This is a genomic window from Larkinella harenae, assembly GCF_054780515.1.
The window spans coordinates 1-57,378 of record NZ_BAAGWE010000013.1; the positions used below are offsets into that span (position 1 = coordinate 1).

A 57,378-nucleotide genomic window follows, 5' to 3' on the forward strand; every position below is an offset into this window, starting at 1 on the left:
GGAATACCGGTCTTCTGGGGTGAACGTTCGTCGTGATTTACTCATGATTTCCTAAATTAATGGACTAATCGCATCGGCGAACCGACTGTTTTTACAATTTTGTCCAACCATTTAGGGGGCTAAGACAGAGATATATGTCCAGCTATCTGGCGATTTTACCCCAAATGTGCTAGCTACCCCAGAACAGGGAGCGAAGTAGGCCGGTACGGTCTGAGTAGCAACTAGTCCAATCTGGATATTGGTTTCACAGACGTAATGGTCAGTGGTCAGGAAGAATTGCAGATAAATTCATACCCCAAACTTGGGGAAATACCATACCCTCACCGAGATTGAATCAGACCCAATCTCATCGGTATAGTCAATAGGTGACGTACTGCTCTTCTATTTCATTCATGGGGACCCAAATTGAAGCGGCTTTTCATTGCCAGTAGTCATACTGCATATACCGTGCGGTTTCGGTAGCTACCTCTTTTCCCAGCAGCAGCCCGACGACATACAGCGACATATCAATACCAGCCGAGATCCCTGCTGAAGTAATGAATTTGCCATTGTCTACATACCGTTCGTCAGGACGCAACTCCGTCAAAGGCGCAGCCTGTTTCATACCGTCAAGGGCTAAGTAGTGCGTGGTAGCCGCCAAGCCATCCAATAGACCTGCTTTACCCAGAATGAACGAACCGGTGCAAACAGACAGAACCCGTTCGGCGGTTTCGGCGGTTCGACGAACCCAGTTGAGAACTTCCGGATTATTCATCTCGCGCCGGGATCCGTAAGGCGTTCCATCCTTATGAATTCCACCACCGCCCGGCACAACGATGATGTCAGCTTTTGGATGATCGTTAAGTAAATAAGAGGGATGAATGCATAAACCATTACGGGCATAAACCGGCCCGCGCTCGGCGACGGTGATGACGCGGAAAGGTTTAGGATCAACGTAACGCCCAGCTACACCAAAAACTTCAAAAGGTCCGGCAAAGTCGAGCACTTCGATTTCATTGAAAAGAAGAATAGCAACGGTGCGCATTAACAATGGGCTTAATTCTATGAAAATGAAAAATCAAACGGATATGTTCCACGGCCAAGATACGGATTTTTCACAAATCAAGAATGTCCATTCTTAGTATGCTCCGTCAGCACAAAGGCAAGTTTACGGCACTGGATTGTTTGAACGAGGGTGATATGATCATTCCCATCAAAGCCACCTTTGCCGAAGAAGAGATAAGAAAGGTTTCCGAGCGAACCCGCCATGCGCTGGCTCAAAAAAGCGCATAGGTTACAACTCGGTAATCCCGATCACCTGACGGAGCAGGCGCGGACGAAAGGAGTAGAAGTAATTCGGGAAAACGCACGTTCCAACCCCGCCAACAAACAGGCATCCGAAATGATCCGATTCTACGAAGGAGCAAATGACGCTCTGGGAAATTGCCAATAAAGTGAATTTAAAACCCGGCTATTTCAAGCGGGAACTGTCAGGCGGCCGTATTATTCACTCGTTTGCTTATTAGTCAAAAGCAAGGATTGGATATTATACAAAACTAAAAAGACTCCGCCTATTCCAAGTAGATCAAATTCGATTTCAGCCCGCTCAACAAAAGACATAAGAGCCACCCAGAAGAAGAAAAGGCCCATAATCACTGGCAGGATACGGGCCAACTTTTTCAAAAGAGAATAGTTGTTCATGCACAAAGAAGTTATATGTATGCGAAGATATGGTACAGAGTAAATCAGGTGGTATTGATTAAGTTTTTTTAACGTTTTGAGCTTTGTCATCTAATCTAACAAAGCTCCGATTTATTAAAAGATTACTACACTTTAAGCAAATCAGTTTTCACCTAATTAAACTGTGTTTATAATGAATTTTTCAATCAAGGGGCATAACGGATATATTAAAGTCGAGATCACAAAAATCTTTGGGTACACCAATCAGACGAGCCATCTTGGAGGCTATGAAACCATCAGCCAACGCTCTCTTCGCCGTGGCGGCTTTTCTTTCGAAGACAACATATGACCCTCAACAGGCAGATCTATCAGTTCTATCAAAATTTGCAAAAAACATTTTCGGGCTTAAAGGGTGAAACAATTTTTCTTTGTGAATTTGACACTTTGTTTATCCTCATCTATGATTCAAACGGTCACTTATTTATTAAACGAAGGTATTTAGAGAGAACGGAAGACTGTAGTTCATTAGAGTTTTAAATAAGAAGCGACCAAAGCTATTTGGCGCATACAATGACTGAACTTAAACAAACGCAGCAACTTGTAAAACGCACGTCGGCTTCCAACCAGTAAGTAACTCATAATCTAAACTACAGACTAGCCACCCGATTCGTAGAGGTGCTTTACTGCCGGGTTAATTTTCTGAGACTAGCCGCTACTCCCTTTGGCCAACCGCCGTTCCGGCCCCGAAACTGGGCATCCAAGCTTAAAAGTTAACATGTAAGCTGCAAGGCGCCGTAGCTGTGTTTTCAGGTTAGGGCATCTTATTATCAGTTACTCTGAGTATGCCCTGCATAACCCGCCAGTGCCCTGGAAATGAGCAGAGAAATGGGTAATCGCCAGGCTGCGTCGGGGCCTTGAATTCCAGCCGAAAGTTCTTTCCGGAATTGACTAGCGGGGTAGCAAACAGTACATCCGACGTGGAAGGAACAAAGTATTTTCAAAACCGTCTTTCAACCTGGCCATAGCATCGGCAGCCTCCCCTACTTTTTCGGCCGAGCCGGGTTTGACGATAACGACGTTATGCGGCATCAAATCCGGGTTTTCAAAAACCAGGATAACGGCCTTTCCGGCTGGCACGGTTAACTCCTTTTTGTCGAAAGCCATTTTGGCTTCCACCGCCACAAGTCTCAGTTCAAGGGTTCCCACCGCTTCCAGCATGGAAAGCACGGCCTGCCGGTTCTGCTGCGGAACGGCATGGACCATGTTTTTCATCGTCTGAATGGCGTTGGCAAAACCCTCCGAATTTTGCATCGATCCGGGCGTGCGGGTGAGCGAGGCTACCAGATCAGTGATCGATTCGGTCTGCGATGCATTTTCGAGGGTCATTTGCATCAGAAGCGGATACGCCATAGCCGGGAGTTGGGCAGCCAGTTCTTTTACGGTTTTATAAAAGGAAGCTTTAAGCCCGCCGTTGGCCAACCAGGAAATGCCCGTTAGGTAAAGATCGGGTTTCTCTTGCTTTATCCGTTGCAACGATGGATCTGAGGGGTTTGCGGTGATGACGGCAGCCAGGGCGGCTGCCTGCACGATCCGGCTTGTATCCTGACGAACCAGTTGCTTAAACGCGGGACCGTTTTGTTTCAATTCCGTTGGGTCAGCTTCCAGCAAAAGACGAATCAACTCAGTTTGCGCAGCAGTGGGCATGGCCGTCTTCCTCGTTTTCTCTTCGGCCTGGATTGCCGCCAGTAACACCTTGGTTGGCCCGATTTTCTGTTCTTTTGCGAGCCGTTTCACCGCTTCCTGTTTACTGACTGGATTGATATCGGGCCTGGTCAGCAGGGCCGTCAGCACATCGGAGGTTGGTGGCAGCGTCGCCAGTTCCTGGCCGGTGGCCAGACTGAGCAGAAAGCGGTTTGCCTGTTTTTGAGGACCTAAAAAGCGTTTGCCTTGTTGCAGCCCAGCCAACCAGACGGGTTTCAGGAACCGAAACGTTTCACGGATGGCGTAATCCAGGTAGTAATCTGTGGGGTAGTTGAACACATCCATCGCTGCCGTCACTGCCGGCTCGGAGTTGAAAAAGCTCAGGGCCACCACCGCTTCAAGCCGTACTCGGGGGGATTCGTCATTAACCCGGGCACGCATCATTTCCAGGGAGCCAGGAATGCGGTCACGCCAATACAGCAGCACTTTCGTGGCTGCGGCCCGGGCCTGCGGTTCTTTGGCCTGGAGTACGGTTTTCAGAAGGGTTGGTTCCACCACATTAAAATCCTGATAAAGCCACAGCCCTTCCAGCAGGTTGTGTTCGTACTGCGAATCCTTTTTGTCCAACGAAGCCACCCATTTTTTCAGCTCAGGCAGAACATCGATGGCCTTCTTTTCCCGGATCTGCGCCCGTGACCGGTAACGAAACCGGTCTTCGTGGGCTTTCAGGTTGTCCAGCAGTCCGGGAATAGTTTGGCTGGAGACATCGGTGACGGGCAGAACCGGTTTATTCTTGTAGGTGATGCGCCAGACCCGACCATGGGACTTATCCCGGGCCGGATCGCGCGGTGGGTTCTCCCCGTGTGAAATCAGGGGATTATACCAATCCACGATATATAATGCGCCATCCGGACCGAATTTAATGTCGATCGGGCGGAAGTTGGGGTCGGACGATTGCAGGATTGGCTCTACTTCCCGACTGCCAATGCCGGAACCGCGTGGTAGGATCCGATGCTGTTTCGTTCCCTGAAAACCAATGTTGTTGTTGACCAGAAAATCGCCCTGAACTTCCTCCGGGAACTGTTGGCTGGAAACGATCTCGATGCCCGCCGTCGGCCTGACGCGCGTTTCGGTAAACATATCAATGCGTGGGTGTTTGTCGGGGTAAGTGATGTTGCCGGTCATGGGCGGAGCAAAATAATTGGAGCCGTCGGACGCATCGCCGATCAGGTGCATACCCCATTTATCAAAAACATTCCCCCAGGGATTATAATACGGATAGGAAATGTAGTGAGTGAGCTTCGCGGTGCGCGGTTCATACCGGTAGGTCGCGCCCGCATAGGACCGGACGGGTCCATACGGTGTTTCCACCTGTGAATTCAGAAAGGTACCTTCATTGAAATACAGGGCGCCATCCTGCCCAAAGCTGAATGCGTGCGTGGCATGGTGGCTGTCTTCCGAACCAAAACCGGTCAGCACAATTTCACGAAAATCGGCTTTGTCGTCGCCATCCGTGTCTTTCAGAAACAGGATGTCTGGTTCCTGCGAAACATACACACCGCCGTCGCCAAATTCAAAGCCCAGCGGAAGGTAGAGATTGTCGGCAAAAACCGTGTGCTTGTCGGCCTTCCCATCGGCGTCGGTATCCTCCAGGATTACAATTTTATCATGCACGGGGATGCCGGGAAAATACTGCGGATAGGTTGGCATCGTAGCCACCCAAAGCCGACCGCGCGCGTCGAAGTTCATGGCAACGGGCTTTTCAATCGGGAAACCCTTTTCGGAGGCAAACAGATTGATTTCATAGCCTTCCGGGAGCTTGAATTGTTCGGTGGTAGCCAATCCCAGCTTCTCGTGATGGGCGTGCGCAGCAGCTTTGGCGGCCTCCCCCTGACGACCCGTCATGGGAATAGCAGGCAGCAGCGCCGGATCAACCGGTTTACCTCTACGATCCACAATTTCAAGGGCTTTCTGGTAGGCAGCCGCCGTATTGCTTTTCCCCATCTCCCAAATAACCGAGTCAAGGGCAGCCGTCATCTGATTCAGCTTGCGTAGCTCGGGCGGGAAGGCGATAACGCCAAATGGCTCCCGTCGGCGGCCATAAATGTATTCGCCGTTGACGGCCCGCCAGCGGTAAAAAAAATGATCGTCCTTCATCTTGATCACCGCTAGGAGTTTTTTGCTGTTCTCGGTGTTCAGGTCCGGCATTTTCTCTAATCCCAGCGACTGCCCCATCCAGGCTGCCGCCAGCTTATACCCCGCATCGGTGAGATGTATCCCGTTGATAGTCAACCTTTCCGTCCCTTTCTGCTTCATTTGTACCCGTGAAGGCGTAAATAAATCGATGAAATACAACCCTTTGGCTGAAGCGGCTTTCTGCATGGTTCTGGTATACAATTCCAGATTTTTGTTGTGCTCGTCTGGGTTGGGGTAATTCCCGCCCAGGTCTTCCTGCGCAATGGGCGATACCAGTACCAGAACCGGAGCCGAGCGGCCGTTGTATTGATTGCCTTGTAAGTTCTGGATAAACCTCTGGAGGTCCTTTTCAAACTGCGGCAGTCCGGCGGGTCCCTTGAACGCTTCATTCATCCCAAAGCAAAGGAATATCAGGTCGGCCTTTTGGTCATGTAAATCCTGGTTTAGTCCTTCGAAATTCAGCGCAACTGGCATGACAATGCGCTCACCTTCGTGCGTAAATCCCTGAAATTTCACTTCTTTCTGGCCTTCGGTGAGCCGATTTGTTTTTTCGCCAAAACCCGGAAAATTGAGCGGTCTGGGCTGTAAACCCACTTCGTCGGCGCTCCACCCCATATTTCGCAGAGTCAGGTGCCTATCGGGAAAATTCTTTTGAAGCAAGGTTTCAAAATAGCCATAGTGACGCATCCGGTCGGCAAATGTGTTGCCCAGCAGAATGATACGATCCCCTTGCTTCGGCGCGAAGCCGGGATTGGGCGTTTGAGCGTTGGACCATCTTGTAAATGGAAATGAAACAATAAGGAAGACGGCCAGAAAGACGGGCTGAAATGTAGAATTCATAACAAGTGGGCTAAGTCAGGAGAAACCGGAGTCCATTTCCAGGCGCGGCTTCTTGTTTACGTTTAGAACTTCATTCTATTTCTCGTTGCAGAATGGGCGTTAAATACTTTTCCCCTTTAAAACATAGCGTTTTCAGTTTGATACTTTACTTAAATCAACTTTTTTATAAACTATCAACTAGTTACTTTCAATATTCACTTACAGCGTCAGGGCGTTGTCCTGTGCCGTGCTGCTTATATTACAGTTGCTTGAAGCGTTTGCACGAAGTGCGTGATTAGAAGCGTGGGGGTCCCTATTTTACTATTTTGCCTGCCTATTTCGAAGAATATTCATAGATAAGCCAGCTACGCCCTGAACGGCCACTATCGTAGGCGTCCAGATTACCACTTTAAGCGCACCATTTCAATACCCATCTCCCTCAAAATAGTAGACGGACAGAGTCATTCAGGACGGAGCCGTGGTTTGTTCACCGATATACGCTTATCAGCCTGTTTGGAGAAAGTAGGAGAAAAAGCATTGAAGGAGGCCGAGTTGGGTACCGTATTAAGCTACCCCGCCTTAAACCTATTCGAATTTTATAGAAAGCCCTCCTGCCATCATCCGGCGATGCTTTCCCTGTTGAGTGTAGCTATAAACGCTGACATTCGTTGGGTCATCTCTTTTTTATCCATCCAATTCTGACTTATTCCGGCGCTGGTTCGTTCTTCTTATTGAAGAAACCTACGAAAGACTATGCAGCTCATTGAGGTTCTAACCCCCCAACACGAACGGGACTTTTTGGAAGTCCACCGCCTGATTAACCGCCAGGATCCTAATTGGATCCGGCCCCTCGACAAAGATTTGAAGGCGGTTTTTGACCCCAAGCAAAATAAGTCCTATCAAACGGGTGAAGTCATTCGGTGGATTCTGAAAAACCAACACGGTGACCTCATTGGCAGAATTGCTTCGTTTGTCAATAAGCGTTATAAAAACAAAGGCGATGATATGAAGGTGGGTGGAATTGGTTTTTTTGAGTGCATTGATGATCAGTCGGCGGCCAACTGCCTCTTTGATGTGGCCAAAAAATGGTTACAACACCGGAACATGGAGGCCATGGATGGCCCCATCAACTTCGGCGAGCGCGATAAGTGGTGGGGATTGCTGGTGGAGGGCTTTGATGCTCCACTGTACACGATGAACTACAACCCTCCCTACTACCAGGTCCTGTTTGAAACATACGGGTTTCTGACGTTTTATAAGCAAATCTGCTGGCGGCTGAGCGTGGCTTCCCAGGCGGCCCAATTGCAACCCAAGTTTTATACTGCTCACCAAACCTTTGCGGCCAACCCAGACTTTCAAGTGAGGCATTTAACCAAAGATCAACTGGCAACGTACGCAAAAGACTTTAGTACAGTTTATAACCAGGCCTGGGCAGGCCACGAAGGCAACAAAGAAATCAGTCTCCAGCAGGCCTTGAAGTTGTTCCAATCCATGGCAGCTATTCTGGATGAAAAATTAATCTGGTTTACCTACTATCAAAACCAGCCCGTGGCCATGTGGATCAATATTCCTGATCTGAATCAGATTATCACCCACCTGAATGGCCAGTTCAACCTGTGGGCCAAGCTTAAGTTTATGATCCTGCGGTATTGGGGCGTCTGCCGCCGGTTTGTGGGCTTAGCCTATGGCATTGTGCCCCAATTTCAGGGCAGTGGCATTGACTATTATATGATTGTGGAGGCCGAGAAAGTCATCAAAGCATCGACCCGCTACCGGGCCGTGGAGCTGCAGTGGCAGGGTGATTTCAACCCAAAGATGTTGAATATTTCTCGAAATCTGGGAGCCGAACAGAGTCGAGTGCTGATCACTTACCGCTATATTTTTGATCGTAGCAAGCCGTTTCACCGGCATCCAATCATCAATTGAAGATTTATGACAGATTCGGTTTTTACTACACTGCTGCAACTGACAGGAATTACCAATAGTCCCTCTTTTTGAACCGACCTGATGCCCCGAGCTCGTTGATGCTTTAAGTCAGAGCGGTTGGACATCAGACTTTCACCGCCCCGAATTGAATGTCCCTGACTAAGTTCATGGGTGTGGTTTCCATCTGGGTAGTGCGCCTGAAGGTATTACCCTCCCTTTATCAGGTAGGAAATCGCCACCTTGTTTTACTCTTCAAAACCGTCTTCGTTTTGAAAACTTCACTAAGCACTAAGGAGGGGCACATTAATCCTTGAGGGAATTCATGGCACCAACCGAGCTGTCCAGATACAGCGCAAATCCCAATTGGGCAACAGGGCGGATGCATGGCTGCGGCTGGCCGTCCGAAACAGGCTGACTAGCGTTTCTTTTTGCCGAATCCCTTCCGGTTCCACCAGACTATAAATCCGGTCACCGGTAGCGAAGCACCAATGAGTGAACCCAAAAACGCCAGAATCTTACCCGGCATGCCTAGTATCGTGCCGATGTGAATATCATAATTCATTCGGCGCAGCTTCGCGCCGGTTGATGACGCGTTATAGCTTTTGTCGAACACCTCAAAAAAGTCCAGCCGTTGCAGGGTGTGCCGGTCGAAGGTGTGTCTCGCTACATCGTAGAATCGGCCAGGGGCGGGGTACGTACGGATGCTGATGGTCGACTTCGCCTGGGTAGAATCGGGGAACGCGTAAAAAAAACCGCCTGCCGAAGGATACTCGGTTATCATCCGAGCCCAGGCCCCATCGAGGGCCTGATTATAGGTGTACTGTTTATGCTGCTGAGAGGGATCAGAACTCACACGCTTCCATTCGGGTTCGATCTCCCCACCGGAAGTTAGCCAATACAATCCTTTGCTGTACCACGGAAGCCCGTAGACCATGCCCGACAAGGCCAGCGCCAGCAGTACCAACAGCGCATAGAAGCCCAGCACATTGTGCAGATCGAGGTTGATTCGCTTCCAGCCAGCCTTCCACTTTATTCTAAAACTCTTTTGGCGGGAAGCGCGCGTCCATTTGGCGGGATACCACCAGATCAGTCCGGTAATCAGCAAGATGGTAAAGACCAGTGTTCCGTAGTTGACCAATGGCTGACCGATTTCTTTCGGAAGCCACAGGTGTTGGTGCCCCAGCAGGACCCATTCGAAAAAACCTTTTTCGTTTTGCCCGTAAGTTTTACTGCCCTGAATTTGCCCGGTATAGGGATTTAGAAACAGCAGGTGCCGTTCGGGGTCGCGTTCCGTGCCCACTCCTACCCGGATAGCCGTTCCCTGTTGGTAATAAGCATAAGAAGCGGACTTTCCGGGATAATGCTGCTGCATGATCGCAAGCACTTTGGACGGAACGACCACTGGCTCCTGGCGAATCTGGGCGCGAATCGACGGCTCGGTCAGGTAGGTGATTTCTTCACTAAACACCCAGATAGCTGCGGTAATGCAGACGACAAAGACGATGACGCCCGAAGCAAGTCCCAGCCATAAATGAAGCCAGTTGTTCACTCTTTGAAAAGGCGACTTTTTCCGACGCCGAGTCGATACTTCTTCGACTGATTCAATGCCAGCGCTCATGCGTTAAACTTAGTTCATTTAGATTTTCTGTACCTGATAAGGCTAGCAACCTGTGGCTAGCCAATCGACAAAAGCGGACACCTCAGTCATGTTCTGACCAAGGTGTCCGTGAAAGACACTCATTCGGTAGCCTGTCAGGCGATAGGATATGCTAGTTATTTGGTCGGGTGCGGGGCAATGAGCTGCACCTGCACCGAACCGCCCCCGTCGAGGCTAAGGCCTTTTTTGAACCCGTTCGCATCACCCGCCGGATCGAACTCGTAGATGAACGCAGGCTGATCGACCGGGGCGATACCGGTGTAGTATTTGCCGTTGAACACTAGCGGAGAGCGTACCATCGACACTGGGCTTAGGGGTACGTTCATCAGCGTTGCTTTCTGGTTCCGCAGGTCCAGTTTCACCACCTGACCCACGTTTTTCAGCCGGTCGCGCACCGAGGTCATCAGCTCTTCGTATTGCACCGTGCCAAACGCGATGCCGTTGCTTACGTAGTTCATCCCCATCAGGCAACCCTGCCGACCAACCTGGCTCGTGACGTCGAAGAAATAGTCTTTGTCGAACTCGGTCGCGCCTTTCTTGATGCGCAGTACCCCCGACTTACCACCCAGACCAGTCCAGTATTTTCCCGCACTGGCAACGAAATAATGGTTACCCTCCTCGTCAGTGGTCAGGCTCGACAGGTAATCGTAGCCAATACCGCCGGCCGTCGCGTTGCTCTGCGCTACTTTCAGGTTCGTCATGGCCGGGTAGTCGTACACCAGCGCTTTTACGCCATCGACTTCGTAAGCGCGGGTGGCGGTGTTGTAGAAATAACCGCCCAGGATAAATTTGCCATTGTCGACGTATCCTTTGCCGGGGTAAAACTCCAGGCCGGGTTTTGCCGCATTATAGGGCACCGTCAACGTTCCTTTCGCGACTACTTTCAGATCGGGTACGCTCAGCCGCGCCCAGCCGATGGAACCGTTGTTACCCGAATCATTGGCCCCCAATACCAACAGCGTATTGTCGTCGACGACGTTGATCGACTGGAAATAGTTGGGCACGACACCGTCGGTCAGGATATAAGAGCTCTGCACCAGCGACCCGTCGGCACCCATTTTGTACTGCACAAACCGCTTCTCGGGCAGGTTCATCAGGTACACGTAGTCTTTATGCCAGATGTAGCGCGACCCATTGGCTTCCAGCCCTTTGCCTTTGAACGTAAGCGAGCCTTCCGTCAGTGAGGGGGTGGCCGCTACGTATTGCAGGTCCTGGGTCCAGCTGGCGATCGTAAAGTTTTGCGGGCCAGCCGGTACGGTATTGTCGGAGTCATTGTTACAGGATGTGACACTGCTTAACAGCCCTGCCGACAGCAAGGCAAGAGCAGAGAGCGACTTTAGTCGGGATACAAAAAAGGGACTAGTTGACATTTGACGAACTGGATTGAGATAAAAAATAACGCACTTTAAGGCTGATGAACCGCCCCGGTTTCTGGAGCAGGTAGTTGTCGTATACTTGTTGATCGAGCAGGTTGCGGCAGTCGACACCGAACACGTAGCGCCGGTTGGGTGCTGTAAACTCGGCCCCAATGTCCTGCACGAACTGGGTCGGAATAACCCGCTTGGTGGCCTTTGCGCCCAAACTCGGCCAGCCCAGGAAATACTCAGGTACGTAGTGCGTACCGACGTAGCACGACGCCAGAGACCCTTTCCAGAACAGGTCGGCTTTGGTCAGGCTGATCTCGGCATTGGCCAGCAGATAGGGCGTGTTTCGCAGCCGGTCGTTGAACACGTGGTTGGGAGCTCCGGCAGCGGTGTAGCGCAATTTGTTGCGGATGTCCTGGTAGGTCGCGTTGGCCGTCACCCGTAGCCAGTTTCGGTAGCGGTACTGCACTTCGGTTTCCACACCCAGCGTCTGAATGCGGTTTAGGTTCTCGTACCGGGCTGTACCGAACAGGTCGGCTTCACCCAGCCAGATCAGGTTGTCCGTATGGCGAAAAAACAAACCGGAGGCTATATTCCAACTGCTGTTGGTCCGGCTCAGGCGGTACTGCACACTGGCGTTGGCGTTCACGCTTTGTTCGGGTTGCAGGCCGGGGGCGTTCAGAATCGTGTTGCCGTCACCCAGCAATTCCAGGGCATCAGGCAGGCGCGTGGCCGATTCAGCCGACAGCTTGAGCCGCGTGCGGGGATGCAGTTGATAGGTCGACGCCAGGCCGAATCCCCACACACCCTGCTGCTGCCGATTAACCAGCAGTTCACGCTGTGCGCCCCCATTGTAGTCATAAGCGTTGGCTTGTGCAGCGTAGCGGTAGTACTTCACGAAAACTGTATTGGTCAGGCGGGCGTCGAGCAACTCCTGTTCGTACGACACCCCCACGATCTGTTTGCTGAGCTGCTGTGGCAGCCGAAATGGAATCGTCCAGTCGGCGATGGCCAGCGCGTCGCTACCCGTCCGGCGGGTCTGGTTGTGGAGTGCGTTCAGTGTAAAGCGGTGACCATCGGCAGGCTGGTAAGCGAAATTGACTCCGGCCAACGCCGTTTGATCGTCGAAGGTGTACAGCGACCGCTGCGCCCGGATACCGCCCAATTCGCCCCGTACGTTGCTGGCAATCACCTCACCCCGCCAGTTGTACTTACGTGAACTGGTATCGATGGTCGTACCCTGAAGGCTGTTCAATGACGCAAACGCATCGACGTTTAGCCCACGAATAAACAGATTCTTTTTGGCAAACGTCAGGCTCGGCATCACCAGCCGCTCGCGGTACCGTACTTCACCGTAGACAAAGGCCATGGTCCGGCCCGTCTGGATACCCCGTTCCAGGTCGGTCACCGTCAGGGCCAGCAACAGGCGATCAGCCCAGCGCACATTGGTGAATCCGGCTTCCAGGCGGGCGTTGGCCGATTGATAATCGTCATTGAAGCGCCGGAGCCGCCCCACGTCTGGAAGGGGTCGCCCATCGGGGCCGGCTATTTCAATGGTTCGCCCCCAGACCGGGTAATTATTTTTCGACGAATTGTAGAATAGGTGTGCGTTGGTCGTAAATCCCGTTTTAGCCTGCCGCCAGCGTCCGCTGAGAGCCGCCCGGTGCGTGCCGAACGAGCCAATGCTGTAGGAAGCATCCAGGTAGCTGCCCACGTCGCGCCGGGTGATCAGGTTCACGGCTCCGCCCAGGGCGTCGCCCGCCAGTTCGACCGGTACAACACCTTTGTAGACTTCAATCCGGTCAACCAGATTGATGGGGACGTTATTGATGCGATACGAACTGCCGAAGCTTTCCATCGGCACCCCGTCAATGAAAAATTTGACGGCTTTCCCCGACAGTCCCTGAATGGAATAGGTAAAATCGGACCCCATGCCGCCCGTTTCGCGTACCTGCACGCCCATCGTCCGGTCGAGCAGCCGGTTCATGTCCACGTTGCGGTTTTGAAGCGCCAAAGCATCGATGGCTTCCACGGCGAACGCCCGCTTCCGAATGTCCTGTGTCGTGGCCTGCCCCACAACGGCTACTTCATCCACCGTCTGCACGGCTTCGGTTAGTACCAGCACGCAGGTACTCGTTTCACCCGCCCGTACCGGCACGGTCTGCCGATTCGTTGTGAAGCTGACGCCCGATCCGGTCAGCCCATACGTACCAGGCGCCAGATTCAAAAACCGGAATCGGCCATCAGCGTCCGTGACGGTTACGTTAGTCAGGGAGTCGAGCCGGATGTGAATGCCGGGCAGCGTCTCACCTGAGGTTGCCCGGACGGTTCCGGTGATTGTGCCGGTCAGCGGGGATTGGGCCCATCCGAAATAAGATAGGACATAAAGCATCCCCACCAGCAAGAATTGTCTACCTTGCATTGCATTTACTTGTTGCCAAACGGTAAAAGCGCCCTGTTTCCAGCAGGGGTAATCCGGGGTCGTGTAGCGCTAACTATGCGGCCCTTTTATTATAACCGAAACCGATCGACCAGCCGGGCACTGAACGGTCGCGGTATTTCGTCGTTCAGTTCATCGGTAGTCGCCGTAATCAGCTGGTATACATCGTCGGTCATCGCCAGGAACGTCTGTCCCGGCAATAGCCGCAATCCGTCTTTTTTATGCGAATCGGTGCATTCGACCGTCAACTTCTTCGGGTTGTAGTCATCCCGTTCCGGCGTGATGGCGACTGCTCCCTGAAACTGCACGTTTGTTTCCGAATCAAAGAATGAAGTTGTAACCGTACAGCGGCTGCCCGGTTGCACGATGAGTCGCAGGTGATTTACCCGAAGAATCTGCGCCGTAGCCTGGTGACTCGTATCCACTACACTGGTCTGGGATAGTCCGCCCAGCCAGCCGTAGCCCAACCAGAGCGTCAAACAGGCCGCTGTTAGCGTAGTCGCCAGGCCACCAAACGTGCCTAACCAGCTTACCCGACCCACCGGAAATTTTCCCGGCGTAACCGGTTTCGACCGATCAATCGTCCGCCAGATTTCGTCCCGGACCGCCTGCTCGGATTGAGATGGGCAATGGACTGAGCTAAACCAGGCATCGGGAATACTTTCGTCCGAGCCGGATTGCGCCAGCCAATCGGCCACGGCCTGCCGTTCCGCGGATGTAACCGTATCCTGGAAGTAGCGCATCAGTAAGTCGGGCGTAATCATCATTTGTCGCTGGATCTACCCTTTAATTGCGTAAGTCGGCTGTTCCCCCCAATCGATTGGCAAACTTTTTTTCGCTCCTCTGTCACTGACCGATAGAAAGCGGTGGTTAGAGGTAGTCAGTCAGTCGCTTACGAAGAAAATGAAGCGCATAGGTCAGGTGATTTTCCACCGTTTTTTCGGCCAACGTCAGTTCGGCGGCTATCTCGCGGTTGGTCAGTCCCTGCCACCGACTTAGTTCAAACACCCGTCGGCGCTGCCCCGGCAGTTGCTCGACCAATTGAGTGATTCGCTGCGCCAATTCACCAAAAACAATTTGATTTTCGGTCGTCTGGTCAGACGGTGTACCGGTTAGTCTTATTTGTTCAAGGTGCTGTTGACGGGCGGCCTGTTTTCGATAATGTGCCGCCACTTGTAGCCGGGTCGCTTTGAGTAAATAGGCTTCGAGCCATTCTTCGACGGTGACTGTCTCCCGACGCTTCCAAAGCGACTCAAACACAGCCTGAACGATCTCCTTCGACAGCTCGTTATCCTGCGTGTAGTGGTATGCCAGGTTGTACATCCGCTTCCAATAGCGGTCGTAAATCTGGGCGAAGACAGTAGAATCGGGTAACGATGACGCAGGTACTGACAATGAAGATACGATTGGTTGGCACAAATGTACGTCATTATTTAGAAATAGTCCAAATAATAAACCGATAAGAAATTATACCACTCTTCTGCCTGAAGGCCTCACCCGTTCGTAAAAAGATGAAAGGAACGGATTTTGCCAGACTGATCTTGCTGCCTTTATCCACCGGATGCCCTCTTTCCTAGCCTCCCTGGGGCATCAGACCGAATTAGTGATCAATGCATGGCTGGGCCGGTCAAACGAATGGCTTTCAATGGCGGGTACTAAAAATCTTTTCTTACTGGTCAGTAGAAAAACTTATCGACACGTAAAACAAGGTAAAGTGGTACCACCCTTTGTAGAGAACAGGTCAGTTGGCCTACCAGGTGGGTGTGGCGGATGCCCCGTTTTTTGGTCTGATTGCCCGGAAGTTGTTCATCCCCCGTCGGTCAACTGATCACGCTTTGAGAAACAGAGCCTGGGGTTGAACTAGTGCGTCTGACTAAGGGCAGCCACAGGATGTCAGGGTGTCAAGTAGTGAAGCGCTACACAACCGGATTTGAAAACAATCGTATCAACCAGCTTCAACGAAAGCTTTTCCTGCCAGGTACCGCCCTCGATCAATCGCCTGCCTTTCCCAGCAATCACGGGATGGACCACAATATGAAACTCATCAATCAGGCCTGCTGCGATCAATTCCGGCAGCAAGCTGACACTGCCCAAGGAAATCTTTTTTCCCGGTTGGCGCTTGAGATTCAGGAGTTCTTCGACGGGATTGCTCCGGACGATTCGCGTATGATCCTCCACGTCGATCAGGGATCGTGAGATGACCACTTTATCAATCGACGTAAGCCTTTGGGCAAACCGAATTTCATCGGTGGTACCGGATTGGTGCTTCGCCACATCTGCCCAGAAAGGAAACATAAGCTGATACATGATCCGCCCGTAAAAAACCAGATCAACTTCGGTCATGAGGTTGGTAAAATAATCATGCACTTCTTCACTGGGATTGAAAATAGTGTGATCACAATAGCCATCGATGCTCACATTTATTTCAAATGTTACCGTTCTCATCGTAAAACGCTTTGCTTGCGGATTATATCATTACACTAAGAGCTGAAACGCACGTTCATTCGGGCTAGTCTCAGCCAACTATTGGCACCGCCCTTCCTGTATACTTCAGGGCATGAAAAGTGATTCGATTGTAACGTACCCAAGTGCTGCGGCAACCCAGCCGCCGATCCGGATCAATCCGAACGCGCCAAAGATTGTATCGTACCCAGGTGCTGCGGCAACTGCCCCTTGACTCTTCCTATAATGATCGAATGTCATTGGCGACAATCGTGAGATCATTATTCAGTTGATGACCACCGCTGGCGAGTTCGCGGAAATTCGCCCAGGGGAGCTTTTGCCGATAAATGGTAAAGTGGGCAAACGGCACCTCCTGATCATCCTGGCAATGGTAAAAAAAAAGGGGGATGTCCCGGGGCCATTGATCAGCAAAATTATCATTTAGTTTAAACCCTTCTTTCCACTCTTCATCCCCGCTCCAAAATGGAGTAGCCAGTAGAAAAAGGCCAAGTGGTTTCTTCGTGACCTGGTTTTCGGAGAAGTATCTCAACAGCATGGAAGCGCCTAACGAATGCCCGACCACGATAAGTTGTTCTTCCATCCGCGCCATTTCCTGGCCAATTTGCTTCAATCTACCTAGATCGGCGCTGGGCTCAGTAGGTAAACAAGGATAATGCAGACGGTAAGCTTCCGATAAAAGCTCTTTCAAAGAATCTACCAGTTTTTGATCAGCCTGATAGTCCTCCTTACTTCCTCCGCCCTGTATGAAAAGCAAATTCTTAGTGGAACCGCTCATGGTTGCTTTTGGATTAATGTCGAGCAAAGTTACGGCAGAAGTATTTTGAACATCAGGTGCCTATGCGTCAAAATGAAGGGGAGTTTGCGACGAATAATTATTATCTGAACCGAATCATCAGCCACCAAAGCCTTATCTGTATTCAGCTTCTCCAGGCGCGGAAACGCATGAATTTATGGATCCGTGTATCTCCTACCACTAATCAAAGGATTGTAGATTCCATTCACCAAGAAGGAAACCAAGCCATTAGGAGGTAATTGCAGAATGGCCTGCCCGTCGCTAATTACTTCAATACAGACGGATCCCCCACCACCCGACCCACCGGTCCGCGCGGAGAAGTGGTGACCCGACTGAATGCGGGGCAGCTCCCCACTGCGATGAGCAGCTCGTAGTGGCGGAATCCATGCAAAACAGCGGAACCATCCAGGAGTACCGGGTGCAGATTCTAACCAACGACCAGCGGGTTGACGTTCATTTTGATGGTTCAGGAAGGTTCCGCGATGCCCATACCGCCCCCGGCCTTGGGACCACGGCGCACTCAGTCAGCTACATTCCGAAAGACAAGTTGTCGGATGCCATTAAAACGGCGCTGAGCAGCACCTACGCTTCGTATACGTACGGCTGGGCCGAAGAGCACATTCACGACGGAACGACTACCTACGATGTGAAATTGTTCAGCAACAATCAGCCCATCGTTCTGCACTTTGATACAGCGGGTGCGCAGATCGCCCCGATGGAGCCGGGTGGAGCAAGTGCGCCAGCGGGATCAGGTCCGAAGGCGGGCTTTGGCGGTTGGACAGCAATTGTATCGGCTGCGGTTCTCAGCGTCCGGGGAATGGTTGATGGCCGAAGCAAGAACGTAAGAGAACTACCCCTGAAAATTGAGAAAGTGGTTACGACCGTTCGGCGATTGGATTGGGCTGAACGGTCGTAAAGCAATCCTTGAAACGGTAAGCGTTGAAGATCGCTTTTTGAAGCATAGTACCCCAAAACGGATCAGGCCGCTGAAATCAGAACTGCTCGCTAAACAGGACTCACCTCATCGGATCAGATGGACCACGCCCTGGTAATTCGACAAATCGCCGTTGGTTAGTTCAGCTTGAATCTTGTACGGATAAACACCGGCCAAGGCCTGTTGCCCAAGATACCGCCCATCCCAGCAACGGGTATGATCCGACAACGCGATGTTTTCCTGATGATAGATGACTTCTCCCCACCGGTTGTAAATGGTCATTTTTCGGATTTGACGAATGCAGGTGTTTCCTTTAATTTCCCAGAAATCATTCATCTGATCGGCATTGGGGGAAAAAGCAGTCGGCGGATACAGACCGCACGGAATAACCGTCACCGTTACTTTTTTGTCGAGTCGGCATACTCCGCTTTTATCCGAAACCTGCACCCTGTACTGCGTAGTCGTCGATGGATTCACCCAAGTCTGGGCGCAGGTCGGGCAACTCAACCGCTCGGTGGAATCCCACCGGTAGGTATACGTCCCCGACGGAATTGCCACCACTCCCAGCTGCGTGCTGTCTCCCTGCGTGATCGTTACATCCTGGCTGGTCTGGACATCCAGTTGGTGGACGGTCAGAAACGTAGTAACCAGGCTGTCGCAACCCGACGCTCCCGTAAAGTGGTTGACATACGTGCCCGCCTGCCGGTACGTGGAGTCACCAACGGTCAGGCTGCCGCCCGCGCAAATGGTCCTCTGCTGCGTGAACAGAGCCAGCGGCTTAACGTTTAGCGTCAGTTTGACGGTGCTGTCGCACAAAGTATGACGGGTGATCGTCCTGGTAAACTGACCGCTGCTGCGGTATGTCGTATCGCCTACCACCAACCCGTCACCGGCGCAGATGGTCTTTACCAGTGTCGTTTCAACGGGCTCAAAGCTCACTTGATGATCGAGCTGAAATTCGCAACTCGCACTCAGGCTGGAAAACGGCGTAATTTTCACCCAATATTTCTGCCCAACGGCCGCTTTCACCCGAATCGAGCGGGTTGTTTGCCCCGTATTCCAGGTATATTTCTCAAACCCGACGGGCGCGTTCAAAACGGTGTATCCTTCGGCATCGGGGCAGGCCGACCCCGGTTTTGTTTCCGATTTGAGGCACTGCGCGTCGAAATACGCGTAACCGAAGTGCCCATTGTGCGTACAGCCGTGGGCGGTCACTTCCACTGTAATGCGTTTCCCCACGTAATTGCGCAGATCAATGGCCCCGACGGTCCAGTTACGGTACTGAATGTCGCCCTGTGTTTTAAAACCATCGACCGTGCCGCCCGCTGACATCTGAACATCGTAAAAACTGCAGGGCAGATCCTGGCCATCGTTATCAGTAATCCGGATGGTAAAGCCCGGTTTTTCGTAGGCTTCGTGATTGGCATTTTGTAACACAACAGCCAACTTATACTGAAAGAGGGTATTGTCCGCTGTAACGACAAACGACCCTTTGATGCGATCAAACCGACTGCCCCGGGTGAGGTTGCCAATGCGGATGGAGTATGTGCTGCCGGGGGCCACCATCGGGATCGCTTCGGTAGTTATCTTGGGGTCGTTGCCGTCGCTTAAGCGCGTGATCCGGTGGCCATTTTCGAAGATTCCGTCGGTCTCATTCTGAAAAACCACTTGCTGATCCTGGTTCGCTACCTGGCCATTGGTGAGCGTCCAGCCATCGGTGGTACCCTGTTCGAAGCCGATGTTGTTGCAATCAAGCTGCTGCGCAATAACCTGCGTGTTGATTCCCGTTGATAAAAAAATCAGGTAAATCATTCGTTTCATAGCAAACCCATTTAGCCACCACAGTTTAGGCGAGCCAAATACGTTTAGGGATATAAACACAGGCTTAGAATAAAATTAAGATTTCTTAAGGTACCCAAGGAACCCTCCCTTTTATTCATTCACCTTTTCGGCCGATTGATGAACCGCATCCGTTTAGCGGGTTCATGACGCACGATTTCCGTCTCAATCATCGAAGTCAGGTCCGTCTGTCGTGTGATTCGCAGGATTAGCGATAGAAATCGGTACGATTTTTATCGCTAATCCTGCGACTATCTTACAGATTCAATATATTTTTAACGCCCAGAATGCGTTATTGCTGACAGAACCCCATTAAGCTAGACGCTTTCAGGGCTTTAATGGAGTTGCCCCACTAGTAACCCAACGAATCCATAAAAGGCAACTAAACAGCACGTGATGAGACTAGTAGCGGTTTTTGTTGAGTAATGATCCCGTGTGGTAGTGCCTTCCGTACATGGATTCATCCTGATGATTAAAAAGCGTATGAAACAAAAAATCAATGGCCTTGTTGTAACCCTGTCATTCAAATGGATAGCCTCTTCACAGACGCTTCAACTTGTAAGGTTACAATGGCCCCTGTTTGAATAATGTTGACAAAAACCGTCCAACGGCTAACTTTACTTTTATTTACTAATCCACTTTGCTTGTATCACCTGTAATGTACTTCCCGTATTGCTTTTCATTTCTGGTTTCCTTAAACCGGCGACTCCCCTTTTCAATTGGTTCATGGCTTACTACAAAACAGTGTTTCAGCTGAACCAATACACAAATCCGGCTAGCGGTGGGCACCACCCATTCTAGCAAAAAATGTGTAGTAGCACCATCGATTTGATGATTGTTGAGCATCCACTTGCTAACGAACCAACAGCGCGCCTTTGCAAATCCCAAAAGGCAGAAAAGCTGGGCTGCCCCGTTACAAGCATGCGTTATACCAGACCTGTTACGTCGAAAGGTTTACACCGAAATTTATGGCCGATTCGCCATTTGCTATACCCTAATTTGTAGCCAGCGGCTACAGTCAATCATTCAACTTATTTTTACGATGTCACTGAAGTTCATTAATAACAGCCGTTCTCCGTTTTATGCTACAGTCCGAAAGCGGGTCGACGCCTATTTCAAGGAGAATGACTTACCCACCCACGCCAATGGAGCCATGTGGCTCAAAACGGTCTTCTTTTTGGGGGGCTACGGACTGCTGTACGGACTGCTGTTGTCGAACCAGTTCAGCAACTGGACCATGCTGGCTATGTGCGTTGGCTTGGGCGCTTTTGCCGCTTTTATCGGCTTTAACGTTTCGCACGATGCCCTGCACGGCGCTTTTTCCTCCAAAGCCTGGGTAAACCGCTTGATGGGTGACACCTTTTATTTACTGGGAGCCAACCCCTATGTCTGGAAAATCAGCCATAACGTGGTGCACCACACCTATACGAATATTCCGGGCCACGATGAAGACATTGATATTGCCGCGGGATTAATTCGGGTCGACACCCAAGAGCCCCTGCGCCCCTGGCAGCGCTTTCAGCATTGGTACGCCTTTCCGATCTACGCACTGGCCTCGCTTTCCTGGGTGTTTCAGAAGGATTTCCTCAAATTCTTCCAACAAAAAATCGGGCAGTATGAGAACCCCGTCCATCCCCGACGGCAATACATCCTGCTGTTTACGACCAAAGCCGCTTATTATTTCTTTTTTCTGGTGCTACCCTACATGTTGCTGGATATTACGGTGTGGCAATTGGCCATTGGCTTCTTATTGATGCACGGGGTGGAAGGATTGATTCTGGGCCTGGTTTTTCAGCTAGCCCACGTGGTCGAAGGCACGTCGTTTCCGGCACCCACCCAGGGCGAGGGAATTCAGGAGGCCTGGGCAATTCACCAACTGCGTACTACGGCTAATTTTGCGCCACGATCGGCGGTGGCGGCCTTTCTTTGTGGCGGCCTTAATCGCCAGATCGAACATCACTTGTTTCCTAAAATTTGCCACATTCATTATCCGGCCATCACGGCAATTGTCAAACAAACCGCGCAGGATTTTGATCTTCCTTACCAGGAAAACACCAGCTTCCTTTCGGCGCTTCATTCCCATTTTCGGCTGTTGAAAGCGCTAGGTCACCCCCCTAAACAATTGGCCGTGGACGAGGAAATTGAAAAGGCAACGGCTCATCAACCGGCTCTGGACCGCAGTGGCTTCGCCGAACCGCCTACGCGCCCACGAACTAACTATAAGCACATCCAATAACAAAAACGACTTGCGGTGTAGGTAATCTGCTTATCCCTGGGCGGAATTTGCCTTTCCTCGAGAAAGAATTCAATACCTAGGGTGGACATGTCCACCGAGGCAACGCAAGTGGCCATGAATCGGGGGTCGGATTAACATCCGACCCCCACACTTAGCCCTATTCGGAGTGCCCAGCTGATGGTCTGGAACGTCAACTACGGTAACGAATCAGTTGAAGGGTTCACGGTGGTCCCCCGTAGGAAACCTTCTCATATGGATAAATAAAGTTAGAACACCCGAGATTACCGGTAGATGGATTAACCCTCCGTTTTCGCCATATTGCCAAAGGTTAATTAACAAGGGCCTTTTGTCATGATCTTTCGTTTTTCTGCGACACCCGATTTTGACTTTATGACGTATTTTGCCCGTCACATTCAGGCAACGATACAGAATGGCCTGCTGGTAATTCCTGATCACCTGGGGCAAGGGTACATTCGCAAATTGGGTTTCGGGCCGGACTTCAAGATCACCCTCCACCAGTATTTGCTGAAGGAAGATCTGATTATCAAACGCCATACATCGGGGCAAGGAAATGACCTAATTACGGTCTTCTTCTACAGCAACGAGCAGGCGCTTGAAATTGCGTATAATGACGCCCCCCAGGTTCTGTTTTCGCAGCGCGACGAGTCGGCAATCCAGGTTACGTCCAACGACCTCAGTTCAACCATCCGTTTTCCCGCCCATCAAACGATTCACTATGTGGTGGTGGCCATAACACCGCCCCGTTTAACGGAATTGCTGGCCGTCAGCCAGCCTAATTCGGTGCTTCACACCATCACCGGCAGCGGAAATTCCTTTCTTTTTTTCGAACGCATGGAAGCCCAGACCAAGTTACTGCTCAAAAATCTGGCCGCCGTGGACATGGCTGATCCCCTGAGTCACTTTTACATGCAGATCAAGGTTCAGGAACTGCTCTATCTGGTCTTCCACAAACTGTCGTTACGGGAAAGCGCGGCCCATCAGCCCATCAACAGCGCCGATGCGGAAAAATTATTGTTTATACGCAACCAGATCATCAGCGACCTGAGCGTGCCGCCGGTTATCCGGGAACTGGCGCAACTGGCAGCGATGAGCGAAACCAAACTAAAACAACTTTTCAAACAAACGTTTGGGAACTCGATCTACACGTATTACCAACAAGTCCGACTGGAAGAAGCGGCCTTTCTATTGAAGCAAGGAAAGCATTCCGTTGGCGAGGTGGGTTATCGGCTGGGCTTTTCCAATCTGAGCCACTTCAGCCGGTTATTTGAAAAACACTATGGCCTGAACCCAAAACGCTATTCGTATTCGTAAGCCCCTGTTTACCCCAGGTAATTGGGTGGGAATACGTGCTGACCGTGCTTTTCGGCAATGGCCTGTAATCTTTTCAGGGTGGCTTCATCCAATACCGGTGTAGGAAGAAACTGGCCGGCGGCAACGGGTTGGCCGATTTCCTCAAACAAGGCTTCCAGACCGGCTGGTACCACGGTGCAAAGCAATTGGGCTGTTTGCCCGGTCTTATTCTTGAAACCGTGTACCACGCCCCCTTTTGGAATGGTAATATAGGCTCCTTTGGCCGCTACATAAGTGCCAAATTCAGATTTCACCTCGATTTCCCCTTCGATTACATAAAAGGTTTCGTCAAAATCCGCGTGGGCGTGTGGTCCAGGTCCACCGCCCGGCGGAATGAGCATATCAATGGTAGCAAAAGCTCCTCCAGTTTCTTTTCCGCTGACCAGGATTCGGTAGGTACTCCCCCCAACGGAAACGCTTTTTCCCGCTTCGGCATCCACTGTGATCGGTTGTTTTTTGTGATTTTCCATGATGATTGATGTAAGGATACCACAAAGCTCGGCCGGATCCGGGATAAAAAATACGCCGATAGGACCATAAATCAGTCCGATCCGACAAACTATCCTTCAAGTAAGTTCAGCAAACTGGCCAGGTCATGACCTGGCTGGATCGAAGCTGTCGGATTCGACTATTTTTCCGGCTTTTTGCGCTATTTACAGTTCATTAGAAGGCCCAACTTTGCAGTGTACCAATCAAAACACACGGTCATGAAAAAAGTAATGTATACCCAATACGGCGATGAAAGCGTGCTGGAAATAGTTGAGCAAGCGGTACCCCCTATTCAAAACGATCAACTGCTGATCCGGGTAAAAGCGGTTTCTATGAACCCCCTGGATTGGAAGGTGTACGGGGGAGACATGAAATTGATGGCGGGTGCTACGTTTCCTAAATCGGTGGGCATTGACTTTTCAGGGGTTGTCGAACAAATCGGCAGTGCCATTACCCGCTTTACTACCGGTGATGCGGTCATTGGGTTACTAGACGTATTTAAAGGCGGAGCGCTGGCCGATTATGTGGTCGTTAAGGAGACCGACATTGCCCCAAAACCAGCCACGATCTCATTCGAGCAGGCCGCAGCCTTGCCTGTAACCGGCCTGTCGGCCCTTCTGATCATACATCAACTGGCCGCTGTCGACGAAAATCAGGACGTATTGATTAACGGAGCGACCGGCGGAATTGGCATCTTTGCCGTGCAAATTGCTAAAAAACGCGGTGCCCGGGTAACGGCGGTTGTCAGTACAAAAGGGGTGGCGGAGGCCACAAAATGGGGGGCGGATACCGTAATCGATTACACCAGCCAATCGATCAAGCGACTCAATCAACGGTTTGACGCGGTTATCGACCTCTCCACCCAACTTTCTTTTAGCGAGGCAAAGAGCCTGATGAAAGAGAAAGCCGTCTTTGTCAGTACACTACCTTCCCCATTGGCGCTTATTTCCGCCTTTCTGAACAATCTCTTTTCCGGGCAAAAACGGAAGATCCTGATTCTAAAACCGACTGTTGAAGGGCTTGCTACGTTGTCGAAGCTCGCTCAGGACGACCTGAAGATTGTGCTGGATAAGACCTACTCCTTCATGAACGTCCGGGAAGCTTACCGCGAAGCCCGTCGGAGCACCCGGCTTGGCAAATCAGTAATTGTACTGGACTGAGGGAAGGCGGATCGCTATCCAAAGGCTTCAGACCCATCAGCAAGGAAACCATTACCGCATCTCCTTAGGAGTCTTTGGGCCTCTTTTTTACGTGAATGGGTACCCTGAATCTGCTTCTCCCCAAGCTGGTGCAAAAGCCCGTCCGTGCAGGTTCTGATGGCTCTTTTACTTGACAACCTCACTCACCAAAATGACCGGAGTGATCGTGGTGTAATTCGGGAAATCGGCCCGAATAGCATCTCGGTTTGGTCCGATAGCCGCCTGATAGTCGCTTAAGCTTTTTACATAAAAGGTACCAATAGCCATAAAAGGCAGCGGTTGATTAGGGATTCCACTGGCCAGCCCTTTTTCAATGGTATATTTAACCAAATTCGATCCTAAGAACCCGGCTACCATTGGCATATGCTTGGTTTCATAGTACTCCATATTAAACGTTTTACCATCGGCATAAGGATACATGATGGATACTTTAATGAGGCCTTTTCCAACACCAGTCGTGTTGTTCTCTGTTGCTTTACGAGATTGCTTTTCCTGACTAAACGCAGCAACACTGGTGATTAAAAGGAGTAGCGATGCAATCAGTTTACATTTCATAATTGATTTAATTAAGTGATAAACTACGAGTCAAGTTGAAACCTTGCTCCGCAAATATCTCACGAGGGTCTATATTTGCAAAACGCTATTTTTCGATGAAATCAATCGAAAAAACCGATTTGGAAAGATGGAATTAAGACAACTCAAGTATTTTCTAAAAGCTAAAGAGCTATTAAATTTTACGGAAGCTGCCAGGGTGCTGAATATTAGCCAAAGCACGCTATCCCAGCAAATTAAGCAATTGGAAGAGGAGTTAAGTATTCCTTTGTTTAACCGTATCGGAAAACGAATTACACTTACTGAAGCGGGTGACTTGTTCGGTGAGTACGCTTTGCAGAGCTTAAACAGAGCGAATGAAGGATTGTTGCTATTGCAGGATTTGAAAAATCTAAATACGGGAAAAATTACCATCGGTGTGATTTACTCCATGCGAATTCCTTTTGCCAAAACATTGATTCAGTTTGCAACACAGTATCCAGCTATTAAAATCCAAGTTGTATTTGGCACCACCAAAGACCTGCTCGAAAAACTTAATTTGCATCAATTTGACTTTGTATTAACGTTTCATGAGAAACCAAAAGAATCACACCTGAAATACCAGCCTCTTTTAAACTCAAACATGGTATTGGTAACGGCTAAAAAATCATCGTTGGCAAAAAGAAGCCACATATCACTTGATGAAGTAGCCAAACTACCATTGGCCTTACCTTTCAGTGGACACAGCAGAATCCAGTTTTTTGAGGAAGTATTCAGTCAAAAAAAGCTGGACCCGAACATTTGTATGGAAATAAATGACATACCGACTTTATTTGAAATTGTAAAAACGGGCCATTGGCATACCATCTTGAGTAATACCAGTATAAACGACCCTGGTGTGGTGGCTATTCCCATTGAAGGAAAAAACATGAGACGAACGATTATGATTATTTCACTCCGGGATGCCTATGAGAAGAAAGCCGTGAAAAAATTCTATGAAATGCTGATTACAAAGTAATGGTTCAGCGCATTGTATTTTGTCCTGTTTTGACCGCCAGTACAAGGAGAGGTAGCCAAAAGCTCCGGCGTTGACCAGGTCGAATGTCAAGTGACGATGCAGCACCATCAACCGTTGTTTTTAATTGTTTCGTATGGAATGAATTGTTCTCAGGTATTCCTGTACGGTCTTGCATAAACTGGCTCATACGGAAGTTAAGGAGCGGTAATGGGTCAAGTTTAAAATCGGCGGAATGTCTCCTCGATCTTATTCTACCGGATGAAGGAGATTCGAATAAGCCGCCTGGGCACGAGCCAGGGAGGTACAGTAGCGATCCAGCGAACGCTGGTGGTGCTGAAGCAGCCTTTTTTTAGACGGACTTGCTGCCAACCCTTTTTGGGTGGTTTTTATTAATTGCTGCATCTGCTGGATTAACGCCCGAAAGTGTTCCACTTGCTGCAGTCGCAAGGTCAGTAAGCGTATAAACCAGTCAAACGAGGCTTCGGACTGGAGTTGGGGACGAGGCAGGGAATGCTTCAAAAGGGTCTCCCATTCCGATTGCAGTTGTTGAAGGTTAGCCGACCAGCTTTGTCCATCAAATACTTCTACGGGAAGTTGCGTGCAAATGCCTTGTTCAATGACCAGCGCCCGGATGGGTAGATTGCCCTGTCGAACCAGCTTGTTGAGGAACTCAAAAGCCATTTCCAGATCGTTGACCTGACCCAAAAAATCGCGCGATTGCTGTTGATTGTCCAGGCTAGTAATGGCCAGGAAGATGGGATGGTTCATGTACTCTACTTACTTGCGTCTATTGTCACTAGCTATATACGATTACCAGCCAAAAAGGTTTCCCCCTTATTAAATTATTGATCACGGGGGCTTTACCGGGGCCTAAACAGGTTTGAGGGAATTTGAATTGAGGTTTGGTTTTAATCGGTGTTGCGTTTTACTTTTCACCACCGCGACGCCCCGCTCAGGAGTTTACTTTGCTTGGCTAGCCCGGCACTGCTTACCTATTCAACACCTGGTTAACGCATCATAAAACCCGCTAGGCTGAGATAGCCCTTTATCAAGAGGGCTATCTTTACGCAAACCGTCACGCGGTTTAAAGTCGGTAGCAGCGGTAGCATTTTTGTTACTGACGGGGCATTCGGTAACGCAGGAATCCAACGATGAGGTAAATTCACCTTATAGTTCGACTCTTTCCGTTGATTGGGCTTTCATCACCTCCTCATCGCTTTCTGCTGGTGCCCTTCTCACTCCTTTTTCAATCAGCATTTGACCAATCTGCCGAGCCAGGTGAATCGATGCTTCTATTTCGGCTTTTCGGATGGCCACACTCTCAATATTAAATCCAAAAGGAATGGCGCGTTCGACGCAGTAACTAGTCAACTCGGAAGCAATGCCAAAGCATATCTGCACCGATTTTTGGAGAATATCCTCCGACTTTTTCAACTCATCTTTTAATTCCTCCGGTACGTGAATTCCTAACCACTCCATAAAATGCAGGGTTTTCGTCGATCCGCAGGCTGTAATCGTAAAAATGAGCGTCGGTGGGTTGATCTGCTGCTGACGGCAACGGCGGGCCAGGTCGTCAATGACCTGCTTGGCGTAGTCCAGATTAAACACGCATTGTGAAATAAAATACGAGACTCCACAGGTCATCTTATCCACGATCCGTCCATCTTCATCGCTCAGCACATGATGTCTTTCGGGGATGGTTACGGCCCCAATCACGGAGGTGTCCTGGTGTTTGCGCCATAGCCGGTAGGCTTCCGGCAAGCTTGTTTTGACGGGGAAATCCGGGGCCGGTACACCGACGAAAACGGGATAAAAACGTTGCTGATGCAACTCCTCCAGCCAATTGGACAGTTCTACCGCCGAAAACTTTCCGGCCGGCCGGTAAATTATTTTCGGAATGGTTAACGGACGCAGGTAGCCAGCGGCAAAATCCAGGGGGTCCAGCGCGTTGATAAATGGAAATGGCCTTTCTTCCGGAGTCCGGGCGGATTCATCCTGGACATCATACACGACCAGGGCGTCGATATCCAGGGTCGATAAACGCTCCATGGTTTTTTGGGCAATTTCGGCAACGCGCTCAGGCGGAGTCTCGGCTTTGGGTGGCGTGATGCCGTACAGCAGCACGCCTGATTCTCCAGATTTAATTTTTTCCAGAAACATACAAGTACATGAACGGGCCTGAAAGCCCTGCTCAGTTGGTTTTAAACGTATTACAGATGCAATGGGTGCGACCATCGCCTGGCTCTTCACTTGTTTCGTTCCACCACAACGGTTTCTCTTCAGGCCTGAAAAGAACGCCATCCATCAGCCCAACAACCAGAACCGGTATAGCTACGAATAAATGGGGGTATTGCAACCGCCGTACCGATTCGCTCGATAAAGACCCCAAAGGTCGATTTATCACCAACCAATGCCGGTTTTTATTGACCGTGCCGCCCGACGTTCCCAAGGATGTTCAGCGGCTTGACCGTAAAGAGTATACAGCGTAAATCTATCAACATTTAGTGAATATCCATTCTCCACCTACGGCCGAGTATTCCCAGTCGGCGCAGGCCAGGTCCTGCCTGCTTTTTTCACCTGGGCAATATACGCCAAATACGCTTTGAACGCTGACTAATCGGATGGAGTGCTGCAATCGTCTAATGTAAGGAAGTGGTCTTTCGATCTACCGGGGCCACGGAATCAACCGGGCATCAGACCGGGCCTGCCAGAATGTCGTACCCATACACCGTTTAGAGAGCTCGTTTGGCTTTTAGTCCAACATCACTATTACCAGTGATTAGTTGAGTGAGTCATCCAAGGTGCCCCAAATGAGTGAAATAACCAAAACGTAGTCAGGTGACAATGTTACCCATAGTCAAACGATGGAAAGATCAGTTGGGTCAGGTTTCTGCACCCTGCAGTATAGTTTGAAAAACCTGAGCGTCCTGCCACATATGCACATTGTTAAAAAATACATACGAGAGGGTTTCATCAGGAATCAACTCCGCTAATTCCGTCAGTTCCTGAACTTCATACTGGTAGCGCCAGCTATGACGGCCGTGTAACCGAAAATAACAGTTTTCCGGGGTCATGGTACGCATTACGAAAGGATCGACGACATGCCATAAGTGAAGATCGTCACAAAGCTCTTTCACCAATTGGGGTGCCCAGCTACCACGGGGTTCCCAGCAAAGATTCAAGTGCGACCGTTCGATTCGGGTAAAGAAATGGACTAGATTGGCAATATTTTCCCGGGTTGGACGAAAACTGGCCGGACATTGAAAAAGAATGGTTTTGGCTTTCAATGCCTGCGCACAGGCTAAGGTCATCTGCCAGGCCTGCTCCACCAAATCCGTCGGTTTGAACGAACCCACCAGCTGGCGTTCCGACTCGGATAGTTCCCGTTTCAATCGTTTGTAGGTAGGGCTTCGGGCTTCGTGGGTAATCAATTGCCAGGCTTTGACTGTAAATTCGAAGTGAGCCGGTACCTGATCCCGCCAACTCGCCAGGGTTGCAATCCGGGGCGGCTGGTAAAAGGTTTGTTGCACCTCTACACTGGAAAGGAATTGCGCGTATTTCTGTTTGGGGCGACCAAAGCCGCAGGTTCCAATGTGTACGGTTTTTGCCATAAAGGTTTCGAAAAAGCATACCCGTTGCCTTCACCATCGTTCTTTCGCGTTTGCGGACAGGCGTTCTGGATGTAGAAAACCGCTCCGCTTTCCGCGGCTCGCGCGGCCCGGCAGTGCCCTAGAAAGTTTCCATCCTGTTGTAAACACCACTAGTAGGTGGTTGTTCTACCGATACGCAGATCGTATGCTGAATGACTCAAACGGGAGGGCCAGGGTCCGCCATGCCGAACCGACGAAAGCCGATCGCTAGGCGGGCAAATACACGCTGAAGGTAGCTCCTTCTCCCGGCCTACTATGCGCCGTGATGCCTCCGCCATGATCCTCAACGACCCGTTGGCAAATGGCCAGGCCTACGCCTGTTCCCGGAAATTCATTTTTACCATGGAGTCGTTGAAAGACCTGGAAAATACGATCCAGGTACTTGGGGTCAAAGCCAATTCCCTGATCGCTCACGTTTATCTGGTGATAAACCGAAGCAGTCATACGAAGGTGAACGGGTAATTCGTCGCCCGGCCTTTGGCAATAGGTGACCTGCACTTGGGGCACTTGACCGGCTGGGGTGAACTTGATGGCATTGCTCAGCAAGTTCTGAAACAGTTGGCTCAACTGCCGGGCATCGCCCGTCACAGCCGGGATGGAATCAACCTGAATGCGGGCTTTACGCTGCTCGATCTCTAGCGAAAGGGTCTCCAGCACACTTCCCACCAGCGCATCGAGCGACAGCAGCTCGAATCGTTGCTGCTGAATCGAAATGCGGGAGTAGCTCAGCAGGTCCTGAATTAGGGTGGACATGCGGGCACTGGATTTTTGGATTCGGTCCAGATAATCGCTGGTGATCGGATCGAGTTGGTCGCCCAGATGCTGACGGACCAAAGCGCTAAACGAATGTATTTTGCGCAATGGCTCCTGTAAGTCATGGCTGGCCACGTAAGCAAACTGCTGTAAATTGTCATTGGAGCGCTTCAGATCGTGATTGGCCTGAAGTAGTTCCCGGGTACGAACATTAACGCGTTCTTCTAATTCACTGGCCAAGGTCCGGTAGCGAGCTTCACTGGCCGCTAAGGCCATTTCGGCTTGCTTGCGGTCGGTAATATCCACCGAGACGGCCAGTAGCTGCGTAACGTCCCCGGCGGGGTTGCGTACCGCAGAAACGCTATTGTGTACCCAAACGAGCGAACCGTCTTTGCGAACGTAGCGCTTTTCGATTTCGAAGGGTTCCCCCTGTTCAACCAGCCGGTGAAATAGCTTCAGGTTACGGGCCAGGTCATCAGGATGGGTAAATTCATGCATCCTGTGGCCCAACAAATCGCCGGGTTCGTACCCTAATAACTGGCAATATTGCTTATTGACAAAAGTAAAGGTCCCGTCAGGGTCTGTTCGGACAATCCCCGCGGTGGTCTGGTTAATGATTGCGCTGAGTTGTCCTTGCGATTCACGCAGGGCAGCTTCCGAACGAGCTTGTTCTACATAGGCCCAGGTACGCTCGGCGGTATCCTGAGCCAAAGCCACTTCATCAGCGGTAAAGGGATGAGCCTGCTGGTAATGCACAAACAGGATGGCCACTAAATGGCCTTGCTTGACCAACGGCACGTTAAGGCTAGCCCCGAGCTGGAGTTGGGCATGCGCCCGTTTTTCGGCCTCCGTCAGCGTGGAATCATTCGCAATGTCGGGGCGAATCACGGTTTGGCCCTGTTGCATACTCCGCAACAGGGCCGGCCCGTAGTCCTGGTAACGATAAATTCCTTCAATGGCCGGCACTCCCTGGGTAAAGTTGCGCGTTACAGCCACCAACTCGGTATCAGCCTGGGCCTCGGCATAACCCACCCGGTTCGCTCCCAGAAAGTGACCCAGCACGCTGGCCGCTTCATTGAGAATGATATCTGGATCAACCAAAGACCGCAAGGTGTCGCTCATCAGGAGCAGAAACGCGTTCCGCTGCTCCCGTTGACGCAGGGCTTCCAACGCGCTGGTGGGTTCGTCCGCGGGTAGCTCAGACTGTTTAACACCACCAGTACTGGCATCCCGAGGAGAAAAATCGCTGACTGATGTACGATTGTTAGCCATAATGGGGCTACTGAGGATAATTCTTTCTTACCTAACAAAGTTAAGAAAGCGGGCTTATACTACCCCTACCTAAGATGGGAAGAATTAGCGCTAGCTCAACACCGATTCATCCGATCTCGAAAAATAAGGGCTGATTCGGCGCGTGAAATGAGCTTTATCCGGTTGCCAGGTTGCCTTACCTTCAGATACGGTTTTTCCGAATCCTTCCACAGGAAACCCTTCCTCGACCGCGGTCCCCGGATTTCTGAAAAATAAAAGCTGAAACGTAAAACGGATACAAACAGGTAGAATTTGTTCTATTTCCGGTCCGCTCAAAGTCGGATTCTTGCAAAAAGAATTCACTTTCGATGAACCAACTGTACACAGTAAGACCTGCCGCATCGGCTCAAAAATACCTAAAGCTGAAAGCGGTCGTTTTCCTTTTCTCGATTGCGCTGATAACGGGATCAACGCCGATGCGGCTTGTGGCGCAAACACCCGCCCCAGCAACGCCTGTTGCACCGGTATATCCACGAATGGCTGGTTACCTGGGCGTCTTACACCCACTGATTACCTGGAATGAAACGGGCCGGGAAACCAATTTTGACCGCTATTATGCAGTGGGATTTCCCATTGGCTTGAATCTATGGAAAACCAAACAACTTGGTTTTAGCGTGGAAGTCGTCCCGACAGTCCGCGCCGAAAAGGGAACCAGCCGGGTCGCTAATGTGCTATTTCATCCCGGCGTATTAGTCAATTTGGGGCATGACTTTACACTGGCCACCCGATTGGCCTTTGAAACATCAGGCCGGTATGGCTTTACGCCCGTACTCAACAAAATCGTCCGCAAAGGACCCACCAACAGCTATTTTGTGGCCATTCCGCTGCCGGTTCGTTTTGGCAACGAGCATGCCGCATCTGTGACCCTGGGTTTTCAATTTGGCATTGTCTTTTAAACCCTGAAAAAGATGGAATTAGCGGGCGCTCGGTAACGATAAAGTACACTTCTCTATCCTTCTTGAAGAAAAGGCATTTGATCGGAGGGGGTAAAAACCGTACCTTTGTTTTGATGGGTAGCCCCTTGGGCCGCCTACTTTCAGGAGGACGACCTCCCCCATAGTGGGAACCAATCCGGGACGGCCCGACCTATAGACGGTCAATGTCATGTCTTGGATCTATTTGGTAGTAGCGGGCCTGCTGGAAATTGTTTGGGCCTCCTTCATGAAGCAATCGGCGGGTTTCACCAGGTTAATTCCCTCTCTCATTACTGTTGTTGCGATGATCGCCAGCTTTGCCCTGCTGGCCCTATCCATGCGTACCCTTCCTTTAGGCACGGCTTATACGGTCTGGACCGGCATTGGTGCTGTAGGAGCCTTTTTGGTGGGGGTATTTATTTTTAGCGAACCGATTAATGCGGCTCGTCTAATTGCAGCTTTGCTCATCATAGCGGGGCTTTTGCTGATGAAATTTTCCTCAAAATAAAAGGACCCATGATCTACCCAATAACGATTCGAAAGGCAGACCGGCGTGATCCGTCCACGGTGCAGCAGATCGGGCGAGAAACGTTCGTTGAGACGTTTGCCGAAGCGAATACCGAAGCGAACATGCAAATATACCTGGAGAAAAACTTCAGTGATGCGAAAGTCTCGGCAGCGCTTAACCAGCCCGATTCGCAACTCTTCATTGCCTGGGAAGGTCAAACGCCCATCGGTTATCTAAAAGTTAACACAGGACGGGCTCAGACGGAGCCGCAGGGCGAGGATGCCCTTGAGATTGAGCGCATTTATGTCAAGAAAGCCTACCACGGTAAAAAAGTAGGGCAACTACTTTATGAGCAGGCTCTGGCTGTTGCCCGCCAGCAGCACAAAACATACATCTGGCTCGGCGTCTGGGAAAAGAACCCAAAGGCAATTCGTTTCTACGAGAAGAATGGATTTATCCCCTTCGACAAACACATCTTCCAATTCGGCGATGACGCCCAAACCGACGTATTGATGAAGAAGGAACTGGTTTAGGGGCATTCCGGTGTCGCATCTCGCCCATTAGTTAGCCTAGAAATCCTTTTGAGCATTCTGTTGGGGAAGCACCGCCTTCCGGGGGATGGCTACGTGCTGCCGGTAACGGTGGGTCTTGATTGATTCGAATCAACACGTCGAGCATCGGCGGCTCAGGCATGGATTCTTTCGGCCCGGAATGGTAGGGTAACTCGTCCTTAATTCAAGGATGGAGAAAAGCATTTTGGACCTGGCGAGAAAGCGGCTATGGTGTAAAGCACCCAGGCTAATGCTTAACTCATTGATCCTAAGCCGCTAACCGCGCCGAATAGGCATGAAGAGGATACCCCCGACGCCGGCTCAGATCAGGATCGGTCGCTAGACTATCGTGGAACCGGCACAGGGCCAGCAGGCCACCCAGACGGGTTAGGTTGTCCAGTAGCAGTTTGAAGGCCCGTTCCCGAGCATACTCTAGCGTCAGCGGACCCACTGCTGCCACATCGAACCGACTGATCACCTGACCATTGGCCACAATCTTGGCCGCTACCACACTGGAGCTAGGGCGGTCTTCTTCGGCCGTAAAAAGAATAAACTGGTTATCGGCGCCTTTCAGATCAGACTGCGCTAACAGCTGATCGACGCGTTGTTGGGCACTGAGTGGGTTCATGGCTGTGGATGTGGTTCAAACGCTCTCTTCTACTTTCTTTTCTAAATGGCCTGCCGGTGTTGCTCGCTCGGTACGGCTCCCACCCGCCACCCATCCCGGCGTGGGCGGGCAAGCAGATCAAGAGAAATATTGCTTACAACCCGCCCGGAGGGTAGGTTGTTCGAACGGTTGGCAAGGCCAGGGTATGAACAGGCAGGAAAGCCATTTTTTAGGCTAAGATTTCCCAACGGGCCAAGCCAGGAAAGTGGTGCACGAGCGGCACAGAAAAACCATTTGAGAAAATGCTGGGCGCAAAGGGCAAAAAATCAAAAACGCGCACCGGGTTTCGTTTTGCGCTGTCGTAGCCTTGTTCAGGCTCAGGCTGGTTGGTTGATCGTTTCATTTCGTTTGGTACTTTTATACGCTGAAACAAAGTGCGCGACCGGCTGTTTTTGATAGGTGAAGGATATAATTATGACTGGTGATCAACGCCCCCCTATTTTTTCAAATACCCTTAACCAACGGCTCGACGTTGATTTTGCGCTTCAGGCCTCAGGCCTGGGCCTTTGGGAACTAGACCCGGAGACCCACCGTGTGATTTGGGATGACCGCTGTCGGCAGCTTTTTGGAATTGAGAATGATACCTTCCTGTCGTATGATCAAGCGATTCAATACATTCATCCCGACGATGTAGACCGGGTTGATCAAGCCGTTCAGCGGGCGGTAAATGCCACCTCAGATGGCCATTACGATCAGACCTACCGAACCATCGGTGCCCATGATGGCCAACTGCGAACGGTGCGTTTTCAGGGGAAGGCCTACTTTTCTGCCACCGGGAAGCTGGACCGCTTCGCAGGCATAGCGCAGGATCTTACCAGTCAACAGGTTGATCCGCTGGAAGAAAGTCTTCTTAACGTTTCACCATCCCCTCCATTTCAACGAATTCCTCAGGCCGACCCGGATTGGTTAACCACAATATTTGAACAGGCTCCCGTCGCGATTGCACTGCTGCAGGGGGAAGATTACCGGCTCAAAATGGCCAATACGGGCATGTATGAAATCTGGCAACTTCCGAAATCACATCCATCCGTGCTGGGGCAACCGGTTTTTAAGGCCTTTCCCGGTATTGCCAATTTAGGCCTGGAGGAACTATTAGCCGAAGTACGCCAAACGGGCCAACCCATTAAAGGCCATAAAGTTCCCGCTCAGTTCGAACGGGATGGCGGTTTACAGACTGCTTACATTAATTTCATTTATGCCCCTATTTACACTCCTGACGGAACCATTGACATTGTCGTCGTCGCTTCAGATGTGACGGAGCTAGCCCTGGCTCAACAGCAAACGGAAGAGAACGAAATAAACCTCCGGGCTTTATCGGACGAACTGACAACCATGAATGACCATTTGAGCAGCAGCAACGAAGAGTACGCAGCTGTCAATGAAAAACTAGAAGAAGCCAATGGCTTGCTCCTGCGTTCGAACAACAACCTTCAAACGTTTGCCTATGTAGCCTCCCATGATCTGCAAGAGCCCCTGCGCAAAATTCAGTCCTTTGGTGATGTACTCAAGGACCAATATGGATCCGAGCTGGGTGCGGGTGCCGATCTTTTGGAGCGGATGCAGGCTGCCGCCAACCGTATGTCTGTCCTGATCAAAGACCTGCTCAGTTTTTCGCGTATTTCCACGCAGCAAAACACGAGTGGACTCATTTCGCTGGAGTCGATTGTCGATCAGGTTTTGGGCACTCTGGAGCTAACCATTCAGGAAACAGGGGCTCAGGTAATCGTTAAGTCCTTGCCAACAGTTATGGGTGATACGTTGCAATTAGGGCAGTTGTTTCAAAATCTATTGTCGAATGCCTTGAAGTTTCGCCGGCCGGCCGTAACGCCCCACCTTCTTATCCAGTCGACGACTCTACCTTTCACCTCCTTACCCGACTCAGTGAAGCCCAGCCGCACGGCCCACACCTATCATTGCATTGAGGTGGTGGATAATGGCATTGGTTTCGACGAAAAGTATGCCGACCGTATTTTTCAGGTATTTCAACGCCTGCACGGACGGAATGAATTTGCCGGTTCAGGTATTGGCTTATCCATTTGTGAGAAAGTAGTGGCCAATCACGGGGGGGCAATCACAGCCCGCAGTAAACCGGGGCAGGGCGCCACCTTCACAGTCTATTTGCCCGCTTAAAGCCCTGCTTCAAAACCGATCAGGCAGAACCACTTTTATACAATCCTACTTAAACCGGCCTGTAAGCAGGAAGGTCCAGCCGTCACAATCACCGGCGTCCACATCGAGCGACTACAACTTGGACCCTCGCCTGGTTTCGGCAGGTCAAACGAATCCAAGCAATAGGCCGTTGAAAACAGCCCTGATTCGGGCTTATTAATTAACCGAAGAACTAACGGTTATTTGTTCCGGCAAAAACCGTTGAATTCCCGCCAACAGGACTTGTTCGGTGAACGGCTTCCCGATGAAAAGATCGGGTAAGGCTTCGCGGACGCCCTGCCGGGTAATGAGCTGCTCAGCGGCTGACATCAGAATAATTGGGGGGCGTTGGGGGGATGAAGCCAATAAGCGCAGTACATCCATACCACTCAGGCGGGGCATGAGTAAATCCAGCAGCACCAGGTCCGGGCGCAGGTCTGGGGAGTTAATCCATTTCAGCGCATCGACCCCATCATTGGCCGTGAATACGTGGTAACCCGCTTTGGTTAGTTGAAGCGTAATAAGCATACGCCAGATGGCTTTATCATCGGCAATGAGAATGCGCGGCTTGCGGTTCATGGAGAATGCTGCCACAGGGACAGCCAGGTAGTTTAATACACGTTTACGTTCGAATGGCCATCCTGTCACCAACTTAGCAGGTCCGGGATGAACGAAACTAAGGTGTATTTGAGCGAATGAATACCCGGATTAAAACTAGTGTTTTGAACGATTCAGTCAAACGAATCCAGACAACCTACTCCCAATTTGGCAATAAAGTGAGAGTTCGGTCAAAAGTTTGCCTGAATGGGCTAGGTTACCGTCAAAAAACCGATACTTTTGGAAAGCAGAGAAAGTTAGAAAGAATACATACACAGCAAAAAGACAAAACCCCGGTGATACCGGGGTTTTGCTTTTCCCATTGGCGTTGGTTTGAATCTTTATTATTCCTGTGCATCAAAGCGATTGGGATGCAGGCAGTTGGACCAGTAGGCAACAATAGCCTCAAGTTGGCTCCTGATTTCCTGAATGGTACTCTTTTTCTCAAAAAAGCCCTGAATGGTTAAATCATAAGCTTCTTCCACCAATTTTCGGTGAACCGGGTGGGTAAAGAAGATAAACGGAATGGAACGCTTGCGCAGGACCGAATCTTGCTCGATCTGACGACGGATATCCAGACCGCTGGTTGTGTGCAGGGATACTTCCGAGATGATTAAAAAGGGACGATCTTCGGTGGTACGTAAATACTCAATTGCTTTTTCACCCTGTGTAAAAACGATGACCGGACTGTGGGGAGCAATCTCCTGAAGGATTGGAGCTAATAATTCATAATCGTCTTCGTCATCATCGATAAAAACAATCGGACCATTTATTTCCATACTGACTTTCGGGTAGGTTTTCGTTTTTTACATCTAACTGGGTGTTTACCCAAATGTTTTATCGGTTTTTCACTTTTAGGGCGTGTTAAGTTTAACCGAATTCTAATTTCATTTTGTCGATTGTGGGGAATTTTCTTCCCACTCCAAAGGTTATACCGACTGCAACCTTCTCAACAATATCGCTAGAATTGCTGTGCTGAAAAACTCCTGTGTGTATGTGGTCGATGATGACGAAGATGATCAATTCTTACTTCAACAAGCTTTCGGGCAACATAGTCCAGGTTGTGAGTTGAAAATGCTCAGCAACGGCCAGCAGTTGCTGGATGCATTGGAGGACTCTACCCAGTTACCAGCCCTGGTGCTATTGGATTTGAACATGCCCTTTATGGGAGGGTTCGAAGCCTTAGCCCAGATTCGCGACATTCCAGCGTACGATTCACTGCCGGTCGTGATCCTGACTACCTCCAGCCAGCCCGACGATCGGCAACGGGCTCACCAACTGGGTGCCAATGGATTTGTAACCAAGCCCTTTCTGCTGCAGGAATATAGCCAGTTGATGATCTTGCTACGCCAAAAGTTTTTGGAATCCTAACGACCAACGTCGCTACCTGGCTGAGACACTCATTAACCATGGATGCGTGATGAGCTGACAAAAGCGATACATTCATCGTCACGATACGGTTACGAAACTTGCGCCACCGACTAGCCGACTTGTGCTATACAAACGAAAAGCTCGGTTGTGGCCGAGCTTTTCGTCGTTTTCAATAACGTTGAGTGAAGTGTGTAAGATCTATCGTTAGGCCGCCTGAGCAGCGAATTACTGGAGTTTGATTAACCGTCGGTATTATAATATACCTAAATAATGCCAAAAACGTCATTTATAATTAAACCACTAATAATCAAAGTATTACATGAAGTGCACTGAAAGATAGAAAGTGCGTATTGGTGATTTCTTACCCCAACTTGTACCGACTTTCTACACACTTCTGCCGCAAAGATTGATGCAGTTAGGGGGGGTGTTTCTTGCGATTGACGAGGACCCGTTGATGAATGAAGGCTTTGGCCCACCAATGAGCCGAAAAAGGTAGTCGCAGGATCAGTCGAAACGAAGGTTCTCGTCATCCTCCTCCCGATCATGGACCAATACGAAGAAAACGAGCCCGGAAGTAGACAGTAGGCCAATTCCAGGGGAAATTGTGTCTGGCCTTACCTGTTAGCTAAACTCTCCTTTTGTGGTAGCCAGATCATTCCCCCATTGGGTGAGGGCTTCCAGAACGGGAACAAACGTTTTTCCCAAGCTCGTTAACGAGTAAATCACTTTAATGGGTGGCTTTTCGCCGACTACCTGCCTGGCTACCAAACCGTCCTTCTCCAATTGCTTTAACTGCAAACTCAGGGTCATTTCCGTAATGTCCGGCATTTCCTTCCGAAGTTCGTTATACCGCTTTTGCCCATCTTTCAGGTGGTAAAGGATAACCGCTTTCCACTTGCCGCCGACCAAATCCATGGCGAGACTTACCGTGCAGGGATACGATTTCCCATTTAGCCTTACCGCGTCACCTATGCATTCTTTTTTCATTTCAGTCGCTTTGTAAATACCTATCGCAATCGATAGGTATTTACAAAGCTAATAACTATCAATAGTTTTGCAACTATAATTATTATAGTCACCACTAAAGCGATAGAACCCATATGGCCCTTCTCATTTTAGCTCACCCATCCTTTGATCAATCACTAGCCAATAAAACCATTATTGACGAGGTCATAAAAAGTAAGCTTAGTATCGTCGTACGGAACCTAACTAGCTTGTACCCATCTTACGCCATTGATAGCAAAGCCGAACAAGCGGCCTTACTGGACCACGAAACGATTGTTTTTCAATATCCTTTTTACTGGTATAACATGCCCGCAATCCTTAAGCATTGGTTTGATGTGGTTTTTGAGTACCAATTTGCGTATGGCTCTAAAGGCGACAAACTGAAGAACAAGAACTTTGTACCGAGTTTCACGGTAGGCGCTCCAGCAGACGAATACAAAACGCTCGGGGCCCATCATTTCCGAATACAGGAGTTTTGTAAAAACCTGGAGCAAACCGCCTATTATGCGCAGATGAATTACCTGGAGCCCATCTATTTTCACGGCACCTCTTTAGCAGCTGGCTATACCCAGCAGGATGTGGAGCGAAAAGCAAGAGAGCATGCGCAACGGCTAATCGCCCAACTCGAAACGTTACCCTAATTGGTAATTTTCTATACCTTCCCAAACCGTTGTGATTTTGACCGCAGCCTCCCCGCCGAAACGGTGATTGAGATCAGTACCCGTTATTTTGCTCAATCTGGAAAATGGGGGCAAGAGCCGTCTAGAACCCATTCAGTCTTCGAAAGGAAGACGGCGTGTGGCCTGCCATTTTTTTAAAATATTTCACAAAATGCGAAGCATCGGAAAAGCCGAGCTGCTCCGCCACTTCTGTAACATTCAGATCCGTATGCAGCAGATAGCGCTTGCTTTCCAGTAGAATCTGTTCACCAATGAGATCGCTGGCTGATTTTCCGTGGACCCGCCGACAAATTGTGTTTAAGTGCTGGGGCGTCACGCCCAATGTGTTCGCGTAATGAAAAACGCGGTGTTCCAGAGGACTAGGTTGCCGCAGGAGCTGGATAAACCGTCGAAATAGTAGTTCCCCGGTTTTAGGGGCTTCGAAGGCCTGTTGATCGATCTCCAGCAGACGAGCCAGTAGTAGTTGCATCAATGCCCGCAAAACGACCATTTGATGCGGAGAGGAAGCTTGATACGCTTTGTCCAAGGCCAGAAGCTGTTCGGTAACCGGGGAGGGATCGGGCAAGTAAATTTCCCGTTTTTGCTCGAGTTGCTGGACCAATAAATACAAATCGGTGCTGTGCATGGGATCGATAAAGTCCCTTCGAAACATGATTACAAATCCTTTCGGAACCGCCGTTAATTGCCAGCAGTGCACTTGCCCGGGCGAGAGAAAAAAAGCCATGGGCGGTTTGATCGGCAGCAATTTGGTATCTACCCAATGAAATCCTGCCCCATCCAGCAAGATAATTAATTCAAAATAACCATCGTGCTTGTGGGGATGGGTTCGCTTGATGACCTCTTTGAAGCGCGATAATTTGAATATATGTTCGTTTTCCAGCTTATTCTTTACCCCGAAGCCATTTGACGCTGTTGTAGTCATGAATTGATAAAAAGTGATTATCAGGTCTAGCGTTGTTTCAAAAATACCAAAATAGGCAAAATCTGACCACCGGGATCTGGGTTGGACAAAATACTTTTGTGGCCTACCCGTTTTCGCGGCTACCTACTTGTAATGACGATCCGATTTGCCTTCCTGATCATACTTTTCGGCCTGGGCCGTGGAACTTTTGGACAGACAGAACTCCGGGGACTACTGGTCGATGGAGCAACAACCAAACCCATTCCCTTTGCCAGCGTGGTCCTTTACCGGCCCTCGGATTCAGTCGCCGTAACGGGCAGTCTAACGGATTCAATGGGCGTTTTTCATCTGATCCAGGTGCCACCTGGCTCCTATCAGCTCAAAACCTTTTTCATCGGCTACAAACCGACTCTCGTTCCGGTCACCCTCAGCCGTAACCAGTCGCTCAACCTGGGAACATTGCTTGTGGAGCCCACTAAAAACCAGTTAACCGAGGTGGTGGTGACGGGGCAAAAGGCCGACGTACGCGTCAAAGCCGACCGGCAGACTTACCGGGCAGCCCAATTCGGCTCGGCGGTGGGCGGAACGGCAACTGATTTGTTGCGAAACTTGCCGGGTATTAGCGTCAATGCCGAGGGGGAAGTGACCCAGCGGGGAGCCAACGGTTTTCTGGTGCTTCTAAATGGAAAACCCGTCCAGGCCAATTTAGGCACCTTATTGAATCAACTACCCGCCAACACGGTGGAGTCGATCGATGTGATTACTACGCCCTCGGCCCGGTATGATCCGGACGGCAAGGCCGGCATCATCGCCATTACCACCCAACCCGGGGCCGATCTGGGCTGGTCCGCACTGGTCAATGCCCAGGGCGGCCTGCCCAGTTTGAATGACTTTACCAATGCCCGGCCCCCAATTCGCTACAGCGCGGATGCTTCGCTCGGTTACCGCACTGCTCGCTGGGACTGGACCTTCAGCACGGCCTACCTGCGCAGCGACCTAGCCGGCCGACGGGAAGGCGACGTCTATACGGTTCGCGGCAATCGAATGACCCGTTTTCCCAGCGTTGGCGAGCGAAGCTTCGACCGGTATACCGTGACCAACCGGCTGGCGGTGAGCTTTACGCCTGACAAAGCCAATACCTGGTCGGCCGGTTTGTATTATGGGCGTCGGACGGAAGACCGGATCGCGGATCTGGTGTATCATAACCGGACGACTGACCGGCAAACCGGTGCATTGATTGGACAGATTGATTACTTCAACGCGAACTTGGTCCGCAAGCGCGGGCAGTTTTTTACGGCCTATCTGGATCACTCCCATACCTTCGTCAACAAAGCAACCCTCAGCGCTGGGGTCCTATACGAGTATGATTACCTGGACGGTTTCACCCGCAACCTCAATGCCCGACAAACCGACAGCCGCGATACCCTGCAATATACTTTTACCACCACGGATCGACCGATCAAGAACCTGCGGGCAACAGTTGATGCCTCCTGGCCCCTGGCCGGTGGTCGGCTCGAAGCCGGCTACCAGTACCGCCTGCAACACGACCAGGGCGCTTATCGGTATATCAATCAGGATGGCCCGGGTGCCCCGCAGCTGGTGATTGGTGACTTTACCGGTCAGGCCCGTATCACGAATCAAATTCACAGCCTGTATAGTCAGTTTAGCCGCAAATCCCGTACTTGGGAATATACGGCGGGGCTGCGGTTTGAACCATCCCGTCGGCAGGTCACTATCCGCCCCCAGGAGCAGTCCTATACCTTGCTGCTTACCAACCTGTTCCCTTCGCTGAACCTCGTCTACCGGCCCAAGGATGCTTGGCAATTTCGGCTGAGCTACAGCCGCCGTGTACAACGGACGAGCAACCTGGCGCTCAATCCGCTGCCCGAGCGGGAACACTCGGAAACGCTCGAACAGGGCGACCCGGCTTTGCGACCCGAATTCGTCGACCTGAGTGAGTTGAGCGCCACACGGACTCTGGGCGGCAGTACCTGGCAGGCTACGCTTTATCACCAAAACACCCAGCATGTGATCAACCGGGTTAACAAGGTTTATGCCGATACGATTCTGAATCGAATTTATACGAACGCGGGCCGGGCCCAACGGCTGGGGCTGGAACTAAGCGCGAACCTGGCCATCACAAAAGGCTGGAAACTGTACGTAGGCGGAACCGTTTACCGGTCGACGATCGGCGGGCAGTTGTTTGGGCAGTCCGTGGTGTTTAGCAACCAGGCCTGGACGTACTCCATCAATGCCAATACCAGCCTGCAACCCTGGCCCACCTGGGTCATTCAAGCTAACCTGAACTACCTCTCCCAACGAATTACTGCGCAGGGAGAAGACTCCCGCTTTTTCGTACCGAATTTGTCCATCCGGAAGAGTTTCATTCAGAACCGCCTTACAGCCATGGTGCAATGGCAACAGATTGGGCTGGGCTGGCTCCCCAGTAACGAGCAGCGAATCACCACCCGGGGAGCCGATTTTTACACGACCACTAATTACATCCAGGAACGGGACGTGGTACTGCTCACGATCAGTTATTCATTCCGCCAACGTACCAAGGCCACAAAACTACCCGCCAGTGAGTTTGGGGAGAACGAATTTTGAAGGATTCATGTAAACAAACAGCCATCAGAATTTAATTTCTATAAATCGATTTAAGATAATCCAGCCCAAGCAATCAATCTGATAAGGGTTAGTGTTCCGTTTGAGCGAGTTCGACAAGGGCCTGATCCTGATATACATTGAGTTTACCTCTTGAAGCCAAAAGCTTCGTCCAAGCACCGCACTAATGGTTCGGCCCGGGCAGGGTTGTACCCATCTTCCTTTGTTCACATCGCGCTAATACTACTGATTCGGCACACCGAATCAGTTAACAAGCTGGCTTCCGTAGTGATCATTTTGGCACACGTAAAAGGCGTTTCGTGAAAAACTTACGGACAGGTTCATCATATTGTTTTAAGCATCCATAAGCCAGAATGACTGAACCAATCACAAGCGCCAAAGCACCGGGCAAAGATTGTTCGAAGGTGAGGTTTTCATTTTTAACCCAGGCATAATAAAGATAAATAAAGGGGTAATGGACCATATACAAGGGATAAGAAATGTCCCCTAAAAATTTGCAAATCCGGGTCGTGGTTTGGTCCCTTTCTTTTCCGGATGCGCCCAAAAACACAAGCAGCGGAAAGATAACAGCCACACAGAACGTGTCGTATATACCGTTCAGCCATAGCTGGTCGCTACCACCGATTCGGGGTATGGCGGATACCGTAACGATAGCCAGGCTACCGATCCAAAAAGACCCCTTTACAGAGACGGGTTTGAACGCGCGAGACAGCAGCAATCCGGCCGAAAATGAAAATAACAGCCGCAAAGCACCGCCGAGTATATTGTCTCCCGTCAGCGAAAATCCAACGCATAGATCGCCGTAGGGTCCCCAAATCGCAAAGGCAGCAAGTCCACAGCCGGTTAGGAACACGAATACCGAAAGAGCGGTGGTTGGAAGCTTTCGGATAAAGAAAGCATAGAGGAAAGTACCAATGTATTCAAAAAATAAAGACCAGGTAGGGCCATTGAGCGGGAACATTTCACCCACGCCCCGAATTTCAAAACCAGGCGTAGCCGGAATCAGACAGGCATTTATCAGGGTAGCTACCCATAGCCTCGTCACCGATACGGTTGAAACATCCCAAGCAGCGCACCCTTGAAAGTAAAACACGGCCGCTCCGATAAGAGCTCCAATCACTACCATAGGATGGAGGCGAATCAATCGACGTTTGACAAAATCGTTGATGGTCATCGTATCCCACCGATCATCGTACGCGTAGCCGACCACGAACCCAGACAGGATAAAAAAGAAATCAACTGCCAAATAACCGTGATTGATTTTTTGGTCTAAATGACTGGTTGCAAAGGCTTCAAATACGTGAAAACATACAACGGTTAATGCCGCCACGCCCCGTAATCCATCCAGGATGAGGTAATGCGGTTTTGTATCTGCAAAGGCGGCAGAGGTGTTGTTTTTTGACATTGACAGTAAAGTTACAAAATCGAGTGCTGGAGCTCGCCTGGAAAGGGTTGCCCAGGCGGTTAGCTATAATCCGAACACCAACCATTCGTACCGCCCGCCTGGCCCCTTCTCTGAGTCCTTGTTCAGCAGGTGCATCCCTACGTGCACCGTTGCTTCGGATCCAATTCCAAAAATAGCAATAACCGAGTGCCAAGATGGCCCTCAGGGTCTTTTGTTACCAATGGCCTCTTTTTAACTACAGCTGGCAGGACCTCCGCCTTAGTACGCCGACCCTATCTTCCTCGCAATCCGGTTGCTTTTTAGTGGATGGGTCGCAGCGATGCGCTTGTAAGTTAAGGAACGGATTGCACTTTTTGTACCTTCGGACTTTTATAACAGCCCCAACACGCCTATACTGATTAGCGCCCCCTTCACCTGAAGCCGGGAAGCCCGCAGAATCATTGGTTTACCAGGCTGAAGAAAGACACAATCCCATTAAGCTGACCACGATGACGAACGAATTAAGGCCGTTTTGGAATAGATACTTTTCACTCAACTGGCAACTCGGTCTTTTTTTACTTCTTATCATTTGTGTCCCCCGGTTTATACTTGTCTTGAAGGCAAATTCAACGGGTAATTACAGTTTAATCGGGGTGATCATGGTTTTTTCCGCCATTTGCCCGTTTGTATTCCTGTCCCGGTCTGGACGTCAAAAAGCGGGACTCGCGAAACCCAGGCGGTATGGCGGACTTTTAGTAGCGTTTCTGGCAGGCCTTATTTTCAGTATACTCCTGTACTATGCAGGCCATATCCTATATGGGAATACCGATGAAAATTGGTATACGTACATTGGAAGGTCCTACAAAATACCAGAACGAATCGAACCGCCCGCTAAGACAATCCTGTTTGCCGTTGTGGCAGGAACCAGTATGCTGTTTAGTCCGGTCGGTGAAGAGTTGTTTTTTAGAGGAATTGTCCACGCAAGCTTTGCCAACTCAATAGGGGATAAAAAAGCATCCCTTGTCGATAGTTCCGCATTTGCCATCACCCATCTATCCCACTTTGGCCTTGTGTTTGTCGATAACCAATGGCGTTTCTTTCCCCTACCCGCTTTCGCCTGGGTACTGAGCATGTTTCTGGTAAGCAGGCTGTTCTTTTTTTGTAAAACGTATTCAGGTTCGATTGCCGGGGCCATCTGCTGTCATTCGGCCTTTAATTTGGGAATGACGTACTGTATTTTTTACTGGTTATGACTGCTTGTTGCTCATTGCCTTTTCGGTATGGGTTGGAGCTTACGCAGGTTAGGGGTATACAGCAGGTTGGAGCTCTAACAACGCAGAAAACCCTGAACTAGGGTCATGATCTTTTCGAATGCCGCTACCAGGATGGTGTTTAACAATGGAATATGGCAAAGTGGCCCCGGTGAAGCGATTAGCTGTTTCACCGGGACCACCTTCCGCTTAGCTCCTTGCAAATTTTTCTAGCTCGGCGTTGAATTTATCCATTTCCTCCAAAAACAGCGCGTGCCCGCTGTTTTCAAATTTAACCAGGTAAGAGCCCTTGATGCTCTGATGCAGTTGTTGTGCCTGAGCGAAATCACATAATTTGTCGTTTACACCGTGGAAAATCGCGACGGGCATGTTGATCTTACCCAGTTGGGGACGCAGGTCAAGGTCGCGCAACGCAGCAATGGATTGCGTCGTCGCGTACGGTGATGCGTCAAGGTTGATGCTTTCAAGCCATTTGATAGACTCCTGAGATAATCCCCCTTCCCGGCCAGCAAATCCTTTTCCGAAACCGGCCACCAAGGCTTGCCGGTTCGTTTTTGTCTGTTGAATCAGCGAGGCCGCATCCTGGTCAGATACACCATACGGATAGCCGTCCCGTTTTTTCCACGATGGACCCGATGCGCCAAACAACGCCAGCTTGCTAATGTGCGCACCGTTATACTTTGTCACATAGTGGATCGTTACGGCACTTCCCATGGAAAAGCCCCCCAGTACGGCCTTCTCGATTTTCAGTTTTTCCAACACCACCTTGATATCGTCGGAGAAGGTGTCGAAATCGTATTTTCCGTAAGGCCTGTCGGATTTACCAAAACCGCGAAGGGATATTCCAATTACCCGGAATCCTTTTTCAACCAGGTACTGGTATTGGTATTCATACATGGCATTGTTTAAGGGCCAACCGTGGATGAGTACAATCGGCTGTCCTTCTCCCAGGTCGACGACGTGCAGTTTAACGTTTTTTTCTACTTCAATGTACTCCTCTCGTCCAGCCGATGCCGGTTTGCGGGTCTGGGCGTGTCCAACTTGACTTTGGAAGAAGGTCAGGATAAATCCGATGGTCAGTGCAATCGTTTTCATGTGAATAGCAAGTTTAGTTTAAACGATGTTTAGTTAGCTACGTGTGCTTGAATTTGATAATGCAAAGTTGGCCTCAGAAGCCGCAGGAAAGAATGGATAAAAGGCAAAGCCCCATGTACATTTTTCCCTGGCCGGTCTACGGCTTGGCGGTGGCAATGCTTGTCCGATTCCGAACTTCCAATTTTTGCAGCCAATGAAAGGGTGGTGGCACCGTGCCCCCAACAGAACCATAGCCAAAAAAATTGGACGCTGGCTGATCAACCCAGGCGATACGGCTCCGCCGGGCGTGCAGTGGGAGATGGAAAAAGTATGAAAGTTGCCGGGAAATGCTGAGGTTCCCGGGGTACCGAGGACAAAAGCGTGCCGTCCTCCTTCGTGGGGTAAAATGGCTTAAATCCGAAGCCGTTATGGAAAAATCCCGGTGCCTACGGGTTGGCGGTAGGCTTCATAAAGGCGCAGAATCATTTGGACAGTTCGGAATTTGCAGCGTACTTCACCGAAGAAGCCTTTGTTTCCGATGAAGGATCATCCTATTCAGGATAAATATTGAGCGCTTACTTTCGCAGGAATTGTTCCGGTAAAATGAGTATTTCTTGACGAAACATCCTGCGAAACCATAACACACTTCCATAATGACCGCACGTATGATTGGAAAATCAGGGTGTATACTAACCCTCTCAGCGTTGCTGCTGCTGCTTTTTTCAGTGGCTACTTCGGCGCAACCGTTAAATTCTTCGGACACTGTTGACCCGTCTCAACGGGTACGCGTGGCCCCTGAAAATGTTTTTAAAATGTTCCGCGAAGCTGGAATGAAGCCCGTTAATCACAAGCTGACAACGGCTCAAAAAGAAAAAGTACAACGGGCATTTACCCTGTTGCCCCCTGTCCATCAGCGAATTTTGAAACAGCATTTGCACAGCATCAGCTTTATGGATAATATGCCGAACACGGCATTAACGTCTCCTGTCGATTCAGCCGATGTACCGAAGCTCTTTAATATTACTTTTCGGGCGGGCTTATTGGACGAGACCATCTCTGAATGGGCATCGAAGAAGGAAAATACGTGCTTCAAACCGTCCGATGAGGCTGCGTATTCCCTCCGGGTTGAAGGGGGAAACCTGGATGCCGTCATTTACGTGCTGTTGCACGAGGCTACGCACATTGTCGACGCCGTGATGGCGATCACTCCCCACGCTTCTGACAAACATTCCATCGTTGAACCGACTCCATTTACAAAAGATATTTGGCGTACGATGAACGTGCCCGACGATAAATACCTGGATTCCCTGCTGGAAAAAACTCGTTTTCGAAGCGGTCAGGCTATGCCAATCAGCCTGGCCCCGGACGTTTATCGAAAGCTCGCCCAGACGCCGTACCCCTCGTTATATGCCACGGCAGCCTGGTTTGAGGATATCGCTGAGCTTGCCACTATTTATCACCTAACCAACCGGTTGAAGCAGCCCTTCTATGTGGTTGTTACGAAAGACGGCGTGGAACAGGCCAAATTCGAACCCATGCGTAACGGGCTTGTGCAACAGCGATTGAACCAACTGACCGTCTTCTACGCGAAATGAAGTTCCGTGCTTTCTGTTCTCCGTACGAACGCTTCCTAAACGTATAAAGTCATGCGTAAGAATCTGTTTGAGAGCAAATTAAAAACGTTTGGGTTACTCCCTGTCAGTCAAGATCAGGTCGAACCGATTAACGGCCCGGATTACAAGCCGTATATCAAAGTTCTGTTTCTGACTGCGGGCTACAAGCTCCGCGTAGATTTTTCGGTTTATGAAACCCGGCGCCCGGCCCTTTTCTTTATTAGCCCGAACCAATACCTGAAAATTGAAGAATCGGGGGCTGAAGGCGGCTACTTCATTTTCTACAACCGCGACTTCTACTGCATTCAAATCCATGATCAGGAGGTGGCCTGTGACGGCCTGTTGTTCAACAACATCCGGAACATGCCCAAAGTAGAAGCATCCGAAGAGGAGATGACGTCTATCAGGACCTTATTCAAGGAAATGCTCCTGGAATTCCAGCTCAACGACAGTTCCCTGGAAGAAATGGTCCGGACCTACCTCAAACAACTGCTGATCAGAGCGACCCGCTCCTGGAAGAAACAGCATTTGAGCACGGCAGTGACCGAACAGCAAAGTGACCTGGAATTTTTCCGGCTATTCACCCGTCTGGTGGATGCGCATTATAAATCCAAACATACCGTCGCGGATTATGCGGATTTGTTGTGCATGTCCCCAAAAACCATCACCCACAAGTTTAACCGCCTACGGCTGCCTCAGCCAAATGAGGTAATCAAAGACCGAATAATCCTGGAGGCCAAACGGCTGTTGGTCCATACTTCCCTTACCGCAAAGGAGATTGCCTATGACCTTGGCTATCATGATCCGGCGTATTTTAGCAGACTCTTTCAGGCAAAAACGGGAGAGTCCCCGTCGAACTTTAGGGCCGCTTTTCTGGCAGAAAACAATAGCTAAATTCCCATTTGACCCACCATCGTACCATCACCATGGAAAAGTCCAACGAATGGGGCTTGTCAAGGGCGATTTGAAGAACGGCAAGTAATCGATGCTACGTTCTTCGGATAAACCGATGTTGAAAAAGCGCTCACCGGACTTTAAAAAACGTTTCGACTCAGGCGTATGCTAAACGAATTAATTACCCAACTCCAAAAAACCGAGCACGGTTTTAAGCACATTGAAGAAGCTGGCAAAAACTTGCTGAAAGAGAATCCAATGGATGTACTTGAAATAGCCTCCAAGCTACTGAAGGATGAAACTTACCAGGCACGCATGCTCGGTACATTTCTACTAGGCCAGATCGCTCCGCAAAATGAAAGGGCCTTGGACGAATTAAAGTTTACCGTAGCGGCTGACCCCAACTGGCGGGTGCAGGAAATGCTGGCGAAAGCTTTTGATTTTTATTGCAGTCGCCTTGGCTATGAAAAGTCATTGAACGAAATCAAAAATTGGCTTCAGGATGAAAATCCTTATTTAAACCGGGCGGCCGTGGAAGGATTGCGCATCTGGACTTCGCGCCCCTATTTTGAACAGCATCCCCAAGTTGCCATTGCGCTTATTGCAACCCTTAAAGCGAGCGAAAGTGACTATGTTCGTAAATCGGTAGGCAATGCGCTTCGTGACATAAGCAAGAAGCATCAATCATTGGTAGAGAACGAAATTCTTCATTGGGATTTAACCGACAAACGCATTGCCTTCACTAAAAAGTTAGTATTTCCCAAAGCACGGAAACGGGATGTTTCGTAGTGGAAGTTGACAGACAGAAGTACGATCAGAGCCATGAATGAGCTGACTTCCCGCACTTGGCATTCAAATCAACGGATTTATCACGTCGTATGTCGGGTGAATTGATGAACGTTTGCTTTTCAAAGCTGACCTGAATGGTTTGATGGTCTCCGGTTTTCCGCCGTTCCGTTCGGTATCTGTTTTGCGCATTTGTTTGTGCCCCCCGTACCGAGGGGCTCACAAAACAGCAATAGCAGGCTTACGGATTCGGCCTCTATTATTTCACAAGTTCCGTATTTTTGAGACAGGCAAAGACTTCGCGATAAAACTCGGGGTGTGATTGCCAAGTCTGTCCTGTTACTATGTTTTTGTCGCGAACGGCCTGTTGGGTAGCATAGGTACCACCCCCTGCCTCAATTTCGGTTCGCACATGCTCGTAAGCGGTTACGTTTCGATTTTTCGCCAATCCGGCTGTGACTAAAATCTGGATACCATGACAGATGGCAAAAATCCATTTGCCCTGCCGGTTAAACTCGCGGACTACCTCTAACAGGGAAGCATGATTGCGTAGGTACTCAGGGGCGCGGCCGCCCAGCAGTAGAATCGCATCATAGTCGTCTACAAGTACCTCCTCTATCGTCAGGTCAGCAGCCAGACAATAGCCGGGCCGCTCAATATACGTATCCCAACCGGGTTCAAAATCGTGCATCACCAGGTTAAGTCGGCGTTTATTGGGGGCAGCAATTACAGCCATGTCACCTTCTTCCTGAAAACGGTGAACGGCATAAAGGGTTTCGTAACTTTCGCCCCCGTCACCGGTGACGATCAATATTTTGCGGTCCATGAAATGCAGGATTTAGAGTATGAGGGGGTAATATAGCTATTCTTCGCTGCTAAATTCGACCGGACGCCTGCCTACCCTAAAAATTCTGATTAAATTTTTTAGAAGCAATTATCGGAATAGCTAAAGTAATGCTGAAAAAAAGTGCAAAATAATTCCCTTTCCGTTTCAGGCTGCACAATAATTCTCTGAAGCAGGCGTTGTTAAGGTATTATGTTTTCTTTCAAGCCCCATCAGGTTTCGTGACGGGGCTTTTTTATGGCTTTTGTTGCTTAACCTACTGTCCATGGATACAGATCAACTCCCTCCTCCGCCCGATCCAATCCTGGTTCAGAAACAGCGCGTGGAGGCTGCCAGTAATTTTCTGAATATATGCGATTCCATTTCGAACGACTATGATACTGGCTACTATTGGGAGGATGTTCAACGAGCCTTACGGATTGCGGCTGGCTTAGAGCGATGGCCCGAGTGATCGAAGCGTTTTTCGTAATTGTTTGTACGAGAATGTTTTCTTCCAACTGGCTGATAGCCGTCTCTTCCTGTCGGCATAAAAACGTTGATAGGCCCTAACTTCTACAAGGATTTCAAACCTATACAGCAGTCGCAGCAGCTCCAATTCGATCAAATCCAGTTGAGCCGTTTATACCCTTTCGTGCTGTAAAAGACTAAATAGAGGTAACACGGAATTAATACCAACACCGCCGTCTGAGGGTTTTCTGGGAAACGATCCATTAGTTTGCCGAAAATAAGTGGAAAAATCCCCCCACCAACGACCGACATCAACAACAAGGCCGCTCCAAGCTTGGTAAATAAGCCAAGCCCACGAACGGCCAGCCCCCAAATTGTTCCCCACAGCAAGGCAGCCCCAAACCCCAGGGAAGCCAGGAAATAGACGGAAACCAAACCCGAAGAAAAATAAGTCCCGGCGGTGAGCACTAATCCCAGAACTGAAACGGTGAGCAGGGCCGCCTGCTGGGAAAGATACTTGGGAATGATAATCGTACTCAATACATACCCGCCAAGCATGGCATAAAGCGTATATTCGGTAAAGTGCCGGGCTTCATTCAGCGGAATGCCCAGCGAACGGCTGTAAACGATGATGCAATCAATGGGAATGACCTCACAGGCCGATGCCATAAACAACGCGACCACGCCTAAAACAAGGTAGGGAAATTGCCAGACTGACGTTTTAGGTAATCCGCCACCCTTATCTTCGCCCGCATCAACCGACTCCTTCACCTCGGGCAATCTGGAAAAATGGACCAGAACCGCTAAGGCCCCAAGTAGCAGCGTAATAATCAAATACGGATTGACGACTTTAAGAACGTAAGCATCCAGAATGGCTATTTTTTCGGCAGAACTGGCCTGTTTTAACGCAGCGATAATCGAATCGGCATTTACTAAAAAGATGGCCCCCAGAATCTGCTGGCTCAAAATACCGGCAGTTTTGTTCGCCACGCCCATAAAGCCAATCCGTTGGGCTGTACTTTCGGCTGGACCAATGACGGCTACGTAGGGATTTGCGGCTGTTTGCAATAGAGCGAGCCCAGTGCCCGTAATAAATAACCCGATGAGAAAAAAAGCATAATTCCGCACATACGCAGCGGGCAGAAACGATAACGTTCCAACGCTCATGATCAGCAACCCAATCACCATGCCCTTTTTATAACCCGTCGCTTTCAGAATATAGGCCGAAGGAATGGCCATGAAAAAGTAGGCGATGTAAGCGGCAAAGGCTACCCAAAAAGATTGAAAATTGCTCAATTCCAAGCAAATCTGGAAGTACGGGATCAGGACACCATTTACCCAGGTAATAAAGCCAAAGACAAAAAAAAGGATTCCAATGATGAGCATTGGATATAGCGTAGATTTCTCCTTCACCATTATTATTTAGATTTACGAAATGCCTGGACTGGCTTGTCATAAACAAGCGCGAAAGCGCTGTGCCGAAAAACCGTCTGTGTTGGTTACACGTGAGAGCCAAAAAGTACATCCGTGAGCCTACCTAATCAGTATCCCAGGATGTACTTTTTACATTAAACGCTGCTAACGGGGTAAGCTAGTCCTTATCCCACCAAAGGGGTGTACTGGCCTTATCAGGACCACCCAGCAGGGAAACCGCGGCTTCAACAGCTGCTTTATTGTTTTGTTTCTCGGCATCAATAAATGGAATTCGTTTAATGAATTCGGTTGTGGGCACATCTGTGTTCACAGAGTTTATGACATGATACAACTTGGGGTACCCCGACCGCCGGACCTCCGCCCAGGCTTCCATCCCATCCGGATAAAGCGCCAGCCATTTCTGCGTGCCGATCTGCTCCCGCTGTACCGCTTCGGTCGCTCCCCATCTGACGGGAATGGTGCTGATGGCGGGGGATTTTTGCGAATCACCGGGGGCCACGGGCGGGGTTGTTCCGTTGATGTAGGTGTCAACAGCCGCGCCACTGAATCCCCAGGTCGCCATCGAAGCCCGAATACCGTCTTCATAAAATGATTTGGCCGTACCTCCGCCCATGTTCCAGCCGTTCAGGGCACCTTCAGCCCGCAGGAAATAGGCCTCAGCCGCGTGCATGATGTCGGCCTTGACGGCAAAAATATTCTCCCATCCTGATCCCGTACCGGTGTTTCGGACCCAGCGTGCCCCAATATTCGAGTTGTTATCATTGGTATTGGATGGCTCGATCAATTGAGCAGGACTCAGCCCGTTGCGCAGGCCTTCGTACGTTTTGGTGGCAAAGGCCGGCTGAAAAAATTCCGTCATTCGCGGATCGCCGTACCCTTTCAGAAACGATTCCATCGTTGCACTCATCCGGAATTCGCCCCAGGCCGCAATCCGGGACAACCCGTTGGCGTCCGCACTGCTGACGGCCGTCCGAACCATCATGGCATCTTCCGTCGCGCTGGTTAAAACGCCCCCCGCCACCGCTGCCTCCGCTTCTGTTTTCGCCCGTGCCGGATCCACTTTCGAAATCCGCAACGCCAACCGCAGCCGCAGCGTATTGGCAAACTTGATCCACTTGTTGACATCGCCCGCGTAGATGATATCCGCGACCCCGAACGGCTTTTCAGCGGTTTTACCTTTTAAAACCGTAACGGCCGCATCCAGCCGTTTGAAGAAGTCATCGTAAATTTTGTCCTGCGCATCGTATTTGACACTTTGGGCCGGCACACCTGCATCGAAATACGGGATGGGTCCGTAGTGATCCGTCATGCGGTGAAACGAAAACACCCACCAGATGTTCGAAAGAGCGTATTCAGCGGTGTTGGGCTGGTAATTCTCAAACAGGGTTTTTAGCTGGGGCACAACCTGCGTATAAACCGGGTTCCAGTGGGAGTTAATCCATGACATATTGATGAAATAACGATCCGACAGGAAGTTAGGAGTCGTGGTGGCAAAATACTGGGCGTACAAATCCGAGAACAGATTTTGCCCGGTCTGGTAAGATGGGTGGTGAGAACCCTGGGATAGCGCCTGCGAAAATAATTTAGGGTATTCGTTCGGGCTTAGCACCACCACCGCCGTTTTGCTCTTGTTCATCTGGATAAAATCATCCGTACAGGATGCCGCGATGACACCGAGTACGCCCAGACTGACCATACGGGTCGCTTTTAGAAGGGTTTGATTTATAAGCGTATTCATGATTGTTCTTGGCTTAATAGCTGCGCTTGTTTTCCAGATTAAAAACTCAGTTTCAGGTTCAGACCAAGTGTCCGGGTTGAAGGCAAGTTACCGTAATCCAGTCCCTGGAAGTTTCCGGCTCCCAGGTTCATGTCCGGATCAAACTCCATCTTGCGTTTTTCGAGTCCGGGAATATCCAAGGTCGTATACCCGCGGTAGAGGAAGAACAGGTTGCGCGCGGTCAGGGAAACCCGTGCATTGGTGAAAAATTTAGAAGATAACGGAATATTGTAACCCAGCGAGACCTCTCTTAACCGGATGTTCGTTGCATCATACGTAAAGAATTCGCCCCAGGAATACCGTCCCTGGGATACGGTTTGCCAGAATTGCTCCGCCTTGATAGCCGTGGTGTTGGGCGTTCCATCAGCTTTGACCGCATCCAGCACCCAGCCGCCGTCCCGGTAAGCCGTGGTGTAATCGGCATTGCCATCGAAAGCGAGGTTTGCTTCCGTGCCCGAGGTCATCGTGCCGCCCACGCGGCCATCCACCAGGAACGACAGCAGGAAGTTCTTGTAATTGAACGTGTTGTTCCAGCCCACGGTAAATCGGGGATTGAAATTGCCGATTTTTGCGATGGGGCCAACCAGGGGTAAGCCTGCGTTGTTCACCACGTAGCGACCCTGAGCATCCCGCAGCCAGGTATACCCTTCCATATCCCCGTACGAACCGCCCTCGGCCACCACCGGTCCGGCACTCCGGATGCCGCTTCCCAGGGTTGCTTTTTTGATGCTTTCGTGCAGAGAAACAACTGTATTGACGTTGCGGGCAACGTTTACGGTGGTCTGCCAGTTTAACGTTCCTTCTCGCAGCGGCTGCCCCGTCAGCACAATTTCAAAACCCCGGTTGTTGATTTTACCGGCGTTGATTAGCTGGGAGTTATACCCCGAAGCATTGGCTAATGCCAGCGTCAGAATCTGGTTCACCGTGTTGCTGTTGTAATAAGTAAAGTCCAGCCCCAGGCGCCCGTTGAGGGTCCGTAAATCAAGCCCGAATTCGGTGGATGAAGAAATTTCCGGTTTTAGGTTAACGTTCGGCAGGGTAGTCGTTCTGGAAATATACCCCGTGGTTCCCCCGGTGGTGAAACCATACGTTGGGTCCAGCTGGTAGGGGCTGGTATCGTTACCAACTTGCGCCCAGGAGCCACGAACTTTCGCAAAATTGAGCCAATTGGGCAGCTTAACAGCATCCGATAGAATAAAATTACCCCCAAACGAAGCATACATGTACGAGTGCGGACTCGGCAGCGTAGACGACCAGTCATTCCGCAGGGATGCGTCAACCGTCAGGTAATCCCGGAATGAAAAAGAAGCGGCCCCAAACACGTATTGTAATTCTTTTTCCGAGAAGGTAGAAACCTTGGTGAGGTTGGTCGCAAAGGTCAGGTCAAATTTGTCAACCACGGACAAACCGGTGGCCATAGCGCCAACTTCCGAGTATTTGTTGTACGTGGAACCCGCGCCAAAGTTATAGGTGATGCCTAAATCCTTGCCAAGCTTATTGTTCCCCGAAAAAATCAGGTCCAGGTTCCGTTCGAGCGT

General features: G+C 50.2%; 52 protein-coding genes (1 of these 52 only partly in view). 21 read left to right on the forward strand and 31 right to left on the reverse strand.

The window, feature by feature from the left end:
• Positions 1 to 418: 418 nt before the first annotated feature.
• Positions 419 to 1,024, reverse strand: a complete 606-nt coding sequence (locus ACYVH9_RS28980) for a DJ-1/PfpI family protein (RefSeq protein WP_460639944.1) — start codon at positions 1,022 to 1,024, stop codon at positions 419 to 421.
• Positions 1,025 to 1,107: 83 nt separating this feature from the next.
• On the opposite strand from ACYVH9_RS28980, the gene ACYVH9_RS28985 reads away from it, so the two are divergent.
• Positions 1,108 to 1,272, forward strand: a complete 165-nt coding sequence (locus tag ACYVH9_RS28985) for a hypothetical protein (protein ID WP_460639945.1) — start codon at positions 1,108 to 1,110, stop codon at positions 1,270 to 1,272.
• Positions 1,247 to 1,432, forward strand: a complete 186-nt coding sequence (locus ACYVH9_RS28990; protein WP_460639946.1) for a hypothetical protein — start codon at positions 1,247 to 1,249, stop codon at positions 1,430 to 1,432. Before ACYVH9_RS28985 ends, ACYVH9_RS28990 begins: the two co-directional genes overlap by 26 nt.
• Before the next feature lie 50 nt (positions 1,433 to 1,482).
• On the opposite strand, the gene ACYVH9_RS28995 is transcribed toward ACYVH9_RS28990, so the two are convergent.
• The 3 genes from ACYVH9_RS28995 to ACYVH9_RS29005 form a co-directional block, all read right to left on the reverse strand.
• Positions 1,483 to 1,680: a hypothetical protein gene (locus tag ACYVH9_RS28995; RefSeq protein WP_460639947.1), complete on the reverse strand. Its 198-nt coding sequence runs from the start codon at positions 1,678 to 1,680 to the stop codon at positions 1,483 to 1,485.
• Positions 1,681 to 2,470: 790 nt separating this feature from the next.
• The gene (locus tag ACYVH9_RS29000) at positions 2,471 to 2,626 is read right to left on the reverse strand and encodes a plastocyanin/azurin family copper-binding protein (protein ID WP_460640012.1); all 156 of its coding nucleotides are present in this window, start codon (positions 2,624 to 2,626) and stop codon (positions 2,471 to 2,473) included.
• Entirely contained in the window at positions 2,608 to 6,396 is a 3,789-nt protein-coding gene (locus ACYVH9_RS29005; RefSeq protein ID WP_460639948.1) for a PVC-type heme-binding CxxCH protein, read from the reverse strand. The genes ACYVH9_RS29000 and ACYVH9_RS29005 overlap by 19 nt, the downstream gene beginning before the upstream one ends.
• Positions 6,397 to 7,128: 732 nt before the next feature.
• Between ACYVH9_RS29005 and ACYVH9_RS29010 the strand changes: the two genes are divergently transcribed.
• Positions 7,129 to 8,301, forward strand: coding sequence for a hypothetical protein (locus ACYVH9_RS29010; RefSeq protein ID WP_460639949.1), 1,173 nt, complete (start codon positions 7,129 to 7,131; stop codon positions 8,299 to 8,301).
• Between the two features lie 415 nt (positions 8,302 to 8,716).
• On the opposite strand, the gene ACYVH9_RS29015 is transcribed toward ACYVH9_RS29010, so the two are convergent.
• From ACYVH9_RS29015 to ACYVH9_RS29045, 7 genes are all read right to left on the reverse strand, one after another.
• Positions 8,717 to 9,919 (reverse strand): PepSY-associated TM helix domain-containing protein, encoded by a 1,203-nt coding sequence (locus tag ACYVH9_RS29015; RefSeq protein ID WP_460639950.1) that lies wholly within the window; start codon positions 9,917 to 9,919, stop codon positions 8,717 to 8,719.
• 155 nt (positions 9,920 to 10,074) lie between these two features.
• Complete coding sequence (locus tag ACYVH9_RS29020) at positions 10,075 to 11,328, reverse strand: DUF4374 domain-containing protein (protein ID WP_460639951.1); 1,254 nt, start codon at positions 11,326 to 11,328, stop codon at positions 10,075 to 10,077.
• Positions 11,318 to 13,744, reverse strand: coding sequence for a TonB-dependent receptor (locus tag ACYVH9_RS29025; protein ID WP_460639952.1), 2,427 nt, complete (start codon positions 13,742 to 13,744; stop codon positions 11,318 to 11,320). The genes ACYVH9_RS29020 and ACYVH9_RS29025 overlap by 11 nt, the downstream gene beginning before the upstream one ends.
• A gap of 89 nt (positions 13,745 to 13,833) precedes the next feature.
• On the reverse strand, positions 13,834 to 14,526 hold the full coding sequence (locus tag ACYVH9_RS29030; protein ID WP_460639953.1) for a hypothetical protein: 693 nt from the start codon (positions 14,524 to 14,526) through the stop codon (positions 13,834 to 13,836).
• 106 nt (positions 14,527 to 14,632) lie between these two features.
• On the reverse strand, positions 14,633 to 15,157 hold the full coding sequence (locus ACYVH9_RS29035; RefSeq protein ID WP_460639954.1) for an RNA polymerase sigma-70 factor: 525 nt from the start codon (positions 15,155 to 15,157) through the stop codon (positions 14,633 to 14,635).
• Positions 15,158 to 15,655: 498 nt separating this feature from the next.
• Entirely contained in the window at positions 15,656 to 16,207 is a 552-nt protein-coding gene (locus ACYVH9_RS29040) for a dihydrofolate reductase family protein (RefSeq protein WP_460639955.1), read from the reverse strand.
• Positions 16,208 to 16,445: 238 nt separating this feature from the next.
• Entirely contained in the window at positions 16,446 to 17,000 is a 555-nt protein-coding gene (locus ACYVH9_RS29045; protein ID WP_460639956.1) for an alpha/beta hydrolase, read from the reverse strand.
• Between the two features lie 403 nt (positions 17,001 to 17,403).
• Between ACYVH9_RS29045 and ACYVH9_RS29050 the strand changes: the two genes are divergently transcribed.
• Positions 17,404 to 17,934, forward strand: a complete 531-nt coding sequence (locus ACYVH9_RS29050; RefSeq protein ID WP_460639957.1) for a hypothetical protein — start codon at positions 17,404 to 17,406, stop codon at positions 17,932 to 17,934.
• Between the two features lie 105 nt (positions 17,935 to 18,039).
• Here the strand turns inward: ACYVH9_RS29050 and ACYVH9_RS29055 are convergent, their stop codons facing one another.
• Entirely contained in the window at positions 18,040 to 19,773 is a 1,734-nt protein-coding gene (locus tag ACYVH9_RS29055; protein ID WP_460639958.1) for a T9SS type B sorting domain-containing protein, read from the reverse strand.
• Positions 19,774 to 20,833: 1,060 nt separating this feature from the next.
• Between ACYVH9_RS29055 and ACYVH9_RS29060 the strand changes: the two genes are divergently transcribed.
• A complete protein-coding gene (locus tag ACYVH9_RS29060) occupies positions 20,834 to 22,027 on the forward strand; it encodes a fatty acid desaturase family protein (RefSeq protein ID WP_460639959.1) in 1,194 nt (397 codons plus the stop codon).
• Between the two features lie 351 nt (positions 22,028 to 22,378).
• Positions 22,379 to 23,359: a helix-turn-helix transcriptional regulator gene (locus ACYVH9_RS29065; RefSeq protein WP_460639960.1), complete on the forward strand. Its 981-nt coding sequence runs from the start codon at positions 22,379 to 22,381 to the stop codon at positions 23,357 to 23,359.
• An 8-nt stretch (positions 23,360 to 23,367) separates the two neighbouring features.
• Here ACYVH9_RS29065 and ACYVH9_RS29070 read toward each other — a convergent pair whose 3' ends face one another.
• On the reverse strand, positions 23,368 to 23,868 hold the full coding sequence (locus ACYVH9_RS29070) for a cupin domain-containing protein (protein WP_460639961.1): 501 nt from the start codon (positions 23,866 to 23,868) through the stop codon (positions 23,368 to 23,370).
• Positions 23,869 to 24,105: 237 nt separating this feature from the next.
• Between ACYVH9_RS29070 and ACYVH9_RS29075 the strand changes: the two genes are divergently transcribed.
• Positions 24,106 to 25,047 carry an NAD(P)-dependent alcohol dehydrogenase gene (locus tag ACYVH9_RS29075; protein WP_460639962.1) on the forward strand — a complete coding sequence of 314 codons (942 nt, stop codon included), beginning with the start codon at positions 24,106 to 24,108 and terminating at the stop codon, positions 25,045 to 25,047.
• 165 nt (positions 25,048 to 25,212) lie between these two features.
• Here the strand turns inward: ACYVH9_RS29075 and ACYVH9_RS29080 are convergent, their stop codons facing one another.
• Complete coding sequence (locus ACYVH9_RS29080; RefSeq protein ID WP_460639963.1) at positions 25,213 to 25,641, reverse strand: EthD family reductase; 429 nt, start codon at positions 25,639 to 25,641, stop codon at positions 25,213 to 25,215.
• A 127-nt stretch (positions 25,642 to 25,768) separates the two neighbouring features.
• Here ACYVH9_RS29080 and ACYVH9_RS29085 point away from each other — a divergent pair, with 127 nt between their 5' ends.
• Positions 25,769 to 26,635: a LysR family transcriptional regulator gene (locus tag ACYVH9_RS29085; RefSeq protein WP_460639964.1), complete on the forward strand. Its 867-nt coding sequence runs from the start codon at positions 25,769 to 25,771 to the stop codon at positions 26,633 to 26,635.
• A 246-nt stretch (positions 26,636 to 26,881) separates the two neighbouring features.
• Here ACYVH9_RS29085 and ACYVH9_RS29090 read toward each other — a convergent pair whose 3' ends face one another.
• Together ACYVH9_RS29090 and ACYVH9_RS29095 are read right to left on the reverse strand one after the other, a co-directional pair.
• Positions 26,882 to 27,403, reverse strand: a complete 522-nt coding sequence (locus ACYVH9_RS29090) for a hypothetical protein (protein ID WP_460639965.1) — start codon at positions 27,401 to 27,403, stop codon at positions 26,882 to 26,884.
• A 399-nt stretch (positions 27,404 to 27,802) separates the two neighbouring features.
• Complete coding sequence (locus ACYVH9_RS29095; RefSeq protein WP_460639966.1) at positions 27,803 to 28,795, reverse strand: methylenetetrahydrofolate reductase; 993 nt, start codon at positions 28,793 to 28,795, stop codon at positions 27,803 to 27,805.
• 56 nt (positions 28,796 to 28,851) lie between these two features.
• On the opposite strand from ACYVH9_RS29095, the gene ACYVH9_RS29100 reads away from it, so the two are divergent.
• Entirely contained in the window at positions 28,852 to 29,124 is a 273-nt protein-coding gene (locus ACYVH9_RS29100) for a hypothetical protein (protein WP_460639967.1), read from the forward strand.
• Positions 29,125 to 29,517: 393 nt separating this feature from the next.
• Here ACYVH9_RS29100 and ACYVH9_RS29105 read toward each other — a convergent pair whose 3' ends face one another.
• From ACYVH9_RS29105 to ACYVH9_RS29115, 3 genes are all read right to left on the reverse strand, one after another.
• Positions 29,518 to 30,246 (reverse strand): DUF72 domain-containing protein, encoded by a 729-nt coding sequence (locus ACYVH9_RS29105; RefSeq protein WP_460639968.1) that lies wholly within the window; start codon positions 30,244 to 30,246, stop codon positions 29,518 to 29,520.
• A gap of 246 nt (positions 30,247 to 30,492) precedes the next feature.
• Positions 30,493 to 32,310, reverse strand: a complete 1,818-nt coding sequence (locus ACYVH9_RS29110; RefSeq protein WP_460639969.1) for a sensor histidine kinase — start codon at positions 32,308 to 32,310, stop codon at positions 30,493 to 30,495.
• Between the two features lie 90 nt (positions 32,311 to 32,400).
• Positions 32,401 to 32,811, reverse strand: coding sequence for a hypothetical protein (locus tag ACYVH9_RS29115; protein WP_460639970.1), 411 nt, complete (start codon positions 32,809 to 32,811; stop codon positions 32,401 to 32,403).
• Positions 32,812 to 32,825: 14 nt separating this feature from the next.
• Here ACYVH9_RS29115 and ACYVH9_RS29120 point away from each other — a divergent pair, with 14 nt between their 5' ends.
• From ACYVH9_RS29120 to ACYVH9_RS29130, 3 genes are all read left to right on the forward strand, one after another.
• On the forward strand, positions 32,826 to 33,245 hold the full coding sequence (locus ACYVH9_RS29120) for a hypothetical protein (RefSeq protein ID WP_460639971.1): 420 nt from the start codon (positions 32,826 to 32,828) through the stop codon (positions 33,243 to 33,245).
• Between the two features lie 208 nt (positions 33,246 to 33,453).
• A complete protein-coding gene (locus tag ACYVH9_RS29125; RefSeq protein WP_460639972.1) occupies positions 33,454 to 33,771 on the forward strand; it encodes a DMT family transporter in 318 nt (105 codons plus the stop codon).
• A gap of 8 nt (positions 33,772 to 33,779) precedes the next feature.
• Positions 33,780 to 34,304, forward strand: coding sequence for a GNAT family N-acetyltransferase (locus ACYVH9_RS29130; protein WP_460639973.1), 525 nt, complete (start codon positions 33,780 to 33,782; stop codon positions 34,302 to 34,304).
• A gap of 286 nt (positions 34,305 to 34,590) precedes the next feature.
• Here the strand turns inward: ACYVH9_RS29130 and ACYVH9_RS29135 are convergent, their stop codons facing one another.
• Positions 34,591 to 34,950, reverse strand: coding sequence for a hypothetical protein (locus tag ACYVH9_RS29135; RefSeq protein WP_460639974.1), 360 nt, complete (start codon positions 34,948 to 34,950; stop codon positions 34,591 to 34,593).
• A gap of 208 nt (positions 34,951 to 35,158) precedes the next feature.
• On the reverse strand, positions 35,159 to 35,332 hold the full coding sequence (locus ACYVH9_RS29140) for a hypothetical protein (protein WP_460639975.1): 174 nt from the start codon (positions 35,330 to 35,332) through the stop codon (positions 35,159 to 35,161).
• A gap of 71 nt (positions 35,333 to 35,403) precedes the next feature.
• Between ACYVH9_RS29140 and ACYVH9_RS29145 the strand changes: the two genes are divergently transcribed.
• Positions 35,404 to 37,119, forward strand: coding sequence for a PAS domain-containing sensor histidine kinase (locus ACYVH9_RS29145; RefSeq protein WP_460639976.1), 1,716 nt, complete (start codon positions 35,404 to 35,406; stop codon positions 37,117 to 37,119).
• Between the two features lie 195 nt (positions 37,120 to 37,314).
• Here ACYVH9_RS29145 and ACYVH9_RS29150 read toward each other — a convergent pair whose 3' ends face one another.
• Positions 37,315 to 37,716: a response regulator gene (locus tag ACYVH9_RS29150; RefSeq protein WP_460639977.1), complete on the reverse strand. Its 402-nt coding sequence runs from the start codon at positions 37,714 to 37,716 to the stop codon at positions 37,315 to 37,317.
• Positions 37,717 to 38,078: 362 nt separating this feature from the next.
• Positions 38,079 to 38,513, reverse strand: a complete 435-nt coding sequence (locus tag ACYVH9_RS29155) for a response regulator (RefSeq protein ID WP_460639978.1) — start codon at positions 38,511 to 38,513, stop codon at positions 38,079 to 38,081.
• A 193-nt stretch (positions 38,514 to 38,706) separates the two neighbouring features.
• Here ACYVH9_RS29155 and ACYVH9_RS29160 point away from each other — a divergent pair, with 193 nt between their 5' ends.
• A complete protein-coding gene (locus ACYVH9_RS29160; protein ID WP_460639979.1) occupies positions 38,707 to 39,105 on the forward strand; it encodes a response regulator in 399 nt (132 codons plus the stop codon).
• A gap of 621 nt (positions 39,106 to 39,726) precedes the next feature.
• Here ACYVH9_RS29160 and ACYVH9_RS29165 read toward each other — a convergent pair.
• Positions 39,727 to 40,092, reverse strand: coding sequence for a winged helix-turn-helix transcriptional regulator (locus tag ACYVH9_RS29165; RefSeq protein ID WP_460639980.1), 366 nt, complete (start codon positions 40,090 to 40,092; stop codon positions 39,727 to 39,729).
• A gap of 113 nt (positions 40,093 to 40,205) precedes the next feature.
• Between ACYVH9_RS29165 and ACYVH9_RS29170 the strand changes: the two genes are divergently transcribed.
• Positions 40,206 to 40,751, forward strand: a complete 546-nt coding sequence (locus ACYVH9_RS29170) for an NAD(P)H-dependent oxidoreductase (RefSeq protein WP_460639981.1) — start codon at positions 40,206 to 40,208, stop codon at positions 40,749 to 40,751.
• Positions 40,752 to 40,872: 121 nt separating this feature from the next.
• Here ACYVH9_RS29170 and ACYVH9_RS29175 read toward each other — a convergent pair whose 3' ends face one another.
• The gene (locus tag ACYVH9_RS29175) at positions 40,873 to 41,712 is read right to left on the reverse strand and encodes an AraC family transcriptional regulator (protein ID WP_460639982.1); all 840 of its coding nucleotides are present in this window, start codon (positions 41,710 to 41,712) and stop codon (positions 40,873 to 40,875) included.
• A 132-nt stretch (positions 41,713 to 41,844) separates the two neighbouring features.
• On the opposite strand from ACYVH9_RS29175, the gene ACYVH9_RS29180 reads away from it, so the two are divergent.
• Positions 41,845 to 44,298, forward strand: coding sequence for a TonB-dependent receptor (locus ACYVH9_RS29180; RefSeq protein WP_460639983.1), 2,454 nt, complete (start codon positions 41,845 to 41,847; stop codon positions 44,296 to 44,298).
• A gap of 289 nt (positions 44,299 to 44,587) precedes the next feature.
• Here the strand turns inward: ACYVH9_RS29180 and ACYVH9_RS29185 are convergent, their stop codons facing one another.
• Positions 44,588 to 45,721, reverse strand: coding sequence for an acyltransferase family protein (locus ACYVH9_RS29185; protein ID WP_460639984.1), 1,134 nt, complete (start codon positions 45,719 to 45,721; stop codon positions 44,588 to 44,590).
• 488 nt (positions 45,722 to 46,209) lie between these two features.
• Between ACYVH9_RS29185 and ACYVH9_RS29190 the strand changes: the two genes are divergently transcribed.
• On the forward strand, positions 46,210 to 46,953 hold the full coding sequence (locus ACYVH9_RS29190; RefSeq protein WP_460639985.1) for a lysostaphin resistance A-like protein: 744 nt from the start codon (positions 46,210 to 46,212) through the stop codon (positions 46,951 to 46,953).
• Positions 46,954 to 47,160: 207 nt separating this feature from the next.
• Here ACYVH9_RS29190 and ACYVH9_RS29195 read toward each other — a convergent pair whose 3' ends face one another.
• Positions 47,161 to 48,066, reverse strand: a complete 906-nt coding sequence (locus ACYVH9_RS29195) for an alpha/beta fold hydrolase (protein WP_460639986.1) — start codon at positions 48,064 to 48,066, stop codon at positions 47,161 to 47,163.
• 791 nt (positions 48,067 to 48,857) lie between these two features.
• Here ACYVH9_RS29195 and ACYVH9_RS29200 point away from each other — a divergent pair.
• The 3 genes from ACYVH9_RS29200 (at position 48,858) to ACYVH9_RS29210 (ending at position 51,341) form a co-directional block, all read left to right on the forward strand.
• Positions 48,858 to 49,640 (forward strand): hypothetical protein, encoded by a 783-nt coding sequence (locus tag ACYVH9_RS29200; RefSeq protein WP_460639987.1) that lies wholly within the window; start codon positions 48,858 to 48,860, stop codon positions 49,638 to 49,640.
• Positions 49,641 to 49,691: 51 nt separating this feature from the next.
• Positions 49,692 to 50,552: a helix-turn-helix domain-containing protein gene (locus ACYVH9_RS29205; protein WP_460639988.1), complete on the forward strand. Its 861-nt coding sequence runs from the start codon at positions 49,692 to 49,694 to the stop codon at positions 50,550 to 50,552.
• Between the two features lie 165 nt (positions 50,553 to 50,717).
• A complete protein-coding gene (locus ACYVH9_RS29210; protein ID WP_460639989.1) occupies positions 50,718 to 51,341 on the forward strand; it encodes a DNA alkylation repair protein in 624 nt (207 codons plus the stop codon).
• Between the two features lie 256 nt (positions 51,342 to 51,597).
• Here the strand turns inward: ACYVH9_RS29210 and ACYVH9_RS29215 are convergent, their stop codons facing one another.
• A complete protein-coding gene (locus tag ACYVH9_RS29215; RefSeq protein ID WP_460639990.1) occupies positions 51,598 to 52,164 on the reverse strand; it encodes a DJ-1/PfpI family protein in 567 nt (188 codons plus the stop codon).
• 283 nt (positions 52,165 to 52,447) lie between these two features.
• On the opposite strand from ACYVH9_RS29215, the gene ACYVH9_RS29220 reads away from it, so the two are divergent.
• Positions 52,448 to 52,633, forward strand: a complete 186-nt coding sequence (locus ACYVH9_RS29220) for a hypothetical protein (RefSeq protein WP_460639991.1) — start codon at positions 52,448 to 52,450, stop codon at positions 52,631 to 52,633.
• Positions 52,634 to 52,782: 149 nt separating this feature from the next.
• Here the strand turns inward: ACYVH9_RS29220 and ACYVH9_RS29225 are convergent, their stop codons facing one another.
• The 3 genes from ACYVH9_RS29225 to ACYVH9_RS29235 all read right to left on the reverse strand — a co-directional run.
• Positions 52,783 to 54,015: a sugar MFS transporter gene (locus ACYVH9_RS29225; protein ID WP_460639992.1), complete on the reverse strand. Its 1,233-nt coding sequence runs from the start codon at positions 54,013 to 54,015 to the stop codon at positions 52,783 to 52,785.
• A gap of 205 nt (positions 54,016 to 54,220) precedes the next feature.
• Positions 54,221 to 55,801: a SusD/RagB family nutrient-binding outer membrane lipoprotein gene (locus ACYVH9_RS29230; RefSeq protein ID WP_460639993.1), complete on the reverse strand. Its 1,581-nt coding sequence runs from the start codon at positions 55,799 to 55,801 to the stop codon at positions 54,221 to 54,223.
• Positions 55,802 to 55,839: 38 nt separating this feature from the next.
• On the reverse strand, positions 55,840 to 57,378 hold the 3' portion of the coding sequence (locus ACYVH9_RS29235; protein WP_460639994.1) for a SusC/RagA family TonB-linked outer membrane protein. It continues 1,482 nt past the right edge of the window; the window shows 1,539 of its 3,021 coding nt (coding positions 1,483-3,021); its start codon lies off the right edge, out of view — the gene reads right to left on this strand; its stop codon occupies positions 55,840 to 55,842.

Excerpts from the sequence above, each read along its gene's own strand:
- ACYVH9_RS29130 (WP_460639973.1), top strand. The coding sequence starts at position 33,780 with ATGATCTACCCAATAACGATTCGAAAGGCAGACCGGCGTGATCCGTCC.
- ACYVH9_RS29165 (WP_460639980.1), bottom strand. The coding sequence starts at position 40,092 with ATGAAAAAAGAATGCATAGGTGACGCGGTAAGGCTAAATGGGAAATCG.
- ACYVH9_RS29040 (WP_460639955.1), bottom strand. The coding sequence starts at position 16,207 with ATGAGAACGGTAACATTTGAAATAAATGTGAGCATCGATGGCTATTGT.
- ACYVH9_RS29200 (WP_460639987.1), top strand. The coding sequence starts at position 48,858 with ATGTTCCGCGAAGCTGGAATGAAGCCCGTTAATCACAAGCTGACAACG.
- ACYVH9_RS29085 (WP_460639964.1), top strand. The coding sequence starts at position 25,769 with ATGGAATTAAGACAACTCAAGTATTTTCTAAAAGCTAAAGAGCTATTA.
- ACYVH9_RS29090 (WP_460639965.1), bottom strand. The coding sequence starts at position 27,403 with ATGAACCATCCCATCTTCCTGGCCATTACTAGCCTGGACAATCAACAG.
- ACYVH9_RS29220 (WP_460639991.1), top strand. The coding sequence starts at position 52,448 with ATGGATACAGATCAACTCCCTCCTCCGCCCGATCCAATCCTGGTTCAG.
- ACYVH9_RS29045 (WP_460639956.1), bottom strand. The coding sequence starts at position 17,000 with ATGAGCGGTTCCACTAAGAATTTGCTTTTCATACAGGGCGGAGGAAGT.
- ACYVH9_RS29065 (WP_460639960.1), top strand. The coding sequence starts at position 22,379 with ATGATCTTTCGTTTTTCTGCGACACCCGATTTTGACTTTATGACGTAT.
- ACYVH9_RS29175 (WP_460639982.1), bottom strand. The coding sequence starts at position 41,712 with ATGACTACAACAGCGTCAAATGGCTTCGGGGTAAAGAATAAGCTGGAA.
- ACYVH9_RS29185 (WP_460639984.1), bottom strand. The coding sequence starts at position 45,721 with ATGTCAAAAAACAACACCTCTGCCGCCTTTGCAGATACAAAACCGCAT.
- ACYVH9_RS29150 (WP_460639977.1), bottom strand. The coding sequence starts at position 37,716 with ATGAACCGCAAGCCGCGCATTCTCATTGCCGATGATAAAGCCATCTGG.
- ACYVH9_RS29110 (WP_460639969.1), bottom strand. The coding sequence starts at position 32,310 with ATGGCTAACAATCGTACATCAGTCAGCGATTTTTCTCCTCGGGATGCC.
- ACYVH9_RS29080 (WP_460639963.1), bottom strand. The coding sequence starts at position 25,641 with ATGAAATGTAAACTGATTGCATCGCTACTCCTTTTAATCACCAGTGTT.
- ACYVH9_RS29215 (WP_460639990.1), bottom strand. The coding sequence starts at position 52,164 with ATGGACCGCAAAATATTGATCGTCACCGGTGACGGGGGCGAAAGTTAC.
- ACYVH9_RS29070 (WP_460639961.1), bottom strand. The coding sequence starts at position 23,868 with ATGGAAAATCACAAAAAACAACCGATCACAGTGGATGCCGAAGCGGGA.
- ACYVH9_RS28995 (WP_460639947.1), bottom strand. The coding sequence starts at position 1,680 with ATGAACAACTATTCTCTTTTGAAAAAGTTGGCCCGTATCCTGCCAGTG.
- ACYVH9_RS29145 (WP_460639976.1), top strand. The coding sequence starts at position 35,404 with ATGACTGGTGATCAACGCCCCCCTATTTTTTCAAATACCCTTAACCAA.
- ACYVH9_RS29105 (WP_460639968.1), bottom strand. The coding sequence starts at position 30,246 with ATGGCAAAAACCGTACACATTGGAACCTGCGGCTTTGGTCGCCCCAAA.
- ACYVH9_RS29055 (WP_460639958.1), bottom strand. The coding sequence starts at position 19,773 with ATGAAACGAATGATTTACCTGATTTTTTTATCAACGGGAATCAACACG.
- ACYVH9_RS29190 (WP_460639985.1), top strand. The coding sequence starts at position 46,210 with ATGACGAACGAATTAAGGCCGTTTTGGAATAGATACTTTTCACTCAAC.
- ACYVH9_RS28985 (WP_460639945.1), top strand. The coding sequence starts at position 1,108 with ATGTCCATTCTTAGTATGCTCCGTCAGCACAAAGGCAAGTTTACGGCA.
- ACYVH9_RS29100 (WP_460639967.1), top strand. The coding sequence starts at position 28,852 with ATGCAATGGGTGCGACCATCGCCTGGCTCTTCACTTGTTTCGTTCCAC.
- ACYVH9_RS29225 (WP_460639992.1), bottom strand. The coding sequence starts at position 54,015 with ATGCTCATCATTGGAATCCTTTTTTTTGTCTTTGGCTTTATTACCTGG.
- ACYVH9_RS28990 (WP_460639946.1), top strand. The coding sequence starts at position 1,247 with ATGCGCTGGCTCAAAAAAGCGCATAGGTTACAACTCGGTAATCCCGAT.
- ACYVH9_RS29075 (WP_460639962.1), top strand. The coding sequence starts at position 24,106 with ATGAAAAAAGTAATGTATACCCAATACGGCGATGAAAGCGTGCTGGAA.
- ACYVH9_RS28980 (WP_460639944.1), bottom strand. The coding sequence starts at position 1,024 with ATGCGCACCGTTGCTATTCTTCTTTTCAATGAAATCGAAGTGCTCGAC.
- ACYVH9_RS29155 (WP_460639978.1), bottom strand. The coding sequence starts at position 38,513 with ATGGAAATAAATGGTCCGATTGTTTTTATCGATGATGACGAAGACGAT.
- ACYVH9_RS29095 (WP_460639966.1), bottom strand. The coding sequence starts at position 28,795 with ATGTTTCTGGAAAAAATTAAATCTGGAGAATCAGGCGTGCTGCTGTAC.
- ACYVH9_RS29015 (WP_460639950.1), bottom strand. The coding sequence starts at position 9,919 with ATGAGCGCTGGCATTGAATCAGTCGAAGAAGTATCGACTCGGCGTCGG.
- ACYVH9_RS29210 (WP_460639989.1), top strand. The coding sequence starts at position 50,718 with ATGCTAAACGAATTAATTACCCAACTCCAAAAAACCGAGCACGGTTTT.
- ACYVH9_RS29120 (WP_460639971.1), top strand. The coding sequence starts at position 32,826 with ATGGCTGGTTACCTGGGCGTCTTACACCCACTGATTACCTGGAATGAA.
- ACYVH9_RS29230 (WP_460639993.1), bottom strand. The coding sequence starts at position 55,801 with ATGAATACGCTTATAAATCAAACCCTTCTAAAAGCGACCCGTATGGTC.
- ACYVH9_RS29125 (WP_460639972.1), top strand. The coding sequence starts at position 33,454 with ATGTCTTGGATCTATTTGGTAGTAGCGGGCCTGCTGGAAATTGTTTGG.
- ACYVH9_RS29030 (WP_460639953.1), bottom strand. The coding sequence starts at position 14,526 with ATGATTACGCCCGACTTACTGATGCGCTACTTCCAGGATACGGTTACA.
- ACYVH9_RS29010 (WP_460639949.1), top strand. The coding sequence starts at position 7,129 with ATGCAGCTCATTGAGGTTCTAACCCCCCAACACGAACGGGACTTTTTG.
- ACYVH9_RS29205 (WP_460639988.1), top strand. The coding sequence starts at position 49,692 with ATGCGTAAGAATCTGTTTGAGAGCAAATTAAAAACGTTTGGGTTACTC.
- ACYVH9_RS29060 (WP_460639959.1), top strand. The coding sequence starts at position 20,834 with ATGTCACTGAAGTTCATTAATAACAGCCGTTCTCCGTTTTATGCTACA.
- ACYVH9_RS29020 (WP_460639951.1), bottom strand. The coding sequence starts at position 11,328 with ATGTCAACTAGTCCCTTTTTTGTATCCCGACTAAAGTCGCTCTCTGCT.
- ACYVH9_RS29135 (WP_460639974.1), bottom strand. The coding sequence starts at position 34,950 with ATGAACCCACTCAGTGCCCAACAACGCGTCGATCAGCTGTTAGCGCAG.
- ACYVH9_RS29170 (WP_460639981.1), top strand. The coding sequence starts at position 40,206 with ATGGCCCTTCTCATTTTAGCTCACCCATCCTTTGATCAATCACTAGCC.
- ACYVH9_RS29050 (WP_460639957.1), top strand. The coding sequence starts at position 17,404 with ATGCAAAACAGCGGAACCATCCAGGAGTACCGGGTGCAGATTCTAACC.
- ACYVH9_RS29025 (WP_460639952.1), bottom strand. The coding sequence starts at position 13,744 with ATGCAAGGTAGACAATTCTTGCTGGTGGGGATGCTTTATGTCCTATCT.
- ACYVH9_RS29005 (WP_460639948.1), bottom strand. The coding sequence starts at position 6,396 with ATGAATTCTACATTTCAGCCCGTCTTTCTGGCCGTCTTCCTTATTGTT.
- ACYVH9_RS29140 (WP_460639975.1), bottom strand. The coding sequence starts at position 35,332 with ATGAAACGATCAACCAACCAGCCTGAGCCTGAACAAGGCTACGACAGC.
- ACYVH9_RS29195 (WP_460639986.1), bottom strand. The coding sequence starts at position 48,066 with ATGAAAACGATTGCACTGACCATCGGATTTATCCTGACCTTCTTCCAA.
- ACYVH9_RS29180 (WP_460639983.1), top strand. The coding sequence starts at position 41,845 with ATGACGATCCGATTTGCCTTCCTGATCATACTTTTCGGCCTGGGCCGT.